Here is a 56,203-nt window from a genome sequence, read left to right as displayed (position 1 = left end):
GGTGCCTGCAGCCCGGCCTCCGCGAGTGCAGCCTGCCGCTTCTCCTCGGGCAGCGCGGCGATCTCGGCGACGGCCGCGGCGATCTCCGCACGCTGGCCCTCGACGTCGGTGAGGTCGATCCCCAAGCGCCGCCGCACACCGCCCTGGGTCAGTGCGGTGACCCGGCGCAACCAGCGCTCGGCGCCGCCGAGAAACCGGCCGATGGCGTGCGCCCGGCGCAGGTACAGGTGCGCGTCGTGCTCCCAGGTGCAGCCGATGCCGCCGAGCACCTGGATGCAGTCCTTGACGTTGGCCTTCGCGGCGGCGATGCAGATGCTGGCGGCCAGGGCGGCCGCGATGGAGAACTGGTCCGGATCGGAATCCGCTGCGGCGCGGGCGGCGTCGGCGGCGCCCACCTCGGCCTGCTCGGCGCGGCACAGCATCTCCGCGCACAGGTGCTTGACGGCCTGGAAGCTGCCGATCGGCTTGCCGAACTGCTCGCGGACCTTGGCGTAATCGACGGCGGTGACCAGCGCCCACCGGGTCACGCCGGCCGCCTCGGCCGCCAGCACGGTGGCCGCCAGTTCCTCGACCCGCTCCGGGGACGCGATGACGGTGGCCGGCGCGGACGTCAGCACCACCCGGGCCAACGGCCGGGAAAAGTCGGTGGCTTCCAGCGGCTCGATCTGCACGCCATCGCTCTCGGTGTCGACCAGCAGCCACTTCCCGTCGGCCGGCAGCAACAGGACGCCGCCGTCGGCGGCTCCCAACACCAACGGCAGGGCGCCCGACGCGCGCGAGGTTTCGCTGTCGAACTGGGCGTCACCTTCCAGCGCCAGCCCGGCGAAACGTTGGCCGGCGGCCAGTGCTGCCAACAATTCAGGGTCGGTGACGACGAGCGTCGCCAGCGCCGTGGTCGCCACCGGCCCGGGCACCAACGCCTTGGCCGCTTCCTCGACCATCGCGCACAGGTCCTCGACACTGCCGCCGGCCCCGCCGTGCTCCTCCGGGATTGCGACGCCGAAGATGCCCAGCTCTGCCAGGCGGGCGAACACCGGGCGCCACGCGTCCGCGTCACCCTGCTCGACCTCGCGGATCGCCGTCGTCCCGCCGGGCCCCGCAGCCGAATTGCGGGCCCAGTCGCGCACCAGCGCACGTGCGGCGAACTGCTCGTCTGTGACGGTCGCTACCACCCTCGGGACCTCCGCGTCCTTCGACTCGACGTGACGTGGGGCCTACGACCCCTAGCTCTCGATTCTCCTGCTTGCCTCGGGTCGCTGCGCAACCCGCCTCGTCGCAGACTAGAACGTGTTCTAATAGTGCCAGCGATCGACCGTCAAGTCGAACGCCATCACAGCAGCACACGCGGCTGTCCCGGCGGTACGGAGGTGGGAAATTCACACTCAGCATGCGTATCGTTTGCAAGCGAGCCGCCAGGAACAGGAGCAACCCTTCACATGCCAGCCAGCGCCAACTCGAGGGCCAACGCGAGCCGCGCTTCCGACTCGCAGCCGCGCGAGGTGGTGAACGTGGCGGTATTGGCAGAGTCCGAACTGGGCTCGGAGGCCCAGCGGGAACGCCGCAAGCGGATCCTGGATGCCACCATGGCCATCGCGTCCAAGGGTGGGTATGAAGCGGTGCAGATGCGTGCCGTGGCGGACCGCGCCGACGTGGCGGTGGGCACGCTGTACCGGTATTTCCCCTCGAAGGTGCACCTGCTGGTGTCGGCCCTGGGCCGGGAGTTCGGCCGCATCGACGCCAAGACCGACCGCTCGTCGGTCGCCGGGGGTACGCCGTTTCAGCGGCTGAACTTCATGGTCGGCAAGCTCAACCGCGCGATGCAGCGCAATCCCCTGCTCACCGAGGCCATGACGCGTGCCTACGTCTTCGCCGACGCGTCCGCGGCCAGCGAGGTCGACCAGGTCGAGAAACTCATCGATTCCATGTTCGCCCGGGCGATGGCCGACGGCGAACCGACCGAGGACCAGTACCACATCGCCCGGGTGATCTCCGACGTGTGGCTGTCCAACCTGCTCGCGTGGCTCACCCGGCGAGCCTCGGCGACCGACGTGAGCAAGCGGTTGGACCTGGCAGTGCGGTTGTTGATCGGGGATCAGAACGGCGGCTAGCGGCGATCGCAAGCGCGGCTCAGCCGGGGCGAAGCGGGTCGCCGCCATCAGGAATAGCGGCGATCGCAAGCGCGGCTCAGCCGGGCGAAGCGGGTCGCCGCAGACGGCTAAGCGGGCGGACCGGCCGTGCGGCCCCGGATCAGCTCGGTGTCCAAGACCTCGGCGACCGGCAGGCCCGACCGCGGCGGACTCAACAGCAGCTCACCCGCCCGGCGGCCCTTCTGCAGGCTCGGCTGCGACACCGTGGTCAACCCCCGGCCGATCGCGTCGGGCACGCCGTCGAAACCGGTGACGGTCATTTGCCCGGGAACGTAAATGCCATGTGCGCGAAGGTAATCCATGGCGGACAGGGCCAATATGTCCGCCGTGCACATCAGCGCGGTGATCCGCGGATTGGCCTCCAGCGCCGACTTGGCGGCGGTTCCACCGGAGTCCGGCAGGTGCTCGTAGCTCTCCACGACGGTCAGTGCGTCGGGGTCGACGCCGGCGGCCGTCATCGCCTCCCAGACCCCGATGATGCGTTCGCGCTGCACGTCGAAGGCCGGCGACCGTAACCGGTCGGCGTCCACCAGCCCTTGACGGCGTTCCCGGCCCAGCCGCATGGTGAGCAGCCCGATCTCGCGATGTCCCAGCCCGACCACGTAGTCCGCCAGCTCACGCATCGCCGCCCGGTCGTCGATACCCACCCGGGACACACCGGAGAGTCCCTTCGGCTGGTCGACGACCACGACCGGCAGCCGGCGCTGCAACACGACCTGTAGGTACGGGTCCTCTTCGCAGACCGAATACACCACGAAGCCGTCCACACCGGCGCCGAGCACCGCGCCCGTCCCGTCCTCCATGCTGCGGCCGGGCCCGACGGCAACCAGCAGCAGTCCCTGCCCCAGTTCTTCGCAGGACTGCGCGACTCCGGCGACGAAATCCCGCGCCGCCGGGTCGCTGAAGAAGTAGGTCAGCGGCTCGGCCATCACCAGACCGACCGCGCCGGCCTTGCGGGTGCGCAGCGACCGCGCCACCGGGTCCGGACCCGGGTAACCCAGCCGCTTGGCCGTCGCGAGCACGCGTTCACGTAGGTCGGCGGAGAGCTGATCCGGCCGGTTGAAGGCGTTCGAGATTGTGGTGCGGGAAACCTTCAGTTCGTCCGCCAACGATGCCAGCGTCGCACGCCGGCGCGGTGCGGGACTCACGTTCGGTGACGCTACAGCGAATCGGCATGCGCGCCTACGCGGCTTCCACTGGTCACTTTGTAATGGAAACGATTTTCATTAGTATTGTGTGTCGGCCGACCGGCCGGCGAGAGGACATGGACGTGCGCATGGCGCTGACGCGGGGACTAATCGCAGTGACCAGCGCGCTGCGTTGGCTGCCGGCCGTGCTGGTCCTGCTGGCCGCCGGCACCGCGCCCACCGGCTGCGGCAGCCCGGCGCATCCGGGTGCGGCCACCGTCGTGGCCTCCACCGGTGTATGGGGCAGCGTGGCGAGCGCCATCACCGGCCGACACATAGCTGTTAATTCCATCCTGACCGGGGGCGATATCGACCCGCACTCCTACCAAGCCAGCCCCTCGGACGCCGCTGCCATCACCGACGCCACCCTGGTCGTATACAACGGCGGCGGTTATGACCCGTGGGTGGAGCAGGTGCTGGCCGGGCATCCCGGCGTGAAGTCGATCGGCGCCTACTCGTTCCTGAAGAGGGCCACCGCGGGAAAGCAGCCGGCCAACGAGCACGTCTTCTATGACCTCGACGTCGCCAAATCGGTCGCGTTCGCCATCGCCGACCGCGTGGCCGCCATCGACCCGGCCCACGCCGCCGACTACCGCGCCAACGCCGCCGAGTTCTGCCGCGGCGCCGACGCGATCGCCATCTCCGAACACGCCATCGCCAGCGCCTACCGCGGCACCGGGGTCATCGCGACCGAACCCGTCGGGTACTACCTGCTGGCGGCATCCGGCCTGGTCAATCGCACTCCGCCCGCCTTCGCCGCGGCCAACGAGAACGAAACGGATCCCTCGCCGGCCGACATGGCGTTCGTCCTCGACCTGATCGACCACCGTCAGGTGTCGGCGTTACTGGTCAACCCGCAGACGTCCACCGCCGCGATCAACGGCGTGCGGGACGCCGCCCAGCGCGCGGGCGTACCGGTGACCGAAATGAGCGAGACCCTGCCCGACGGCATGGATTACCTGACCTGGCAGCACAACACGGTCAACCAGCTGCTGGCCGCGCTCCAGTCCCGCCGGTCAGTACAGCCGTGAGCCTCGACGCGGTCCCGGCCGTCGACCGCTACCCGGATACCGTCTCGCTGCGCGGTGCCCGGCTGGCGTTCGGCGACCGCGTGCTGTGGGACCACCTGGACCTGTCGGTGTCGCGCGGCGAATTCATCGCCGTCCTCGGCCCCAACGGCAGCGGCAAGACGTCGCTGCTCAAGGTGCTGCTGGGGCAGCTGTCGCTGTCCGCCGGTGTCGCGCTGGTGGACGGCAAGCCGATGAACTCGGGCAGCGGACGCGTCGGCTACGTGCCCCAACACCGACCGATGGACCCCGACGTGATGCTTCGGGGACGCGACCTGGTTCGGCTGGGCGTCGACGGACATCGCTGGGGCGGCATGCCACTGCGATCCGCCGACCGGGACCGCCGGCGCGCGGCCGTGGCCGAGGCGCTGCGACAGGTCAATGCCGAACACCTGGCGGACGTCCGGGTGGGCGTGATGTCGGGCGGCGAGTTGCAGCGGATGCGCATCGCGCAGGCGCTGGTCAGCGATCCGATGCTGCTGCTGTGCGACGAGCCGCTGCTGGCCCTGGACCCGGCGAACGCGAAGCTGGTGTCCGCGCTGATCGACCGCCGCCGCCGGGATGCGGCGACCACCGTCATCGTCGTCACCCACGACGTCAACGCGATCCTGCCGTACGTGGACCGGCTGGTTTACCTGGTCGACGGGCGATTCCGGATCGGCAGCGTCGAAGAGGTGATGACCACGGAGACACTGTCCATGCTGTATCGGGCCGACATCCAGGTGGTGAAGGTCAAGGACCGCTACGTGGTGGTGGGCGAGCCGACCGACTGGGCCCACCCGTGAACCACCGGCTCACCGACGTCCTGGCCCACCTGCTCGACTTCGATATCACCGCCCACCTGCTCGGCCACGACTTCGTCCAGCAAGCGCTGCTCGCGGCCGCGCTGCTGGGACTGGTGGCCGGGCTGATCGGGCCGTTCATCGTGATGCGTCAGATGTCGTTCGCCGTGCACGGTTCCAGCGAATTGTCTTTGACCGGAGCGGCTTTCGCGCTGCTGGTCGGCGCCGAGGTGGGGGTGGGCGCGCTGGTCGGCAGCGCTTTGGCGGCCGCGCTGTTCGGCGTTCTGGGCCGGCGGGCCCGTGAACGCGATTCGGTCATCGGCGTGGTGCTGGCATTCGGGCTGGGCCTGGCGGTGTTGTTCATCTACCTCTACCCGGGCCGGACCGCGACCAGCTTCGCGTTGCTCACCGGACAGATCGTCGGCGTCGGCTACACCGGGCTGACCATGCTGGCCCTGGTGTGCCTGCTCGTCATCGCCGTCATCGCGACGTGCTACCGCCCGCTGCTGTTCGCCACCGTCGATCCCGACGTCGCCGCCGCCCGCGGCGTACCCGTTCGCGCGCTGGGCATCGTGTTCGCCGCCCTGGTCGGTGTGGTGGCCGCTCAGGCCGTGCAGATCGTCGGCGCCCTGCTGGTGATGTCGCTGCTGATCACGCCGGCGGCCGCGGCCGCCCGAGTGGTGGCCTCCCCGGCGGCGGCGATGGTGGCCTCGGTCGTCTTCGCCGAGATATCCGCTGTCGGCGGCATCATGCTGTCGCTGGCACCCGGTGTCCCGGTGTCGGTCTTCGTCGCGGGGATTTCGTTCCTGATCTATCTGTTCTGCTGGCTGCTGGGGCGGCACCGCGAGGCCGCCACCTAAGGTGCCCCATAAGCTGGGTGGGTGGCCGGTATCGACCTCAACGCCGACCTGGGCGAGGGCTTCGGCGTCTGGCGCCTCGCTGATGACGACGCCATGCTGCGGATCGTCACCAGCGCCAACGTGGCGTGCGGATTCCATGCCGGGGATCCCGCCGGCCTGTTGCAGGTCTGCCGGTCGGCCGCCGGGCGCGGCGTCCGCATCGGGGCGCAGGTGGGCTATCGAGACCTGGCCGGGTTCGGCAGGCGCTTCATCGACGTTTCCGCCGAAGACCTCGCCGCCGATCTGGTGTATCAGATCGGCGCGCTGCAGGCGATCGCGCGCGCATCGGGTTCCGCGGTGTCCTACGTCAAACCCCATGGCGCGCTGTACAACGCGATCGTGACCCACCGCGATCAGGCGGCCGCGGTCGCGGAGGCGGTGCGGATGGTGGATCCGACGCTGCCGGTGCTTGGCATGGCGGGCTCGGCGTTTTTCGACGAGGCCGCGCGCCGTGGCCTGCGCACGGTGGCCGAGGCCTTCGCCGACCGCGCCTACCTGGCGGACGGCCAGTTGGTGTCCCGCAGCGAAGCCGGCGCGGTGCTGCAAGACCCGGCGGAGATCGCCGACCGCGTGGTGAGCACGGTGACCTCCGGCCGGGTCACCGCCATCGACGGCACGCAGATCGAGGTCAGCGTGGAATCGGTTTGCGTGCACGGTGATTCGCCCGGCGCGGTCCAGATAGCGACCGCCGTGCGCGACCGGCTCAAGGCCGCCGGCTTCGAGATCGGGGCGTTCAGCTGATGCGGCTGAAACTCGGTCGGCCCGACATCGCACGGTACGCGGATCGGTTCGACGCGCCGGCCGCCGAACCCAGGTCCCTATCGGTGACGTGGATGGGCGTGGCCACGCTGCTCATCGACGACGGGTTGTCGGCGCTGCTGACCGACGGCTACTTCTCCCGGCCGGGCCTGGCGCGGGTGGCCGCCGGCAAGGTGGCCCCGTCCCCAGCGCGCGTGGACGGCTGCCTGGCCCGGGCCAAGGTGTCCCGGCTGGAGGCCGTCGTACCGGTGCACACCCACATCGACCACGTGCTGGATTCCGCGCTGGTCGCCGACCGCACCGGCGCACGACTGGTCGGCGGACGGTCGGCGGCCAACGTCGGGCGCGGATTCGGGCTGCCCGAGGACCGTCTCGTGGTCGCCTCCAGCGGCGAACCAATCGCGTTGGGCGCCTACGACGTGACGCTCGTGGAGTCCCACCACTGCGAGCCGGACCGGTTCCCCGGCACGATCGACGCGCCGCTGACCCCGCCGGTCAAGGCGTCCGCCTACCGCTGCGGGGAGGCCTGGTCGACGCTGGTGCACCACCGGCCGTCGGGCGGGCGGTTGCTGATCCAGGGCAGCGCCGGTTTCGTCAGGGGCGCACTGGCCGGCCACCGCGCCCATGCCGTCTATCTGTCCGTGGGACAGCTGGGGCTGCAGCCGAGGTCATATGTGATCGACTACTGGACCGAGACCGTGCGCGCCGTGGGGGCGCGCCGGGTGATCCTCATTCACTGGGACGACTTCTTCCGGCCGCTGTCGAAACCACTGCGGGCCCTGCCCTACGCGGGCGACGACCTGGACGTGTCGATCCGCATCCTCGACGAGCTGGCCGCACAGGACGGTGTCGCGCTGCACCTGCCGACGGTGTGGCGGCGCGAGAACCCATGGGCCTGACGCGATTATCGAACATTGACCCTGACCCTTGCGCTGGTGCTGCTCGCTGCCGTCCTGGCCTTCGCAGTCGTGCGCCCGAGGGGTTGGCCGGAGGCGGTGGCGGCGGTTCCCGCGGCCCTCGTCCTGATCGCCGCCGGCGCTATATCGGTGCATCAGGCCGTCGAGGAAGTGGCCGGGCTTTCGGGAGTGGTCGGGTTCCTGGGCGCGGTGCTGGTGCTGGCCAAGCTGTGCGACGACGAGGGCCTGTTTGAGGCGGCGGGTGCGGCGATCACCCGCGGGCGCGTCGGGTCGGGCGGCCTGCTGCGGCGGGTGTTCGTTGTCGCCGCCTTGGTCACCGCCGTGCTAAGCCTCGACACCGCGGTGGTGTTGCTCACTCCGGTGGTGCTGGCCGCCGTCCGCCGGTTGCGAACGCCGGTGCGGCCGTACGCCTATGCCACCGCGCACCTGGCCAACGGCGCCTCCCTGCTGCTGCCGGTGTCGAACCTGACCAACCTGCTGGCGTTTCACGCCGCCAACCTTTCGTTCACTCGGTTCACCCTGTTGATGGCGTTGCCGTGGGTGGGCGTGGTGGTCACTCTGTACGCGGTGTTTCGCGGGTTTTTCGCCGCCGACCTGCGCGTGCAGCCCCACCCGGAGCAACCCGGGCCGGCGCCACGGCCCCCGATGTTCGTCTTGGTGGTCGTCGGGTTGACGCTGGCCGGATTCGCGGTGGCCCAGTCCATCGGGGTGGCCCCGGCCTGGGTGGCGCTCGCCGGCGCCGCGGTGCTGGCCGCGCGCAGCCTGAGCCGTCGGCACACCTCGGTGGCCGACATCGCGCGCTCGGCGCACATGTCGTTCCTGGTATTCGTGCTTGCGCTGGGCGTCGTCGTGCGGGCCGTCATGCTCAACGGCATGGACAGGGCGATGTCGGCGGTGCTGCCAACCGGATCGACACTGCCCGCACTGCTCGCCATCGCCGCGATGGCCGCCGTACTTGCCAACGTCGTGAACAACCTGCCCGCCACCCTGGTGCTGCTGCCACTGGTCGCTCCGAGCGGACCGGTCGCCATCCTGGCCGTCTTGCTCGGGGTCAACATCGGACCGAACCTGACCTACGTCGGTTCGCTGTCGAACCTGTTGTGGCGCCGCGTGCTTCGCCGACACGATGTCGACGCCGGCGTCGGGGAGTACACCCGCCTCGGGCTGTGCACCGTGCCTGCCTCGCTGGTGGTCGCGGTCCTCGCGCTGTGGGCGTCAGTGCGGCTGGTCGGCGCCTAACCGCGGTGGTAGGCCGGCGGCAGCGGCATCCCGAGTTCGGCCATCACGCTGCGCAACAGGGTCGGGTAGTCGGTGATAAGTCCGTCGACCCCATCGGCGATCTGTTCGCGCATGGTGGCCTCATCATCGACCGTCCACGGGATTACCTTGAGCCCCAACGCATGCGCACGATCGACATACGGTTTGCCGGCGACCAGCTGGTAGCTGGGCGAGACGATGTCTGCGCCTACCAGCTTCGCCCCGATCATCGGGTCGCCTGCAAAAGCCGGGTCGGCGGCGTTCTCACCGGCCAGCCATGGCGAATCAGGGACCCAGGTGTCCTCGTTGTACAACGCCACCAACGGAATTGACGGCTCGTCCCGGTGAACCAACGGAAGGGTCCGCCAGTCGAAGCTCTCGATCTCCACGCGGCTGACCTTGCCGGCCGATCTGACCGCGGCCAGTATCACGTCGACGAACTGTTGTGGATCGGCCGAAGTGCCGGGCCGGTCGGCCGCCACTTTCGTTTCGATGTTGTAGCGCACGGCGGCACGGTAGGAATCGGCGAGCGCAAACACCTCCGGCAGGATGGCTATCTTGTTGCCCCGCACCACTTCGGCATCGGGAAACTCGGGCAGACGCCGTCCACAGTCGAGCGTACGGATCTGCGACAGGGTGAGCTCATGCACCAACTTGCCGACGTAGGGATACTGCGGATCGCTAGCGAACGCGGGTCGGGTGTCGGCGCATTTGTCGGCGTCGATCGCCGGATCGTGCCACACCAGCGGTTGCCCGTCTCTGGTGATGTTGATGTCGAGTTCGAGTGTGCTGACGCCCAATTCGAGTGATTTGGCAAAGGCCCGCAATGACTCCTCGGTGGTCTCCCCACGTCCGCCCCGATGGGCCTGCAGGTCGAATTCGGGGGCCTGGGCGTCCGCCAAGGGCGGTGCCGAGACGATGACGGCGGCCAGCACGGCACCGAGGCGCGCGGGCCAGCGGCGCACCGGAGCTAAACCCTGCGCTGGCGGGCGATTTCGGCGAGCACCACCCCGGCGGCCACCGAGGCGTTCAGCGATTCGGCGTGCCCGGCCATCGGGATGGACACCACCTCATCGCAGTTCTGCCGCACCAGTCGCGACAGCCCTTTGCCTTCCGACCCGACGACCACCACCAGCGGGTCGGCGCCGTCCATGTCGTCGACCACGGTGTCGCCGTCGGCGTCCAGACCGATCACCCGGATTCCACGGTCGGCCCAATCCTTAAGCGTCCTGGTGAGATTGGTGGCCCTGGCCACCGGGATGCGGGCCGCGGCCCCGGCGCTGGTGCGCCAGGCCACCGCCGTCACCGACGCCGAACGCCGCTGCGGGATCAGCACACCGTGACCGCCGAACGCCGAGACCGAACGCACGATCGCGCCCAGGTTGCGGGGATCGGAGATGTTGTCCAACGCGACCAGCAGCGCGGGCGGCGAATTGATCGCGGCCGCCAACAAGTCGTCGGGGTGGGCATAGCTGTACGGCGGCACCTGCAGCGCGATGCCCTGATGCAGGCGGTTGCTGGTCATCCGGTCCAGGTCGGGACGCGGCACCTCGAGGATCGAGATGCCCGAATCCGCCGCGCGGGCAACGCATTCGGTGACCCGCTCGTCGGCGTCCGTGCCCAGGGCCAGGTAGAGCGCGGTCGCCGGGACTCCGGCGCGCAGGCACTCCAGCACCGGGTTGCGGCCGAGCACCGTTTCCGTCTCGTCGGTGGGCCGCTTGGTAGGCGGCCGCCGCGACTGGGACTGGGCGCGCTTGGCGGCGGGATGGCTGGGACGCAGGTGCGCAGGCGGCGTGGGACCGCGCCCCTCCAGCGCGCGGCGACGCTGGCCGCCCGAGCCCACGGTGGCCCCCTTCTTGGTGCCCGCTTTGCGTATCGCCCCTCGCCGCCGCGAGTTGCCGGCCATCTACTCGGTGCGCTTTTCTTCGCGGGCCAACAGCTCCCACTGCGGCCCGTCGGCGGTGTCGGTGACCTCGATGCCGGCAATCTTCAGCCGATCCCGGATCTCGTCGGCGAGCGCCCAATTGCGTTGCTCGCGCGCTTTTTCCCGGTTCTCCAATTCGGCCCGCACCAGCACATCGACGGCCGCCAGCGCGGCCGACGTCTCGTCGCGGGTTTCCCAGCGCTCGTCGAGCGGGTCGCAGCCCAGGATGCCCATCATCGCGCGGATCGCGCGGGCGTGCTGCAGCGCGCCCTCGTGGTCGCCGGTGTCGAGGGCCCGGTTGCCCTCGGCCCGGGCGTGGTGCACCTCGGCCAGCGCGGCCGGGACCGCCAAGTCGTCGTCGAGCGCCTCGGCGAACCGCGGGGTCCATTCGCCGGGCTCGACGGCACCGACGCGAACGCGGACGCGGTGCAGGAATTCCTCAACGCCCACATAGGCTTTCACCGCGTCCTGCAGCGCGGTGTCGGAGAATTCCAGCATCGAGCGGTAGTGGGCGCTGCCGAGGTAGTAGCGCAGCTCCGCCGGTCGCACCCGCTGCAACAACGCCGGGATGGCCAACACGTTGCCCAGCGACTTGCTCATCTTCTCGCCGCCCATGGTGACCCAGCCGTTGTGCAGCCAGTAGCGGGCGAATCCGTCGCCGGCGGCGCGGCTCTGCGCGATCTCGTTCTCGTGGTGCGGGAAGACCAAGTCCATCCCGCCGCAGTGGATGTCGAATTCCGGCCCCAGATAGGTGCGCGCCATCGCCGAGCATTCCAGGTGCCAGCCCGGGCGTCCGCGGCCCCACGGTGTGGGCCATGACGGCTCGCCGGGCTTGGCGGCCTTCCACAGCGTGAAGTCGCGCTGATCGCGCTTGCAGGTGGCCACACCTTCGCCCTGGTGGACGTCGTCGACCTTGTGGCCGGACAGCTGGCCGTACTGCGGGTAGCTGAGCACGTCGAAGTACACGTCGCCGCCCGCCGGGTATGCGTGACCGGTTTCGATCAGGCGTTCCATCAATTCGACCATCTGGGTGATGTGCCCGGTGGCGCGTGGCTCGGCCGACGGCGGCAAGACGTCCAGGGCGTCGTAGGCTGCGCTGAACGCGCGCTCGTAGGTGGCCGCCCACTCCCACCACGGCCGGTCGGCCGCGGCGGCCTTGTTGAGGATCTTGTCGTCGATGTCGGTGACGTTGCGGATGAACGCGACGTCGCAGCCGCGCGCCATCAGCCATCGGCGCAGGATGTCGAAGGCCACACCGCTGCGGACGTGGCCGATGTGCGGCAGGCCCTGAACCGTGGCCCCACACAGGTAGATGGAGACGTGGCCTTCGCGGAGCGGAACGAAATCACGCACGGCACCGGCCGCCGTGTCGTGTAGCCGCAAGCGGGCGCGATCGGTCACGACGTGCCAGCTTACCGGGTGGTTCGGATTTGCCCGGCGCTGCGCGCCCTACCCGACGGGGACCACCAATGCGGTGGCGATGGCTGCACGGCCCTCGCCGCGACCGGTCAGGCCCAGCCCGTCGGTCGTCGTCGCCGACACCGAGACCGGGGCGCCCAGCAGCTCCGAGAGCACGTGCTGCGCCTCGGCGCGGCGCGGACCGATTCTCGGCTGGTTGCCGATCAGCTGCACCGCGGCGTTTCCGACCCGAAAGCCGCCCTTCGTTACCAAGTCGACGACGTGGCGCAGCATGTCGGCGCCGCTGACGCCTTTCCAGCGTGGGTCGTCGACCCCGAAGACCGCGCCGATGTCACCCAGCCCCGCGGCCGATAACAGCGCGTCGCACAGCGCGTGCGCCCCCACGTCACCGTCGGAGTGACCGGCGCAGCCGTCGGCGCCGGTGAACAACAGACCCACCAGCCAGCAGGGCCGGGCGGGTTCGATCGGATGCACGTCGACGCCCAGGCCGACCCTTGGAATCCGAAGCTGCCCGCTCACCGGCGCACGATCGCTTCGGCCAGCAACAGATCGAGCTGGGTGGTGATCTTGAACGCCAGGGGGTCGCCGTCGACGACCTGGACCTGGCCACCGACGTGCTCGACGAGGGACGCGTCGTCGGTGAAATCGGCCGTGCCCGCGCGCTGGTACGCGCGCATCAGCAAGTCACGGGCGAAGCCTTGCGGCGTCTGCACGGCGCGCAGGCCGGCCCGCTCGGGCGTGCCCAGGACCACGCCGTTGGCGTCCACGGCCTTGATGGTGTCATGCAGCGGCAGCGCGGGCACGACGGCGTTGTGCCCGGCTCGCAACGCGTCCACCACGCGCACGATCAGCGCGGGTGGTGTCAGGGCGCGGGCGGCGTCGTGCACCAGCACGAACTCGGGGTCACCGGCGAGGGCGGCCAGCGCCAGGCTCACCGACGTGGTGCGGTCGGCTCCGCCGGCGACGACTGTCGCTCGTTCGCCCAGGGTGCGCTTGGCCTCATCGGCCCGGGCCGCCGGTACCGCGACCACCACGTGATCGACGACCCCGGATTCCAGCAAACCGCTGACGGCGCGGTCGAGCAGGGTGCGCCCGTCGACTTCGCAGAATGCCTTCGGGATGCCGGCGCCCAATCGCTCCCCCGACCCTGCGGCCGGGACTACTGCGACGACTGTGCCCGAGGAGACCGTCCCCGTGACCACCGAAGAGTCAGGGCCTTCAGGAAGCGGCGGCCAGAACCTCGTCGAGGATGGTTTCCGCTTTGGCGTCGTCGGTGCTTTCGGCGAGCGCCAATTCGCCGACCAGAATCTGGCGGGCCTTGGCCAGCATGCGCTTCTCGCCGGCGGACAGACCACGTTCCTGGTCGCGACGCCACAGATCGCGCACCACCTCGGCCACCTTGTTGACATCGCCGGAGGCCAGCTTTTCCAGATTGGCCTTGTAGCGGCGCGACCAGTTGGTCGGCTCTTCGGTGTGCGGAGCCCGCAACACCTGGAACACCTTGTCGAGGCCTTCCTGCCCGACGACGTCGCGGACACCGACGTACTCAGCGTTGTCCGCGGGAACTCGAACTGTGAGGTCTCCCTGCGCCACCTTCAAGACGAGATATTCCTTTTGTTCCCCTTTGATGGTGCGGGTTTCGATCGCCTCGACTAACGCAGCACCGTGATGTGGGTAAACAACGGTGTCGCCGACCTTGAAGATCATCTGATTCGAGCCCCTTTCGTTACTTCATCCTAACACGGCCGCCCAATCGCGCGTGGAGCAACGATGCAGGTCAGGGGCACAACACGCGCAGATTAGGGGTTGACAGGGGGAGCAGAACGTGCAGTGATGCACATTACCAATGCCTTCATTCGGCCCCGAGAGCGGCCCCGGCGCGGCCGCGGTTGGGCTTTGAAGGGCCCCGCGAGAGGGCTCCCGGGCTGGTCTTACGCCCCGCGCTATCGCGCGCGAAGCCTTCCTACTACTGTGCATAGTTGCATCAGTCGAACCGGCCTAGCAGGAGGCATTGAGTGAACCGCTTCGAGATCAGCCTCCCCCTGCGGGCGCCCGCACTGACCGTCCGGGCCGCGTTCGTCGGCCTCATCGCGGTGGTGGCGGTCCTGCTCAGCGGTTGCGGTGCCGGTCAGGTCTCGCAGATGGCCGTCCAGGAGCCGGCCATCAACGGCAACAAAGTCACGTTCAACAACGTGGCGCTGCGCAACATCCGTATGCAGGCCGCGCAGACCGGTGACTTCGTGCATCCGGGGCAGGCGGTGGACCTGCTGCTGGTGGCCGTCAACCTGTCGCCGGACGTGCCGGACCGATTGGTGAGCATCACCAGCGACGTTGGCTCGGTCGCCCTGAGTGGAGACGGTCGACTGCCCGCCGGCGGCATGCTGTTGATCGGTACGCCGGAGGGCCAGAAGGTGGCCCCGGGCCCGATGGGTTCCAGCAATGCGGCCAAGGCGACCGTCACACTGGCCAAGCCGATCAGCAACGGCCTCCTGTACAACTTCACATTCAATTTCGAGAAGGCCGGTCAGGCCACCGTGCTGGTGCCGGTTTCGGCCGGACTGGCCTCGCCGCAGCAAAGCTAGACGGGCGCAACCGCCTGTCATAGCGGCGATTTGTCGTACCGCCTCGATACCGTCATGGCGTGGCAAATGCGCGCTCCCAATACCGCTGCTCCGAATGCCAGCATGTCACCGCCAAGTGGGTGGGCCGCTGCTTGGAGTGCGGCACCTGGGGCACCGTCGACCAAGTGCCGGTGCTCAGCGCGGTCGGCGGACGTCGCGCGGGGCTGGCTTCGGCTTCGCGGCCGGTCCCGATCACTTCCGTCGAAGCCAACGCCAGCCAGCACCGCTCAACTGGCATCGGTGAGCTCGACCGGGTGCTGGGGGGCGGCGTGGTGCCCGGTTCGGTCACGCTGCTGGCGGGTGATCCCGGCGTGGGCAAGTCGACGCTGCTGCTCAAGGTGGCCCATCGCTGGGCGCTTTCGGGCCAGCGCGCGCTGTACATCTCCGGCGAGGAGTCGGCCGGCCAGATCCGGCTGCGTGCGGACCGGATCGGCTGCGGCGGCAAGGATGCCCAGGAGGTCTACCTGGCCGCCGAATCCGACGTCCACACGGTGCTCGACCACATCGCGACCCTGCGGCCCGCGCTGGTGATCGTGGACTCGGTGCAGACCATGTCCACGACGGAGGCCGACGGCGTGGCCGGCGGGGTCACACAGGTGCGCGCGGTCACCGCCGCCTTGACCGCGGCCGCGAAGGCCAACGGCGTCGCGCTGATCCTGGTCGGCCACGTCACCAAGGACGGGGCCATCGCCGGGCCGCGCTCGCTGGAACACCTCGTCGACGTGGTGCTGCATTTCGAGGGCGATCGCAACGGGTCGCTGCGGATGGTCCGCGGGGTCAAGAACCGGTTCGGCGGGGCCGACGAGGTCGGCTGTTTCATGCTGCACGACAACGGGATCGAGGACGTGTCCGACCCGTCGAACCTGTTTCTCGATCAGCGGCCGGCGCCGGTCGCCGGGACCGCGATCACCGTGACGCTGGACGGCAAGCGACCGCTGATCGGGGAGGTCCAGGCGCTGCTGGCGACGCCCGGGGGCGGCTCGCCGCGCCGTGCCGTCAGCGGGATCGACCACTCCCGGGCCGCGATGATCAGTGCCGTGCTGGAGAAGCACGGCAGGCTGACCGTCGGTGTGCACGACATCTACCTGTCCACAGTGGGCGGCATGCGATTGACCGATCCCTCCTCGGATCTGGCCGTCGCGATGGCGCTGGCCTCGGCCTACTCCGATCTGCCGTTGCCGACGACGGCGGTGATGATCGGCGAGGTGGGGCTGGCGGGCGATCTGCGCCGGGTCAGCGGCATGGAACGGCGGCTGGGTGAGGCCGCGCGCCAGGGATTCAGCATCGCGCTCATCCCGGACGGCGACGACCCACGACGCGAGATAGTGCCCAATGGGATGCGGGCGCTGCGGGCACCGACCATCGTCGCGGCGCTGCAACACATGAAAGCCATCGCCGGGCCCCGCAACGGCTGGACGCACGACGCGGTGGGGCCGCACAATGACACGCTGTGACTCGTCCGACACTGCGTGAGACCGTCGCCCGCCTGGCGCCGGGCACCGGGTTGCGCGACGGCCTCGAGCGCATCCTGCGTGGCCGCACCGGTGCGCTGATCGTCCTCGGCAACGACGAGGCCGTAGAGGCCATCTGTGACGGCGGATTCGCGCTCGACGTCCGGTACGCGCCGACCCGGCTGCGGGAGCTGGCGAAGATGGACGGCGCCGTCGTGCTGTCCACCGACGGCAGCCGCATCGTGCGGGCCAACGTGCAGCTGGTGCCGGACCCGTCGATACCCACCGACGAATCGGGAACCCGCCATCGCTCGGCGGAACGGGCGGCGATTCAGACCGGTTACCCGGTGATCTCGGTGAGCCACTCGATGAACATCGTGACCGTCTACGTCGGAGGGGAGCGCCACGTGGTGGCCGATTCCGCGACCATCCTGTCGCGGGCCAACCAGGCGATCGCGACCCTGGAGCGATACAAGACCAGGCTCGACGAGGTCAGCAGGCAACTGTCGCTCGCCGAGATCGAGGACTTCGTCACGCTGCGCGACGTGATGACGGTGGTGCAGCGGCTCGAGCTGGTCCGGCGGATCGGCCTGGTGATCGACTACGACGTCGTCGAGCTGGGCACCGACGGGCGCCAGCTGCGGCTGCAGCTCGACGAGCTGCTGGGCGGCAACGACATCGCGCGGGAACTGACCGTGCGCGACTATCACGCCAGCCCCGAGCCGCTGTCGAAAGCTCAGATGACCGCGACCCTCGACGAGCTGGACGCCCTCTCCGACACCGAACTGCTCGAACTGACCGCGTTGGCAAAGGTTTTCGGCTACCCGACGACGGCGGAGGCGCAGGATTCGGCGGTGAGCCCGCGCGGCTACCGCGCGCTGGCCAGCATCCCGCGGCTGCAGTTCGCCCACTCCGACCTACTGGTCCGGTCGTTCGGGACGCTGCAGGGCCTGCTGGCGGCCAGCGCCGGCGACCTGCAGTCGGTCGAGGGCATCGGTGCGATGTGGGCCCGCCACGTGCGTGAGGGTCTATCGCAGCTCGCGGAGTCGACTATCGCCGACCCGCTCAGCTAGCCGGCTGGGAGCGGCGCGACCGGCGGTGCCTCCGGCGGCGGCGCGGCGGCCGGCTGACCCGGCCCAGGCACCGGGCCCGGCGGCGGTGGCGGCTGGTTCATGACGAACGGGACCGGCTGGGAACGCAGGTTACCCAGCTGCACGACGAGGTTGTAGGTGCCCGGCCCGATCGCCGGCCGCGGCAGCGGGCAGTGCGGCGCCGACCCCATCCCCGTCCACGTAACCGCGGTCGTCACCTGCTCGCCCGGGGTGAAGGTCTTGATCAGCGTCTCGTTGGACGGCGCGCAGTCCAGGTTCGACCACAGCCGCTTGTTGTCCAGCGAGTACACGTAGGCCGCTAGCACCGCGGCACCGACGTCACGCTTGCAGGACACCAGGCCGATGTTGGTGACGACCATGGTGAACTTCGGCTGATCGCCGATGAAGTATTGCGGCGCGTTGGTCAGGCCCTTGACGGCCAGCGTCGAATCGGGGCAGTCGTCGCCCTCTTTCAGCACCGGCGGCGGCTGCACCGCGGCGGTCGGGGTGGGCATCTCCGGGTTCTGCCCCTGTTGGGGAACCGGGGTGGGCTGCTCCCCGGGCCCGGCAGGCGGGGGCGCCTGCGGCGCGGGCGAGCCGGGCTTGCTCTGAGCGGAATTGGGCTTGTCGGCACTGGCGGGCTTGGCGCCCCCGTTGTGCCCCATGAAGGCGATGACCGCGGCGACCACGATCCCCACCACGACGACCGCGACGCCCACGGCCAGGCCACGGCGCCGCCAATAGATCTCAGTAGGTAGCGGGCCACGCGGTTCCAGATCCAGCACGTTTGCAGCGTAGGTCCAGGTCACGTCGAGTTGCCTGACCCGCCCCGGCGTGTCGCGGGGTTTGCTGGCTGACCGCCGTGTTAGTGACGGCCGCGCTGGGCCCCCGAAAACCCGCTATTCGCCGATATCACCGACGTGGTCGCACAGTGCCGCCCGCCCGTCGGCGAGGTGATAGGTGGCGCCCGCTATCGCCAGGGTGCCGGCACGCACCCGTTCGGCGATCGCGGTTGAACGCGACATGAGCTGAGCAACCGTCTCGCGTACATGTCGTTCCTCGAACTCGTCGACGCGACTGAGGCCTTCGCGACGGCCCATCAGGATCGAGGGCGCGACCCGTTCCACCACGTCGCGCACGAAACCGCCCGGTATCGCGCCGTCTTTGATGGCTGCGAGGGCGGCCTTGACGGCACCGCAGCTGTCATGACCCAGAACGACGATGAGCGGCACGTCGAGGACCGTCACCGCGAACTCGATGGAGCCCAGCACCGCCGAGTCGATCGCCTGTCCCGCGGTGCGCACCACGAACATGTCACCCAGGCCCTGGTCGAAAATGAGCTCGGCCGCCACCCGGCTGTCCGCGCAGCCGAACACGACCGCGGTCGGCTTTTGCCCATTGGCCAGACTGGCCCGGTGTTCCACACTCTGGCTGGGATGCTGGGGCTTCCCGGCGACGAATCGCTCGTTACCCTCTTTGAGTGCTTTCCACGCGGTCACGGGGCTGGTGTTAGGCATGGCTGACATCATGCCGCATCCGCCGGTAAACGGTCGGCCAAATATTTCGGCCGATGAGTTGCTCGAGTGGTACGGACGATCCCGCCGCGACCTGCCTTGGCGGGAGCCCGGCGTCAGCGCATGGCAGATCCTGGTCAGCGAATTCATGCTGCAGCAGACACCGGTGTCGCGGGTCCTGCCGATCTGGTCGGACTGGGTGCGGCGGTGGCCCACCCCGTCGGCCACAGCCGCCGCCAGCGCCGCCGACGTGCTGCGCGCGTGGGGCAAGCTCGGTTATCCGAGGCGGGCCAAGCGCTTGCACGAATGCGCGACCGTCATCGCGCGCGACCACGGCGACGTGGTTCCCGAGGACGTCGACACCCTGCTGACCCTGCCCGGCATCGGCAGCTACACCGCGCGCGCCGTCGCCTGTTTCGCCTACCGCCAGCCGGTTCCGGTGGTGGACACCAACGTGCGTCGGGTGGTGGCCCGCGCCGTGCGCGGGCTGGCCGACGGCGGTTCGGCGTCGGCGGTGCGCGACATGGCCGACGTCTCGGTGCTGCTGCCCAGAGATGAAACGGCGCCGCAGTTTTCCGTCGCCCTGATGGAACTTGGCGCGACGGTCTGCACCGCACGAACGCCCCGGTGCGGCTTGTGCCCGCTGGCCCGGTGCGCGTGGCGGGACGCAGGCTATGCCCCAGCGCAGGGGCCGGCTCGGCGGGTGCAGACCTACGCCGGAACCGATCGGCAAGTCCGCGGACGCCTGCTGGACGTGTTGCGCGGCAACGACTCCCCGGTGACCCGTGCAGAACTGGACGTGGCGTGGTTGACCGATACTGCCCAGCGCGACCGAGCGCTGGATTCGTTGCTGGCCGATGGCCTGGTGACGAGGACGGTCGATGGCCGTTTCGCATTACTGGGCGAAGCGTAGTTGCGCCGGATCAGAGGTCTTCAGAGGTCATTGCCCGCGTAGGACTGGTTGAAGCTTTTGTTGGCCAATGGAAAGTCGGGGACGATGGTGTCGGCCATCGCGACGGGCAGCGCGGGCCAGTTGAACCATGATGGGTCGACGATCTTCGCGCGGGTGATCCGATTGGCGGCGTCGATTTCCACGCGGTGGACGATGGTGCCGCGCCAGCCTTCGACGATGCCAATGCCGCTGCGGGAGGCGTGCGGCACCGGTGCGCTTTCGGCGTGTGCGGTTGGACCGCTGTGTGATTCGATCAGATGGCAGGCCAGCTCGGTGGAAGCGGCGAATTCGTCGCGCCGCACGGTGTAGCGGGCCAGCACGTCGCCCGCGGCGGCTTCGACCTCGGTGACGGGTAGTGCGGTGGTGGGGTGCTCGAGCCGGGCGTCCGTGCGCATGCCGCTGGCCCGCGCGACATAGCCCAGGCACCCGAGGGCGTGAGCGTCGTCCTGCTGCAGGACCGCCGTCCCGGCGAACCGGTCGTACACCACGGTGTTCTGCAGCGTCAGTTCGGCGACCTCGGCGACGTCGCTTGCGATACGTCGCAGTGCGGTGACATCCGGCAGCGCCTGCACCGCGACCGCGCCCGGGCGGATCGCGCCCCGCAGCAGGCGATTCCCGGTGACGACGGCGTTGAGTCGCAGCAGTTGTTCGCGGATGCGTTGAGCGTGCGCGTGGGCGATCCCGAAACCGACGTCGTTGGCCAGCGCGCCCAGATCGGCGGCGTGGTTGTAGAGCCGCTCGAGTTCGACCAGCAGCGCCCGCAACCGGTGCATCTCGTCGGGCAGTTCGATCCCGAGCGCGTCTTCGATGGCGAGGCAGTGGGCGAGCGCGTGCGCGATGGAGGTGTCGCCGCTGACGCGTTCGGCCAAATCGACTGCACCGCCGGGTGGCCGGCCCTCGAACAGCTTCTCCAGCCCCCGGTGGACGAACCACAGTCGGGCCTTGAGTCGCAGCACTGTTTCGCCGGCGACCCAGAAGCGGAAATGGCCGGGTTCGATCAGCCCCGCGTGCACGGGACCTACCGGGATTTCGTACACCCCGGGTCCCTCGACGGTGACGAACGGGAAACGGCCGGCGCCGTCGAATTCGGGTGCGGGCGGCGCGTCGCCGCGCATGGGATACCAGTCCTCGGGCCAGTGGGCATGCCGCACCAGTCGCCGCGCTTTGGGATGCCCGACGCACCGGACCCCGTACAGGTCGGCCATTTCTCGCTCGAACCGGCCGGCCGCAAACGACAGATAGGCCAGCGATCGAATCGCCGGATCACCCTTCGGCACAACGCATTCGAGTTCGACACGGCGATCCGGCCAGCCCGCAAGGAACAGGTAGACGACACGGAAGGCGGCGCCGTCGTCGTGCGCGGCCACCAGGCCCAGACGAAAGCCCTTGCCCAGCAGGTCTTCTGCCGTCTCGGCCAGCCTGTCCTGAGATAGCCGGTGGCGCTGCCATTGCGGCCTCACCGCGGTCCTCCGACCTCACTGGCGGCGGTGGTGAACAAGCCGGTGAGCGGGCCGGCGGTGACACCGAGGGCGATCGATGCGGCAATGCCGACGAGCAGCGCGGCCGCCACCGTTCGCGGGACGGCGATTTCGGGTGCGGTGGTCGCGCCGCCGAGCAGGATGCGGCCCGAGTTGCGGGCCAGCGCGGCGAAGGCGACCGCGACCAACAGCATGCCCGCGGCGAGGGCCCAGGTGAGCCGGGCGTCGGCGAGCGAACGGCCGATGGCCAGCTCGCTGGCGAACATTGCGAACGGCGGCAGGCCGAGCAGCACGATCACACCGACGGCGAAGGACACCCCGATGAGGCGTGAGCGCCGCAGCACGGCCCTGATGTCGGCGATTGCGGTGGAGTTGTGAGCGGTCTGCAGTTGGCCGCTCGCCAGGAAGAGGACCGTCTTGCCGATCCCGTGGGCGAGGACGTGCAGCAGCAGCGCGGCGATGGCCAGCGAGGTTCCGGCCGCCGCGGCGATCGCGATCAGGCCCATGTTCTCCATCGAGGAGTAGGCGAGCATGCGTTTGATGTCCGGTGTCACGGTCAGCATCAGGGCCGCGACCACCAGCGTCGCCAGCCCGATCGCCAGCAGGCCAGACCGCATGAAGGTGGGCCCGGCGGCCGTGTCGATGATCGGCTTGAGGCGAATCAGTACCGAGAAGGCCACCGACAGCAGCACCCCGCTCATCAGCGCGGAAACCGGTGCGGGGGCCTGGCTGTGGGCGTCGGCCAGCCAGGTGTGGAACGGAAACAACCCGACCTTCGCGCCGTAGCCGATCAGCAGCAGCCCGCCCGCCAGTCGAGCGATGTCGGGATCGAGCCCGCCGGCATGTGCCGTCAGCACGTCGAGGTTCAGGGCGGCGGCGGCCGGCGCGCCGGCGTGCTCGGCGGCGTAATACAGCAGCACCGTGCCGAGAAAGGCGATGGCGATGCCGACCGAGCAGATGACGACGTACTTCCAGGTCGCTTCGAGCGCGCTCCGGGTTCTGCGGTGACCGACCAGGAAGGCGGTGATCACCGTCGTCGCTTCGATCGCGATCCAGATCACGCCGATGTTGTTGGCGCACACCGCGACCACCATCGCCGCCAGGAAGGCAGCCGTCAGGGCCCCGTACACCCGAGCACCGCGCATGTCGGTGTGGCCGTGTGCGAGTTCGGCGTCCAGGTAGCCGATGCTGGCCCAGGTGGCCAGTGTGGCAACGGTTCCGATGACGATCAGCATGGTGACGGTGAGCGCGTCGACACGCAGCAGCCCGCCCAATGCGAACCGGGTGCCCGATCCGACCCGGAACGCGAGCGCCACGGCGCATGCGAGCACCGCCACCGCCGAGAGCACGATCAGCGTCGCGGTCGCCCGGCGCCACCCGGCAATCAAGACGGCGACCGAGGCACCAACCGGGGTGAGGATCGCGGCGAGCAGTAAACCGGTCATCAGTCGTGCAGCTCCTGCAACGCGTCCAGGTCGGCACCGCCGAAGGCGCGAGACAGCCGGCCCGTCAGGACGCCGATCACGATGATCGCGAACAACACGTCCAGCGAGGCGCCGAGTTCGACGATCAGCGGCACTCCCGCGGTGAGCAAAAACGCGGTGGCGGCGATTCCGTTGTCCAGCATGAGGAATCCCGCGGCCTGCGACACCGCATGCCTCCGCGTGACCATCACCAGCAGCGCGATGAGCACCACCGCGGTAGCGGCCGGGACCGCGGTGGTGGTCGCACCGGGCTGCAGATTCACCAGGGGCCGAGTGGCGGCGAACGCGGCCAGCGTCAGCGCGGCGGTGATGAGTAGCGACGTGGCGGTGTTCACCAATGGGGTGGCTTCCCGGCGCGATTGCGAGCCGGCGCCGACCGCGCGGGCCAGCAGCCGCGGCAGCACCGCGACCCGCAAGACCAGCACGGCCACGCCGACACCGATGAGCGCACCGTCGCCGTCGTATACCCCGCGCAGGATGGGAATGGCCGCCAGAGCGACGCCCTGCCATGCCAGCAGGCGGATGATGGCAACCAGGTCGCGGCGCCACACGATCAGCACGGCGGCCAAGAGCAGCCCGCCGGCGGCGAGGTCGACGAGTACCGAAAACGTGCTGTACGTCATGTCGGCACCACGAAGAAGTTGGCGGCGACGACCGCGAGCAACGCCAATAGGAACGATCCGGCCAGCAACTCGGGCACCCGGAAGAGCCGCAGCTTGGCGACGAACACCTCGACGGTGGCCAACAGCCCCGCCAACAACGCGACCTTGACCACCACCGCCGCGACGCCGACGACGACGTCAACGGCGCCGGGCCGGTCCCCCGCAATGCCCCAGGGCGCGAACAGGTTTGCCAGCAGCGCCAATAGCACGGTAAGCCGCATGCCGGCCGCCCACTCGACGAGCGCCAGACGCGGACCGGCGTATTCGAGGATCATCGCCTCGTGGACCATCGTCAGCTCGAGATGGGTGGCCGGGTTGTCCACCGGCAGCCGTCCGGTCTCGGCGACGATCACGATCACCAGCGCGGCGAACGCCAGCACCGCGGCCAGTGACACCACCTGCCCGGGATGGGCGATCGTATGCGCCACCAGGGCACCAAGATTGGCCGATCCCGCCGGCATGGACAGGGCAAAGACGGCCAGCAGAATGGTGGGTTCGACCAGTGCGGCGATGGTGATCTCGCGGCTGGCGCCCATGCCCCCGAACGAGGTGCCGGTGTCGATGCCGGCCAGGGTCAACGCGACGGTGCCCACGAACAGCAGGCCGACCACGGCGAACAGGTCGGCGCTGGCATCCAGTGGCGATCCGGTGGCCACCAGCGGTGCTATCGCGGCGATCAGCAGTGTGGTTCCGGCGACGATCGCGGGTGCGGCCACGAACACCACCGTCGTCCCACGCGGGGTGATCTGTTGTTTGCCAAGCTGTTTGACGATGTCGCGCCACGGTTGCAAGATGCCGGCGCCGGCGCGGCCTTCCCAGCGCGCACGCACTTGCCGGGTCAGGCCTACCACCAGCGGCGCCCCGGCCATCACGCCGACGATCTGGATCGCACCCGCGAGGTAGGAGAGGACGTTCATCGGGCGACCACCAGGACGATCAGCACACCGAGCGCACCGTAAGCCAGATACAGGTGCACGCTGCCGGTGTGGGCGCGCCGCATCAAACCCGCGGCGGCAGCGACCGCCCGGATCACCGGCGCGTAGCAGCGTTCCTCGATGGCATCGCCGATTCTGGTGCGGTAGGTGATTTTGTCAGCCAGATAACGCGACTCGGCAGTGTGAGTGACTTCGATGTCGGTGTCGGGACGCAGGACGTCGTCGAAGACTCGTTGCAGCGGCTCGGCGAACGACGTGGCGGTGTACTGCATCCGCTCGGTGAGATCGTCTGCGCCACAGGCCCACAGCGGCAACGTTGCGGATGCCGGACGTCGGCTCCGGCGCCAACGCGCCAGCAGCGCCGCGGTCAGCGTAGCCACCCCGATGCCGGCGGCGATCGCGCCGGGGGCGATCGACCCCTGCAGGCCCGGCAGGCGCACCACGGCCCCGAGATCGGTGAATGGCACTGCCCGGGCAGCCGGTAGCGCGGAGATTGCCGAGCGCAGCGCGGGTGCGAGCAACGCGGGTGCCACGGCCAGCATCAGACAGGCCGCCGCCGCGACTGCCATCGCGGCCAGCATGGTGCCCGGCGCCTCTCGAGCCTGAGCGGCCTGCTCGGAACGCGGCCGCGCCAAAAATCCGATCCCGAACGCCTTGACCATTGCCGCAACCCCCAGACCCGTGGTGAGCGCGACCGCGCCCACCGCCAGCGGCGTGGTCAACGCCAACACGGCGGAATGCTCTCGGGCCGTGTGGATCAGCGACTGCACCAGCAGCCACTCGCTGACGAACCCGGCGCCCAGCGGCAGCCCGGACGCCCCGAGCGCGGCCACCCCGAACAGGGTTGTCGTCACCGGCATCCGGCGGGCCAGGCCGCCCAGCCGGTCGAGGTCACGCAGCCCGGTCTCGGCGAGCACCGATCCCGCGGCGAGGAAGCCGAGGCTTTTGAATGCCGCGTGCGCGACGAGGTGCAGCATGGCAGCGGCCGCGGCGATCGTCGCCGGCCCGTGCACGCCGGCGGCCGCGAACAGGGTGGCGGCTCCCAATGCCAAGGTGATCAGGCCGAGGTTCTCGGTTGTCGAATAGGCAAGTAGCCGTTTGAGATCCGTGGCCACCGAGGCTTGCACCACGCCGTAGAGCGCCGACACCCCGCCCACGGCCATCAAGGTGAGCCCCCACCAGCGCGGCCCCGGTCCGAGCAGCTGCAGATCGACGCGGCAAATGCCATACACCCCAAGGTTGATCATCGCCGCGCTCATCAGCGCCGACACGGGGCTCGGCGCCTCCGGGTGGGCGCGCGGCAACCACGCGTGCAGCGGTACCAGTCCGGCCTTGGAACCAAACCCCGCAAGCGTCAACAGGAACACGACGGTGCGCGCGCCTTGTGGTATCCGGTGCAAGTCGGCGAACCGGTCCGCGCCACCAGCCGCCGACAACATCATCAGGCCGACGAATATCGCCACGAACCCCAACTGGGTCATCACCGCATACACCAACGCGGCGGAGCGCACCTGCGGGTGGGTGTGGTGGGCGAGCACCAACACCAACGACGCGACCGCCATCAACTCCCACGCCAGCAGGAAGGTGGTGACCGACCCCGCGGCGGGCACCAGCAACATCGCCGCGACAAACGCCGGCAAGACGGCCAGGGTGATGGGTCCCAGCTGTTCGCGCCGGGCGTACCCGATCGTGTACAGCCCGACCACCACAGCGACCGCCCCGGTGAGCGCCATGAAGAATCCGCCCAGCGGATCGAGACCCAGCTGGACGCCCGCCAGCGGAAGCAACCATCCGATGCGGACGGCGCGCACCGAACCGAACATTCCCAGCGCGCCCACCCATACCCCGCCCGCACCCAGCAGCGAGGTCAGCACGCCCGCGCAGATGGACCCGGAGTCGTTGCGGCGCATCAGCTTTGGTTCGGGCACCACTCTGGTCGCCAGCCCCGCGGTCACTTGCCGGTCACCGAACGCAGAGCCGCGACGATCTGGCTCGGCGTCGGCGGGCATCCGGGGATTTCCACATCCACCGGCACCACTTCGCCGACCGCGCCCGCCACACCGTAGGCGTCGGTGAAAACGCCTCGGTTGATGGCGCAGTCCCCGCAGGCGATCACCAGCCGCGGCCGCGGCGTGGCCTCGATCGTGGTGCGCAACGGGTCGGCCATGTTGTGTGTCACGACGCCGGTCACCAGCAGCGCGTCCGCGTGCCGCGGCGAGGCCACCAGCCGGGCACCGAACCGCTCGGCGTCATAGACCGGCCCGAACGCACCCGCGATCTCCACCTCGCACCCATTGCACGAACCCGCGTCGACGTGCCGGATCTGAAGCGAGCCACGCACACCGGCAGGCGGCTTGGCCGTCTGCCCCGGTGCGGCTGGCGCCGGTTCTGCGATGCGACCGACCCGCAACGCTTTGCTGATCCAGCCCATGGGCGCTACTCCGCGCCGCCGGCGCGCAGGCCTTCCAGCATCGCCACGCGGTCGCTGAGCACCCCGCTGAGAACCTTGCGTGCCACCATCAGCAGTTCGGCGATGTCCGGGAAGGCGATCGAGTAGATCATCGTGTTGCCGTCCCGCAGCGCGTCAACGACACCGGCTCGGCGCAGAACGCCGAGCTGCTGCGACAGATTCGATGCCTCGAGCCCCACCTCTGGCAACAGCTCGGCGACCGACTTGTCGCCCGCCACGAGCAGCTCCAGGATCCTGATCCGCGCCGGGTGCCCCAGCGTCTTGAAGAACTCGGCCTTGAGCTGGTACAGCGGCTCCGCCACCACAAAATCTCCTGAAGACTACAAGCTTTCTATGTTCGAACAATTGAAGAATTTATCATATGGTGCTGCGCGACTCACATCGAGCGGTCAGACCGCGGCGAGACTCAGTCGCGTGCAGGCAACGTCGCCAAGAAAGATTCGACCGCCTGGCGGTACACGTCCGGCGCTTCGTCGTGAACCAGGTGGCCGGCTTCCGAAACGCGCAAATAGGTTGCGACGGAGTTTGTTTCGGCCATTTCCCGCATCTGCCCCGGCGGTGTGACCGAGTTGCCGGCCTCGATGAGCAGCGCCGGGACCCGCACCGCCTGCCACTGCTCCCAGTAGTCGCGGGTGCCCCATTCGGCTGCGATCTGGATCCAGCGCGCGGTGTGGCCGTGCAGCCGCCACCCGGTTTCGGTGCGGTCGAAGGCCTCCAGGAAATACCGCCCGGCAACCGGCCCGAACTCGTCGAATACCCGCTCTGCGGAATCGAATTCGACGGGGAGGGCGTGCAGCCACGGCTCCCATGGACCGGTGGTGCGGCCACGGAAGTCCGGGGCCATGTCCTCGAGCACCAGCGCGGAGACCAGTTCCGGACGCCGCGCGGCCAGACACCACGAGTGCAGGGCGCCCATCGAATGGCCGACCAGCGTGACCGGCGTTTCCAGCGTGCTCACCGCGTCGGCCAGGTCGGCCACGAACCGTTCGGTGCTGATCGGGTGCGGGTCGTCGACGCCGCGGCCCCGATGCCACAAGGCGTCGTAGGTGTACACGGCGCCCAGCCGAGTCAGCCACGGAAGTTGCCGCGACCACGTGGTGCCCCGCCCCATCAGGCCGTGTACCAGCACCAACGGCTCGCCTTGCCCCCCGCGGCAAGTCAGCAGATCACCGGGCATGTCACCATCCTGCGTGCCCCGCCCTGCAATTGGACAGGCCGGGCGAAGGGGTAGCCTAGCGGCATGCCGCCAGTGGTGAAGATCAACGCAATCGAAGTACCCGCCGACGCCGGCCCGGAGCTGGAGAAGCGGTTCGCGCACCGGGCGCACGCGGTCGACAACCAGCCCGGCTTCCTCGGGTTTCAGCTGCTGCGCCCGATCAAGGGCGAGAACCGCTACTTCGTCGTGACACAGTGGGAGTCCGAAGAGGCATTTCAGGCGTGGGCACAAGGGCCTGCCATTCAAGCCCATGCCGGTGAGCGGGCCAATCCGGTGGCGACCGGCGCCTCGCTGCTGGAATTCGAGGTTGTGATGGACGTTGCCGGCAACAAGCAGGCTGGCTAGCGGGTTCTCGGCCCGGCGCCACGCTGTGGCGTTGAGTGCCGCCACCGCACTGGTAGTCACGTTCTCACCCGGTTGCGCCCCCTCCCCCTCACCGCAGGCAAACGCGGCCAACCCCGGCCGGCAGATCGATGTCCGGACACCGCCGGGTATCCGGGCCCAGCAGACGCTGGACATGCTCGACTCGGACTGGCCCATCGGCCCGGTCGGCGTTGGCACGCTGGCCGCGCCAGACATGGTCAAGCCGGTGCAGACCACCATGGAGGCGCTGTGGTGGGACCGTCCGTTCACCCTCAATGGCGTGGATCTGGGCGCCAGCGTGGCCACGTTGCACCTGACGTCCTCCTACGGTGCACGACAGGACATCCGCATCCACACCGACGACGGCGGGTGGGTCGATCGGTTCGACCTCGAGACGCAGGCGCCCAAGATCAATTCCTGGCACGACATCGATGCGGTGTTGAGTAAGACCGGCGCCCGCTACTCCTACCAGGTCGCCAAGGTCGACAACGGGCACTGCGACCCGGTTGCGGGCACCAACACCGGTGAATCTTTGCCGCTCGCATCGATTTTCAAGTTGTACGTGCTACACGCCCTGGCGGGCGCCATCAAGGATGGAACGGTCTCCTGGGACGACCAGCTGACCGTCACCGACAAGAGCCGCGCGGTGGGCTCGTCCGGTCTGCAACTGCCTGCCGGCGCCCATGTCTCGGTTCGGACGGCCGCCGAGAAGATGATCGCGACCAGCGACAACATGGCGACCGACCTGCTGATCGGAAAGATGGGCACACACGCCATCGAGGAAGCACTCGCCACGGCGAACCACCACGACCCGGCCAGCATGACGCCCTTCCCCACGATGTACGAGCTGTTCTCGGTCGGCTGGGGTAAGCCGGATCTGCGCAGTCAGTGGCAGCACGGGTCACCGCAAGTTCGCGCCCAGCTGCTGGAGCAGGCGAATTCGACTCCCTACGAACCCGATCCGATCCGCGCGCACACCCCGGCCTCGTCCTACGGAGCGGAGTGGTACGGCAACGCCGAGGACATCTGCCGGATCCATGCGGCCCTGCAGGCCGACGCCGTCGGCAAGGCCGCACCGGTCAGACAGATCCTCTCCGCGGTGGCGGGCATCCAGCTGGACCGCACCGTCTGGCCGTACATCGGCGCGAAAGCCGGCGGCCTGCCGGGTGATCTGACCTTCAGCTGGTACGCCGTCGACAAGACGCAGCAGCCCTACGTGGTCAGCTTCCAGCTCAATTGGCCACGCGACCACGGGCCGACCGTGACCGCGTGGATGCTGCAGGTCGCCAAGCAGGCCTTCGCGCTGATCGCACCGCGATAGCCGTTACAGGAGCGGCGCCCAGGGACCGTTGCCGAAGTGCCGCGCGGTGTAACACCGATGCGCCACAACGACTTCCGGAGCACATCGTGCCCCCACAACCACCACCCTCTTACCCACGGATCGCGACACGATGCGGGCCCCGGATAGGCGGCGTTTGCGACGGTCGCGATGGGGACTAGTTTCACTGCATGCCACAAGAACACGTCGCATCACCGTTGATGCTCGAGCTCGAACCGGTCGTCACCGACACCTACTCCCGCCACATCGAGACGGCCACACCCTGGTATCCGCACGACTTCGTGCCATTCGATCGAGGTCAGAATTTCAAGTCCCTTGGCGGCCACGACTGGGATCCCTCTCAGGTCACGCTGCCGGACCATGTCATCGACGCGCTAGAAATCATGTTGATCACCAAGGACGGCTTGGTGGGCCAACACCACCGGCTGGCCGAGCACTTCATCCTGGCGGGATGGTGGGGCAAGTGGATCGGCCGGTGGGCGGCCGACGAGAATCTGCACGCATTCGCACTGCGGCAAAACCTCGTACTGACCCGCCAGATCGACCCGATCGTCAACGAGATGGTCCGCGTCGAGCATGTGACGAAAGGCCAAGACGCCGACGACCACACCCAGGTTGAGGCCATGGTGTTGATGGCGCTGCGGGAATGCGCCCACGCGGTGTTCCTGCGGCGGCTGGCCACGCGAATCGATGAGCCTGTCCTGCGCCGCCTTGTCGACGTAATCGCCGCCGACGACGAGCGCCACGAGATGTTCTTCGCCGAGATCGTCCGGGCCTGCTTGCGGATTGTGCCCGCCGCGACGATCGCGGCGATCGTCGCCCGCGCGCTCGAGCTGGAGGTGGTCGGGGCAGATATCGACCGGTATGAGGGCAAAGTCCGCAATGTTGCCAATAGCGGCATATTCGGCCAGGACATCCTGCGCGACTTGATTTCGGACCGCATCAAGAAGTGGAATTTGGCGGAGCTTCCCGAGCTGAGCAACTTCGTCGTCGCCTGAGCCGATCTTCAAGGTGCCCCGTTGGGCCGGCGGGCAACGCAGTGACGCGCACCACATACGACGCGGGACTTTTGGCCCTTTCGACACGCTCGTCGCCCGACGAGACTGCGGTATTTGCCAGAGTCGAGGGAGCGGACGAAAAGAGGTAACACGGTTTTGTATGTGCAGATGAGCCACGGTCGGCAGCAACCCGAATTCGCAGGGCCTCACGATGTTCTCGACCGAACCGGTCACGCATGCGGCGGCGCGAAATGATCGAGGACTCGAGCACGGCGGCGCTGATACCGCCCCGCGAGGCAATCCAACTCGATGAACGCGAGGCGATGCGGTTGCTGGCCAGTGTCGACCATGGGCGGGTGGTATTCAACGACAAGGCGCTGCCAACGATTCGCCTGGTCAACCATCTCGTTGACGGCGGGCGGATCATCGTGCGTACCCGCCTGGCGGCCAAAGTGTCCATCGTGGTGCGAACGGGCACCAACGCCGGTGTGGTGGTGGCCTATGAAGTCGACCGCCTCGATCCCGAGCGGCGGGCGGGCTGGAGCGTGGCAGTCACCGGGTGGGCCACCACGATCACCGACCCACGGCAAGTCGCGCGCTACGAACAACTCTTACATCCGTGGGTGAACATGACCATGGACACCATGATCGCGATCCAACCCGAGATCATCACCGGCATCCGCATCGTCGACGCTGCCGGAAAATAGCCCGTGCGTCGGACGCGGCCGTAACGGCAAGACAGATCCTTTCGATACGCCGTCGGCACGGCCGTGTCGCGACGCTTTCGTGCCAATCGCGCCCCGTTAGGGCTACAGGCGCAACGTCCAGTGACCGTTGCGGAAGTGCAGCCCGGTGCGACTCATCGGCGCAACGTCGATGCGCCAGAACGATTTCGGGGGCAGGTCGAGGCCTTGCAGGATCGCCGCCCGGATCACCGCGGGGTGGGTCACCGCCACCGCAGGCGAGGCGCTTTCGGTCAGCGAGTCCAGCCATCGGGCCACCCGCTGGGTGAGGTCGATGATGGACTCGCCGCCGTGCGGCGCCCTTGTAGGATCGGTCAGCCAGACCGTCAGGTCGCCGGGGGGCACGTCCTGAAGCCTTTTTCCCTGCCAGCGACCGCAATTCAGGTCGGCCAGCAGCGGGTCCGCTGTGGCGTCCAACCCCAGCAAGTCCGCCGTTTGGCGGGCACGGTGCTCGGGCCCGGTGAAATGTTTTGCGCCGCAGCCCAATTGATCGACAACGGCTTCGGCCTGTCGACGGCCGATGTTGTTGAGGGGTTCGTCGCCGGGGAAATGCGTGGCCGCCATGGCGTCCGTCATCGCGTGCGATACCAGGGTCAGCCGGACGACGTCCGTCACGCCGCGATGCTCGATGCCCGTCCGCTCTCGGCCCGCTCCCCGAGCAGCCGGCCGGCGAGCGCCGCAAACACCACGCCGATGGTCACCCACAGCACCAGCTGCGTGGCCAGAGACAGCAACCTGAATTCGTAGAGGACGTCGGCGGGAAAGCCCGGATAGACGATCGCGCCCGACGCGTCGCGCAGCGGTTCGGGTATCTCGTCCACGTTCGGTAGCAGCACCACCATCACCGCGACGGCCCCGACGTATGCGCCCGCCGTGAGCAGCCGCCCGTTCCACGCGCCGAACCGGGCCGTCAGCCCCCGCGCCAGCCACATCGCGGCGACCGCCAGCGCCACCGATGCCAGCACCATCACCAGGTACCAGCCGGTGCGCGCCCCGATCGTGTCCGCCTGCCCCACCGACGGTGGATTCGGCGGATACTTCACGAACGGCACCAAGTACACCGCGACGAACGCGGCCGCCGCGAGCAGCAGCGAAAGCGCCCGCGCCCCAACGTTTGTCACGCGCGCGGCAACCACACAGAACAGCACGCCGAACAGCGCGCCCATCGCGACGCCGAAGATGAGCACACCGAAGCCCAACCCGGCGTTGGATTGCACCCCGCGGCTGAACAATTCAGCGCCGTGCTCGTGCACGCCATGAGCGTTCTCGGCGTCGGTTCGCCCGTCCTCGAAGGCGATCGCGCGGCCGATCACCGGCTCGGCGAACAGGCGGGCGAAGACGAACGCCACCACCGCGCCGATTGCACCGGCCAGCAGGCCGCGTCCGATCAGACGCTTCTCCACGCGATCAGTGGCAGGGGAAGCCGAGCAGATGCCGCGCGTCGTGCACGAATTCGTGCACGTGCGAATCGCTGCCGAACAGCGACACCGCGCCCTGGTCGACGCCAACGAGGTACAGCGCCAACAGCGCCAGGAAGGCGGTTGCCGCCAACCAGACCGCGGCGCTTGCCGCCGACAGATCAACCGATCGGGAACGGCTGCCGGTTAGCTCGGAATTCGGCACGGTCGACTCCTTCCGGGGATATACGCGTCCCCGCTGGTGATGACGGGCTATGGGTCTGACTATCGACAGTGGCGCGACCGTTCTGGACTTTCACCAGATTCCGTTGCCCGTCAGGACGAAAGTCAGTGTAAACCGCGCGTCAACGCTGCGGCGGGGGGCCGCCGTAGCCCAGCTGGCTGGCCGTGTATTTCGCGGCCTCGGTGACCGGTGTGGCCTGAACCGCCGTGCCGTAGGCGCAGATCTCGGTCCACACGTCGCCGATCTCGGTCGTGTCGAATCGCATCGCGACGATCGCGTTGCCGCCGCGACTGCGCGCCTCGTCGATCAGCCGGCCCATCGCCTCGTTGCGGCTTTCGGCGAGATTCTTGGTCATGCCGGCCAGCTCGCCGCCGAACATGGCCTTGAAGCCCGCGCCCATCTGGGAGAACGCGTTGCGCGAGCGGACGGTAAGCCCGAACACCTCGCCGCAGACACGCTGGATCTCCCAGCCCGGAAGGTCGTTGGTGGTGACGATCAGCACAGGCGGACCCCCTGATCACAGCGAAAACGGGCGATTAGTCCCGTGAGACTAACCGCCCGTTTCCGGTAATCGCTACTGCGTTTCCGGGGCCGCGTGCGCTCCGGCCTTCGCCAGGTCCGGCTCGGCCGGCGGCTTGCGGGTCCCGGTGAAGGTGAACACCGCGTCCTCGCCGGCGCTCTCGCCGTCCCAGTTGTCCACGTCGACCGTGACGATCTGTCCCGGTCCGACCTCCTCGAAGAGAATCTTCTCGGACAGCTGGTCCTCGATCTCGCGCTGGATGGTGCGCCGCAACGGGCGAGCACCCAGCACCGGGTCGAAGCCCCGCTTGGCCAGCAACGCCTTGGCCTTGTCGGTCAGCTCCATGGCCATGTCCTTGGCCCTGAGCTGGTTGCCGACCCGCATGATCATGAGGTCGACCATCCGGATGATCTCGTCCTTGGTCAGCTGGTGGAAGACGATGATGTCGTCGATGCGGTTGAGGAACTCCGGGCGGAAGTGCTTCTTCAGCTCGTCGTTGACCTTCTGCTTCATCCGCTCGTAGTTGTTCTCACCGCCACCCTGGGTGAAGCCCAGGCCGACCGGCTTCGAGATGTCGGACGTACCGAGATTCGAAGTGAAGATCAGCACGGTGTTCTTGAAGTCGACCGTGCGCCCCTGGCCGTCGGTGAGCCGGCCATCCTCGAGGACCTGCAACAGGCTGTTGTAGATCTCCTGGTGGGCCTTCTCGATCTCGTCGAACAGCACCACCGAGAACGGCTTGCGCCGCACCTTCTCGGTGAGCTGGCCGCCCTCTTCGTAGCCGACGTATCCCGGCGGAGCACCGAACAGCCGCGACGCGGTGAACCGGTCGTGGAACTCGCCCATGTCGATCTGGATGAGCGCGTCGTCGTCGCCGAACAGGAAGTTCGCCAGCGCCTTGGACAGCTCGGTCTTACCGACACCCGACGGGCCGGCGAAGATGAACGAACCCGACGGACGCTTGGGGTCCTTCAACCCGGCGCGGGTGCGGCGGATCGCCTTGGAGACGGCCTTGACGGCGTCCTCCTGGCCGATGATCCGCTTGTGCAGCTCATCCTCCATGCGCAGCAAGCGCGTGGTCTCGGCCTCGGTGAGCTTGAACACCGGGATGCCGGTCCAGTTGCCCAGCACCTCGGCGATCTGCTCGTCGTCGACCTCGGCGACCACGTCGAGATCACCTGAACGCCATTGCTTTTCGCGCTCGGCGCGCTGGGCGACCAGTTGCTTCTCCCGGTCGCGCAGGCTGGCGGCCTTCTCGAAGTCCTGGGCGTCGATGGCCGATTCCTTCTCCCGGCGCGCGTCGGCGATCTTCTCGTCGAACTCACGCAGGTCTGGCGGCGCGGTCATGCGGCGGATCCGCATCCGGGCGCCGGCCTCGTCGATCAGGTCGATCGCCTTGTCCGGCAGGAACCGGTCGTTGATGTAGCGGTCGGCCAGGGTGGCCGCGGCCACCAGCGCCGAATCCGTGATCGACACCCGGTGATGCGCCTCATAGCGGTCCCGCAGGCCCTTGAGGATCTCGATGGTGTGCTCCACCGTCGGCTCGCCCACCTGCACCGGCTGGAAGCGGCGCTCCAGGGCGGCGTCCTTCTCGATGTACTTGCGGTACTCGTCGAGCGTGGTGGCACCGATGGTCTGCAGCTCGCCGCGGGCCAGCTTCGGCTTGAGGATCGAAGCGGCGTCGATCGCGCCCTCGGCCGCGCCGGCACCAACCAGCGTGTGCAGCTCGTCGATGAACAGGATGATGTCGCCGCGGGTGTTGATCTCCTTGAGCACCTTCTTCAGGCGCTCCTCGAAGTCACCGCGGTAGCGCGAGCCGGCCACCAGCGAGCCGAGGTCCAGCGTGTAGAGCTGCTTGTCCTTTAGCGTCTCCGGGACCTGGCCGTGCACGATGGCCTGCGCCAGACCCTCGACGACGGCGGTCTTGCCGACGCCGGGCTCGCCGATCAGCACCGGGTTGTTCTTGGTGCGCCGGCTCAGCACCTGCATGACGCGCTCGATTTCCTTCTCCCGGCCGATGACCGGGTCGAGCTTGCCTTCCATCGCGGCGGCCGTCAGGTTGCGCCCGAACTGGTCGAGCACCAACGAGGTTGACGGGCTGCCCGATTCGCCGCCGCGGCCACCGGTCCCGGCCTCCGCGGCCTCCTTGCCCTGGTAGCCGCTCAGCAACTGGATGACCTGCTGGCGAACCCGGGTCAGCTCGGCGCCCAGCTTCACCAACACCTGGGCGGCCACGCCCTCGCCCTCGCGGATGAGTCCCAGCAGGATGTGCTCGGTGCCGATGTAGTTGTGGCCGAGCTGCAGCGCCTCACGCAGGCTCAGCTCGAGAACCTTCTTGGCGCGCGGCGTGAACGGGATGTGTCCCGACGGCGCCTGCTGGCCCTGGCCGATGATCTCCTCGACCTGGCTGCGAACGCCCTCGAGCGAGATGCCCAGCGACTCCAGCGACTTCGCCGCGACGCCCTCTCCCTCGTGGATCAGACCCAACAGGATGTGCTCGGTGCCGATGTAGTTGTGGTTGAGCATCCGGGCCTCTTCCTGCGCCAGGACGACGACCCTGCGGGCACGGTCGGTAAATCGTTCAAACATCGGTGGTTACCTGCTCTCCCTCACCATCGGTACAACCCTCACCGGTCCAGTGCGGCCGGAATCGCATACCTGAACTCCACTGTAATGGTCGGCCTGCCAGGGGGCATAACCTTGCGGTTCCTTGCTGTTCAAGACCCGCAGGCCCGTTTCGGGCGATCTCCCCTGGGATTACTGCGCCGTAACTGAACTAACGAGGCCGAGCGCCAATTCGTTTCCTTTAATCTCCGGCGATCTTTTCGCGGCCAGCGAAATGACAAACCGGCGCCCGGGCCTGTGCAGCCCGGACGCCGGTGAGAAATTCGTCAGGTCGCCGCGTGGAAGGCGTCGATCACGTCGGCCGGGATGCGGCCGCGCGTCGACACGTTGTGGCCGTTTCGCCGAGCCCATTCGCGGATCGCCGCGCTCTGCTCACGGTCGATCGCGCCACGGCCGCGACCGGAGCCGGAACGCCCACGCCGCCGGCCGCCGACCCGACGACCGGCCTCCACCCACTGCTTCAGGTCCCCGCGAAGTTTCGCGGCATTCTTGGACGAAAGGTCAATCTCATAGGTCACCCCGTCAAGCCCGAATTCAACCGTTTCGTCGGCTGCGCCGGCACCGTCGAAATCATCGACCAAGGTGACGGTCACTTTTTTCGCCATTAGCTTATCCTCGCATTTCGTCCTGAGCAGTTGCTGAGCAGTTTGGGTGAACCTCCCCGGGTCACCAATCTGCCATAACAACGCAGCATACTCAATCCGGCCGCAACGCGCACAGTTGCACTTTTCAAGTTGAGTGAGGCCGAACAATCGGGAACAAAACTGTCTCTCGAATTGACAGTCCAGTCAATGTCATCAACAACCGATCGATACCCATTCCCGTGCCGGTACACGGCGGCATCGCATACTCGAGGGCCGCAAGAAAATCTTCGTCAAGCACCATGGCTTCGTCGTCGCCGGCCGCCGCCGCGCGGGCTTGCGCGGCGAATCGCTCCCGCTGCACGACGGGGTCGTTCAATTCGGAATACCCGGTGGCCAGTTCGACCCCGCGCACATAGAGGTCCCACTTCTCGGTCACCCCCGGGATGCTGCGATGCTGACGCGTCAAAGGCGTTGTCTCAACTGGGAAATCCCGCACGAAGGTGGGTGCGGTCAGCGTGTTGCCCACCGCGTGCTCCCAGAGTTCCTCGACGAGTTTTCCATGCCCGTAACCACGATTCTCGGGAATCTCGACCCCCAGCCGATCCGCGATGGCCCACAGCCGCTCGGCCGACGTCTCGGGTGTGATCTCTTCACCGAGTGCCGCCGACAGCGACGGGTACATTTGAATCGACGCCCATTCTCCGTCTATGTCGTAGACACCCCCGTCGGGCAGCGGTAGTTGTCTGGTACCGATCGCCTCATCGGCGACCTCTTGAATAAGCTCACGCGTGACGACTGCCGAATCGTCATAGGTTCCGTACGCCTGGTAGGTCTCCAGCATCGAGAATTCCGGAGAATGGGTGGAATCCGCACCTTCGTTTCGGAACACGCGATTTACTTCGAAGACCTTGTCGAAACCACCGACGATGCAGCGCTTGAGGAACAGTTCCGGCGCGATCCGCAGGTACAGATCCATGTCGAGAGCATTGGAATGCGTGACGAACGGTCGTGCCGCCGCGCCACCCGCCAGCGTCTGCAACATAGGCGTTTCGACTTCGAGAAACCCGCGCCGCTCGAGCGCGTTGCGTATCGCGCGGACCAAGGCGATTCTCTGCCGCGCCACCACGCGGGCCTGGGGACGGACGATGAGGTCGACGTAGCGCTGCCGCACCCGCGCCTCTTCGCTCATCTCCTTGTGGGCCACAGGCAGCGGTCGCAACGACTTGGCCGCCATCTGCCAGGAATCGGCGAGGACGGACAATTCGCCGCGGCGTGAGCTGATCACGTTGCCGTGCACGTAGACGATGTCGCCGAGGTCGACGTCGGCTTTCCACGCGTCGAGCGATTCCCGGCCCACCTTGTCGAGGCTGATCATCACCTGCAGGCTGGTGCCGTCGCCCTCCTGAAGCGTCGCGAAACACAATTTCCCGGAATTGCGCGCGAATATCACGCGGCCGGCGATGCCGACGACGTCGTCGGTCGCGGTGTCGATCGGCAGGTCGGGGTGGTCGGCGCGCACCTGCGCCAGGGTGTGGGTGCGTTCGATGGCGACCGGATAGGGTTCACGGCCCTCCGCCAACAAGCGAGCGCGCTTGTCCCGGCGGATGCGGAACTGCTCGGGCAGGTCTACTGCTGCATCCTCACTGGCGTCACTCACGACGTGCCAGCTTAAATGACTGGGCTTTGCGCCCGCGTTGACGCCGTGTCAGCGCGCGGTCTTGAGCCGACCGCGCTGGGCGTCCCGGTTGCGTTCAAAGACCAGCCGCAGGCCCTGCAGGGTCAAATGCTGGTCGTAATCGCTGACCGTGTGCAGCTCCGGCAGCAGCAGCGGTGCCGTATGTCCCGTCGCCACCACCGCGACGTCGTCACCGGAAAAGCCGTCCACGTCCTCGCGGATGCGTCCGACCAGGCCGTCGACCAGCCCGGCGAAGCCGAATACCGCTCCCGCCTGCATGCATTCGACCGTGTTCTTGCCCACCACCGAACGGGGGCGGGCCAGTTCCACCCGGCGCAGCGCGGCGGAGCGGGCCGCTGCGGCGTCCGAGGAGACCTGAACACCCGGCGCGATCGCACCGCCAAGAAATTCACCCTTGGCCGACACGACGTCCACGCAGATCGAGGAACCGAAGTCGATGACGATGGCGGCACTTTGGAATCGGTGGAATGCCGCCAGGCAGTTGACGATTCGGTCGGCGCCCACTTCTTTCGGATTGTCGACCAGCAGCGGGATGCCGGTGCGAACGCCCGGCTCGATCAGCACGTGCGGCACCGACGGCCAGTACTGGTCGAGCATGATCCGCACCTCGTGCAGCACGGACGGGACGGTGGAGAGGGCGGCGGCGCCGGTGAGCCGCTCGGAGTCGTCGCCGATCAGGCCGTCGATGGTCAGGGCCAGCTCGTCCGCGGTGACCTCGGACTCGGTCCGGATCCGCCAGTGCTGCACCACCTTTGCGTGCTCTTTGGACCCGGAGATCAGCCCCACGACGGTGTGGGTGTTACGGACGTCGATGGCGAGCAGCACGGCTACCGCGCAATGATTCGGGGATCGAGCAGCTCGGCGGCGTCTGCGGGCACGAAGGCCGGGTCGTGGCCCAGGTCGATCGGCTTGTTGTCGGCGTCGACGAACACGATCCGCGGTTGGTAGGACCGCGCCTCGGCCTCTTCCATGGTCCCGTATGCGATCAGGATCACCAGGTCACCGGGGTGCACGAGATGGGCTGCCGCGCCATTGATTCCGATCACCCCGCTGCCGCGCTCCCCGGTGATCGCATAGGTGACCAGGCGGGCACCGTTGTCGATGTCGACGATGGTCACTTGCTCACCCTCGAGCAGGTCCGCAGCGTCCATCAGGTCGGCGTCGATGGTGACCGAGCCGACGTAGTGCAGGTCGGCGTGCGTGACGGTGGCGCGGTGGATCTTCGACTTGAGCATCGTCCGTAGCATCAGTTCCTCCAAGATGATTCACGGGTGTGCCGATATCCGTCCGGCCCAACGGGTGCCGGCGAAGTTGCGATCTCGATCGCGATGTTGTCCAGCAGCCTGGTGCTGCCCAGCCGGACGGCAACGAGCAGCCGGCCGGTTCTGTTGGCCCGCAACGGACCCAGGTCCGCATCGCGCAACTCGAGGTAGTCGACTGTAAGCTCCGGCACGGCCTCGAGCACCGCGCGCGCCGCGTCCAGCGCGGCCTGCGCCCCGGCATCCGCGGCGTGCGCCGCCGCCGTCAACGCCGCCGACACCGCCACGGCCGCCTCGCGCTGCACCGGATCGAGGTAGCGGTTGCGCGACGACATGGCCAGCCCGTCCGCTTCGCGGACGGTGGGCACGCCGACCACCGCGACGTCGAGGTTCAGGTCGGCGACCATCTGGCGGATCAGCACCAGTTGCTGATAGTCCTTCTCGCCGAAGAACACTCGGTCGGGACGCACGATCTGCAGCAGCTTGCACACCACGGTCAGCACGCCCGCGAAGTGGGTCGGTCGCGGACCGCCCTCGAGGTCGGCGGCCAGCGGGCCGGGCTGCACGGTGGTGCGCAGGCCGTCGGGATACATCGCCGCGGCCGTTGGCGCGAACACGATTTCGACGCCTTCGCCGCGCAGCAGCGCCACGTCGTCGTCCAGGGTCCGCGGGTAGGCGTCGAGGTCTTCCCCGGCACCGAACTGGAGCGGGTTGACGAAGATCGACACCGCCACCACGGCGCCGGGCACCCGCTTGGCGGCGCGCACCAGGGTGAGGTGACCGTCGTGCAGCGCACCCATGGTGGGCACCAGCATCACCCGGCGTCCGGTGTGGCGCAGCGCGCGTGAGACGTCCGTGACGTCGCGCGGGCGCGAGTACAGGTTGAGTTCGCCGGCATTGAAGGCGGGCGGCGTGCCTGGTCTCATCCCGCCAGGACCTCGACCACGTCGGCGGGAGCGTGGGCGCGCCGGGCGGTCCGCAGGGCGTTCACCCGATACGCCTGGGCCAGTTCCGGGTCGGCCTGCTCTAGCGCGGCCAGGTGCCCGGCGACCGCTGCCGCGTCACCGCGCGCGACCGGGCCGGTCAGCGCGGCCTGCCCGCGTTGCAGGGTGTTCTCCAGCGCCGCCCGGGCCAGCGGCCCGACGATGCGCTCGGCTATGCCGCCCGGCTGGTCGTCGACGGATTGTTGTCCGAGCAGTTCGCTGCCGCGCAGCGCGGCCCGCAACGCCTCGAGCGCGTCGGCGAGCACCGTCACCAGGTGGTTGCCCGCATGCGCCAGGGCGGCGTGGTAGAGCACCCTAGCTTCTTCACGCACGCAGAACGGTTCGCCGCCCATCTCCAGGACGAGCGACTGCCCGATCGCATAGCCCACCTCGTCGGCCGCGGTGATGCCGAAGCAGGTGTCGGGCAGCCTGCTGATGTCCTCGTCGGAGCCGGTGAACGTCATCGCCGGGTGAATCGCAAGCGGTATGCAACCGTCCTGGGTCAGCGGCTCGAGAATGCCGACCCCGTTGGCGCCGGACGTGTGGACGACGATCGTGCCCGGCCGCACCGAAGACGTCGCGGCCAACCCGGACACCAGGCCGGCGAGTTCGCTGTCGGGAACGGCCAGCAGCAGCAGCTCGGCGCCGGCGGCCACATCCGGCGGAGGCACCACCGGGGTATCGGGCAGCCAACGCCGCGCCCGCTGACGCGACGCGCGGGAGATGGCGCTGCACGCCACCACGACGTGGTCGGCGCGCTCCAGCGCGACGCCGAGTGCGGTGCCCACCCGGCCGGCCGAGATGACTCCCACCTTGAGCCTGGCCGGGCGCAAACCGTCGAACTGCACCATCGCAGACGACCTCACAGATTTCTTCGTTCGTTCCGGTCCCATCCCGTGGGTACCGTTCGGTCACTAAAACTGTAGTCGATTAGCGGGCCCAGCCCAATGTGAGGAAGCTCCCAGCTCAGCCGTCGCGGCGACGACGCCGGCCACCCTGGGACGGCTGGACCTGCAGCCGTGCCAACAGGTCGGCAACCGACTGGCCGCCGCTCGGGGGGCCCTCGCCCAGGCCATCGATGCCCTCCGCCTGCGGGTCGGCGCCACCGTGCCGGGGCGCGTGCTCCGGCGGTGGCGGCGGGGCCAGCCGCGGTGGTAGTTGCTCGGCGGCAAGGGGTGGCGACTGCGGTGGCGGCGGTGGCGGGGGCGTGGCCGGAACGGGCGGCGGCGCGAACGTCGGCTCGCTCGGGGGCTCGTTCGTGGGTGCGAAGTTGCGCGCTCCGTAGTCGCGGTATTCCGCCGAGTGGCGCGACCGCGCCCGGCGACCCGAGTCGCCATACGGCGGGGTCACCGGCTCCACGGGCAGCCCGGCCCAGGCCTCGTCCGATTCGGAGTGGCGGGCACGCCGCCGCCGGCCCGACGTCTCACCGGCCGGGGCGCCGGACAGATCCGAGCCGGCCCAGTGGCTGCCCGGCGTTCCCGGCGGCAACCACAGTCCGGACGCACGCGCGGGCTGCCAACCCTGCACTTGCGGCTGGGCCTCCGACTCCGGCTGTGGCGCCGGCGGTGGCTGCTGACGAGGTTCGAATCGCGGCTCCGGCTGCGGCGGCGCGGCACTGTACGACGGCTCGGGTGCGCTGTACGACGGCTCGGGTTGGGCCGGCGGTGCCGGCTCCTGGGGCGCTTCGTATTCGTAATGAACCCGCTCGCGGCGGGGCTGCGGCGGCTGCCGGGGCGGCAACAGCGGTTCCTCGGGCACGTCGATGATCGCCGTTTCGTCGGCACGGCTCGGCGGGTTGTCCTGAGGGACGGCGGTGACCCGATCGCTGGGAACCCAGTCGTAGGGCGCGTCACGCGGGGTCTCGCCGTTGCGGTCCCACTCGCTGTATGCGCGCTCGGGTGGCGCCTCGGTCTCGGGCGTCTCCAGCGCCGGGCGCTGGGCGAGGTCGGTGTCGAACAGAATCTCCAGGCTGGTGCGCAACGCGCTGAGCTCCGCGCGCAGCTCGGCCAGGTCGTCGGCGGCCTGCGCGCGCAGCTCGGAGGCCAGCTCGCGGCGCAGCTGGGACTCTACGGTCAGCTCGTACTCGCGGCGGGCCGAGATTTCCCGATCCAGCTGCAGGTCGTACACCAGCTTCAGGTCGCGGACGCGGGATTGATCCGCGTCACTCTGGCGGCGGTACAGCACCGACACGAAGGCGCCGGCGACTGCGGCCCACAGCGCCAGGATTACAGCGAGCTTGAGGAGTTCCACCCGATTGGTGAAAACTAATGCGGAACTGGCCCCCATCGCGAGGACCAGCAACGCGGTCAAGAGCACCCAACCCGGCCTGCGGCCGCCGCGCCGCACCCGGGCGCCGCGGGACAGAACGGTCATGGCCTGACTGTACCTGTGCGAGGTCAATCCGCGTGTCGCCCTACTCCGGCGATTCTCAGGCCGGTTGTTGGCGGCGTACGAGGGGGCTAGTTTTCCGCGCCTTCGCCGTGCTCGGTCTGATCGGGCGGCGACTTGCAGCAATGCTGCAGCCACATCGCGGCCACGAGTAGCGCCAGCGCGCTGACGGCCGCAACCACGGTGCCAGTCGTGTCCTCGGCCGCCGCCCGCAGCCAGGACCGCCGCGGCAGGAAGTACACCAGCACTCCGACCCACCAGCCCAGCACCAGCGCGCCCACCCAGGCCGACGCCTTGGCGACCATCAGCCCGCGCGCCACCGCCAGCGGGTGCAGCCAGCCGCGCCCGACGCCGATTTCGCCGTTGTTGATCTTGGCCCGCACGTAGCGCGCCCACAGGGCTTCCGCGATGGCCACCGCCAGCAGCGACAGGCCCGTCCACACCGTGATGGGCGGGAACCACCGGTATAGGGCGGTCACCAGCAGATAACCCACGACCGCAGCGCCGACCACCGCGGCCGTCAGGTCACGTTTCCTGGTCGGCCCCATCAGGTTTCCGGTCCCCGATCGGCCGGCGACCTGCCCGCCCGCTCGAGCGTCAGGCTGGTCAGCCGGACACTTTCCCGGTCGGCCGGTTCCAGCTCGGCGAGCAGGCTCGCGGCCGGCCGCGGACCCTCGGCGACTGTCAGCTGGGCATCGGGGTCGATGTCGAGCCACGGGATCATGACGAACGCCCGCAGATGGGCCAGCGGGTGCGGCAGCGTCAGGTTGTTCTCCCGGGAAATCACCTCCGCCTCGCCATAGCAGGCGATCAGGTCGACGTCGAGGGTGCGCGGGCCCCAGCGCTCGCCGCGCACCCGACCAGCCGCCCGCTCGAATTCCTGGGCCCGGCGCAGCCAGCACTGTCCGTCGCACCCCGGGTCGTTGGCGATCAGCACAGCGTTGAGAAACGGCGCCTGATCGACCCGGCCCCACGGGTCGGTCTCGTACACCGGTGACACCGCGAGCACCGTCTCGCCCAGCCCGTCGACGACCGACTGCAAACGCGCCAGGCGGTCGCCCAGGTTGGAGCCGATGGAAAGCACCACCCACGTCATAGGCGCCGCTCCTTGATCCCGGCTACGCCGGCATCATCGTCGTCGTCGCGCGTCATAGCGCGCGGCCCGCCGGGACCACCGAGCCGCGCCCGCCGCGCCGCGACCGCCGCACCACCACCGCGACATCGGCGAATTGCTGCGGGATCGGAGCGTGCGGCTTGTGCACCACCACTTCCACGGCATGCACGCGCTCGTCTGCCATCACCCGATCGGCGATCTCGCCGCCGACCGCTTCGATCAAATTGCGCGGCGGCCCGGCCACTACGTCGGCAGCCAGCTGGGCCAGGGCGGCGTAGTCGTAGGTGTCGGCCAGCTCGTCGCTGGCCGCGGCCTCGGCGAGGTCGATCCACACGGTCATATCGACGACGAAGTCCTGCCCGTCGGCGCGCTCGTGATCGAAAACTCCGTGTCGCCCACGAATCGTCAACCCCCGCAATTCGATTCGATCAGCCATCGTCTCCAGCCAGCTCAGTCTGCTGCGTTTCGGTTTGCACCCAGGCCCCCACCACCTTGAGGGCGTCGGCTGTGGCCCGCACGTCGTGCACGCGCACACCCCACGCGCCGTAAAGCGCTGCCAGCGCGGAGATCACCGCGGTCGCCGTCTCGCGGCCGTCGGGCGGTCGCGGCGAGCCATCCGGCCCGGCTAACAACGTACCGAGGAACCGTTTACGCGATGCGCCCAGGAGCACCGGGATTCCGGTCGCGACCAACTGAGGTAACGCGCGCAGCAGCGCCCAATTGTGTTGGCCCGTCTTGGCGAAGCCAAGGCCCGGGTCGATCACCAGCTTGGCGGGGTCGACGCCCGCGGCCACCGCGGCGTCGACGCTGGCAAGCAGCTCGGCGCGCACTTCGGCCACCACGTCGTCGTAGTGCGGGGCCGCATGTGGGCGGTCGGCGGACACCGACCGCCAATGCATCAGCACCCAGGGCACGCCCGCGTCCGCGAGCAGCGGCGCCATCGCGGGATCGGCACGTCCGCCCGACACGTCGTTGACGATCCGCGCGCCGTTCTGCAGCGCCGCCCGCGCAACATCGGCGTGCATGGTGTCGATGCTTACCGTAATTCCCTCTGCTACAAGCTCTTTGACAACAGGAATCACGCGGGACGTCTCGACTTGGGAGTCGATCCGCGTGGCGCCGGGCCGAGTCGACTCCCCGCCGACGTCGACGATGTCCGCGCCGTCCGCGGCCAACGCCAGTCCTTGCGCCACTGCGTTGCCGGTATCGAGATAGCGGCCGCCATCGGAGAACGAGTCGTCAGTGACGTTCAGGACTCCCATAACCTGCACAGGCGCCGACTTACTTACGCAGGATGAGGTCGAGCGCTTCGGCTCGAGAAGCGGCGTTGGATTTGAACTGTCCGCGCACCGCCGAGGTGGTGGTGGTCGCGCCGGGCTTTCGAACGCCGCGCATCGCCATGCACAGGTGCTCGGCCTCGATCACGACGATCACTCCCCGCGGATTGAGCTTGTTCATCAGGGCGTCGGCGATCTGGCTGGTCAACCGTTCCTGCACCTGTGGCCGCTTGGCGTAAAGGTCGACCAGTCGCGCGATTTTCGACAGCCCGGTCACCCGTCCGTCGGCGCCGGGGATGTAACCGACATGGGCCACACCGTGGAACGACACCAGGTGGTGTTCGCACGTGGAGTACAGCGGGATTTCCTTGACCAGCACCAGTTCGTCGTGCTCTTCGTCGAACATCGTGTTCAACACGCTGTCGGGGTCGGTGTAGAGCCCGGCGAACATTTCCTGGTAAGCGCGGGCAACGCGAGCCGGCGTCTCGCGCAGGCCGTGCCGGTCCGGATCCTCGCCGATGGCGTAGAGCAACTCCCGCACCGCGGCCTCGGCACGCGCCTGGTCGAACACCCGAATGGGGGGAGTGGCGGTGTCCGGCCCCAAACCCGTTAAGGCCATCGAATCCTCCGTTCGTCAGCCGTGAGCCGGCGGGTTGGACCGGCTTACGTCATCGTCCTGCTGGTCGGGAGACCTTCCGCCATCCGGGTTGGGCAGACTCGGCGGGGGGTAGGGCGGATACGGCGGGTAGGGGGGCTGCGCCTGACCCTGCTGTCCCGGATGGCCGTGCTGGCCCGGATAGCCCGGGTAGTGCCCCGCCGGCTGCGGCCAGTACGGCTGCTGCGGCGCCTGCGGCGGCGGATACCAGTGATTCGGCTGCTGGTCCTGCGGCGGCCATCCCGGAGCGTGCCAGCCCGCCGGCGCACCGTAGTCGGGCTGGGTGGGGCCGTGCGTCGCGCCGGGACGGTTTCCGGCCCCTTGAGAGCCGTTGCCGCCGTTGTTGTTTCGGTCGGCGTCCGCTCCCGCGGCCGCGGCGGCTTGGCTGGCCTGCGCAATGGCCGCCTTGAATGCCGGTTCGGGAACCGGCGGCGGCCATGGCTCGCCGCGCTCGATGGCCAGCTCGCCGGGCGTCTTGATCGGCGGCTTGTCCGACGGGATCCGGCCACCGAAATCGTCGAACATGGTGAGCCGGGGCCGCTTTTCGACGCCGGAGAAGATCCCTTCCAGCTCGGGCCGGTGCAGGGTCTCTTTTTCGAGCAGTTCGCCGGCCAGGATGTCGAGTATGTCGCGGTATTCGGTGAGGATCTCCCACGCTTCGGTGTGCGCGGCCTCGATCAGCTTGCGGACCTCGTCGTCGATGTCGCGGGCGACCTCGTGGGAGTAGTCGGCCTGCGTGCCCATGGTGCGGCCCAGGAACGGGTCGCCGTGTTCGGTGCCGTACTTGACGGCCCCCAGCTTGGAGCTCATGCCGAATTCGGTGACCATCGCGCGCGCGATCTTGGTGGCCTGCTCGATGTCGGACACCGCGCCGGTCGTCGGCTCCCGGAATACCAGTTCCTCGGCGGCGCGCCCGCCCATCGCGAACACCAGTTGCGCGATCATCTCCGAGCGGGTCCGCAGGCCCTTGTCTTCCTCGGGCACCGCCACCGCGTGCCCTCCGGTACGTCCCCGCGCCAGGATCGTCACCTTGTAGATCGGCTCGATGTCCGGCATCGCCCAGGCGGCCAGGGTGTGGCCGCCCTCGTGGTAGGCGGTGATCTTCTTTTCCTGCTCGCTGATGATCCGGCCCTTGCGGCGCGGCCCGCCGATCACCCGGTCCACCGCCTCTTCGAGCGCGGCGCTGGTGATGACGGTGCCGTTCTCCCGGGCGGTCAGCAGCGCCGCCTCGTTGACGACGTTGGCCAGGTCGGCACCGGTCATGCCGACGGTGCGCTTGGCCAGCCCGTCGAGGTCGGCGTCCGGGGCGATGGGCTTGCCCTTGGAATGCACCCTCAGCACCGCGCGGCGGCCCGCCAGGTCCGGGTTGGACACCGGGATCTGCCGGTCGAAGCGGCCGGGCCGCAACAGCGCCGGGTCGAGGATGTCGGGCCGGTTGGTGGCCGCGATCAGGATGACGCCGGCGCGCGGGTCGAACCCGTCCATTTCGACCAGCAACTGGTTCAGCGTTTGCTCGCGTTCGTCGTGACCACCGCCGAGGCCGGCGCCGCGCTGGCGGCCCACCGCGTCGATCTCGTCGACGAAGATGATGCACGGGTTGTTCTGCTTGGCCTGCTCGAACAGGTCGCGCACCCGCGACGCGCCGACGCCGACGAACATCTCGACGAAGTCGGAGCCCGAGATGGTGAAGAACGGAACTCCGGCCTCCCCGGCCACCGCCCGGGCCAGCAGCGTCTTACCAGTCCCGGGCGGGCCGTAGAGCAGCACACCCTTGGGGATCTTCGCGCCCAGCGCCTGATAGCGGCCGGGGTTCTGCAGGAAGTCCTTGATCTCGTAGAGCTCTTCGACAGCCTCGTCGACGCCCGCAACGTCGGCGAACGTGGTCTTGGGCATGTCCTTGTTGAGCAGTTTGGCGCGGGATTTGCCGAACCCGAAGCCCATGCGGGCGCCGCCCTGCATGCGGGAGAACATCACGAACAGACCCACCAGCAACAGCAGCGGCAGCACGTACACCAGCAGCTCGCCCAGGATGCTGCCCTGGTTGACGACCGTGCTGACCTTCGCATTCTTGGCGCTCAGCGCGTTGAACAGGTCGACCGCGTACCCGCTCGGGTATTTGGTGATGACTTTGTCGGAATTGTCGGTGTCGCCGTTGCCCTTTTTCAGGGTCAACCGCAGCTGCTGCTCGCGATCGTCGATCTGCGCGCTCTTGACGTTGTCGCCGTTGATCTGCGCCACCGCCACCGACGTGTCGACGGGCTTATAGCCGCGGGTGTCGTCGCTGAAGTAGAAGAACGACCAACCGAGCAGCAGCACGACTGCAATCGCCGTGATGGTGCGAATAACGTTTTTCCGGTTCATCAATCATCGGCCTTGCTGGCCAGGTCCTTCCCCGATATACACGCAGCTGGAAAAGTCCAGGTTACCGCTAGTGGCGATCGCCAGTCCGGCCGAGCCGGGCGCAGCGGGTCGCCACCATTCACACCAGGTGGCGATCGCCAGTCCGGCCGAGCCGGGCGCAGCGGGTCGCCACTCCTGTCGATATAACGAGCGGTAGTTCCCGACCACCGCAAACAGGTCCAGGCCGGGCCGCGGGCGCTCATGTCGGGAATTCCGTCATTCGTAATACCGGGCCTCGATCACGTTGCCGTCCGGGTCGGCGAAGTAGTACGCCTGCGGCGCCCAGCCCCGGGCCCCGAAATTGGGGCCCAGCCGCGCGCCGGTGTCCACTCCCTCCGCTTGTAGGCGTTGATCAAGTGCGTCATATTCGGACTTCGATAGCGCGAGGCAGACGTGATTCACCGGGTGGCCGGCGCTGCCTTCCGCCCGCGTCAGCGCCTCGGTGCCCGCGATGCCGGAAAGCGGCACCAAGTCGATGATGGAGTCCTCACATACCCGCACGCTCGGGAACGGCGCATCGCCGGCCTCGAACTCGGCAGACCGGACCGGCTCCAGCCCGACCACCCTCGTATAGAAATCCAACGCGGCGCGCGGATTTCTCGTCCAGAGGACGACGTGGTCGAGCCGCTTCATGCCGAGTCCACCTGCTTTCCCGAAATGCGAGGCCTTCACGGCGATATCTACCAGGCGACCAAAGCCATTGGAATGCTATTCGCAATCAGCGTGAACACTTCTCAGCCCCGGAGGGGTTGTGCTTTGGTGGCATGGTGCTCAAGTCAACCGAACGGTTAGTAGACACCAACGGTGTGCAGCTGCGCGTGGTCGAGGCGGGAGACCGCGGCGCACCCGTGGTGCTTTTGGCCCACGGCTTTCCCGAGCTGGCCTATTCGTGGCGCCACCAGATACCGGTCCTCGCCGAGGCCGGTTACCACGTGCTGGCGCCGGATCAGCGCGGCTACGGCGGCTCCTCTCGCCCGGACGCTATCGAGGCTTACGACATCCATCAGCTCACGGCCGACCTGGTGGGCCTGCTCGACCACGTCGGCGCCGAACGCGCCGTCTGGATCGGGCACGACTGGGGCGCGGCCGTGGTGTGGAATGCCCCATTGCTGCACCCGGATCGGGTTGCGGCCGTCGCCGCGCTCAGCGTGCCGGCGGTGCCCCGCTCGCACGTGGCGCCGACGCAGGCGTGGCGCAAGACATTCGGCGAGAACTTCTTCTACATCCTGTACTTCCAGGAGCCCGGCGTCGCCGACGCGGAACTCAACGGTGATCCCGCCCGCACGATGCGCCGGATGCTGGGCGGCCTGCGGACATCGGGCAACCCGATCACCGCGTCGCGGATGGTGGCCCCCGGCCCGGAGGGATTCATCGACCGCCTTCCCGAACCGGACCGGCTGCCGGACTGGCTCAGCCAGGACGAGCTCGACCACTACATCAGCGAGTTTTCCCGCACCGGCTTCACCGGCGGCCTGAACTGGTATCGCAATTTCGACCGCAACTGGGAGACCACCCCCGAGCTGGCCGACGCGAAAATCACTGTGCCGGCGCTCTTTATCGGCGGGACCGCCGACCCGGTGTTGACGTTCACCCGCGCCGATCGCGCGTCGCAGTTGATCACCGGCCCCTACCGCGAGGTGATGATCGACGACGCGGGGCACTGGTTGCAGCAGGAACGGCCGGACGAGGTGAACGCGGCCCTATTGGACTTCCTCAACGGATTGGAGCTGCGATGAGCGCGCCACTACGCTTCGGTGTATTCATCACACCGTTTCACCCGATTGGCCAATCGCCAACGGTGGCTTTGGAATACGACATGGACCGCGTGGTCGCGCTGGATCGGCTCGGCTTCGACGAAGCGTGGTTCGGCGAACACCACTCCGGCGGCTACGAGCTGATCGCCTGCCCGGAGGTGTTCATTGCGACCGCAGCCGAGCGGACGAAGCACATCCGGCTGGGGACCGGGGTGGTTTCGCTGCCCTACCACCATCCGCTGATGGTGGCCGATCGATGGGTACTGCTCGACCACCTCACCCGGGGACGGGTGATGTTCGGCACCGGCCCCGGTGCGCTGCCATCGGACGCCTACATGATGGGCATCGACCCGGTCGACCAACGGCACATGATGCAGGAGTCCCTGGAAGCGATCCTCGCGCTGTTCCGCGCCGGCCCCACCGAGCGAATCGACCGCCACACCGACTGGTTCACATTGCGCGACGCGCAGCTGCACATCCGGCCCTACACCTGGCCCTACCCCGAAATCTCCACGGCAGCAATGATTTCGCCGTCCGGACCGCGACTGGCGGGTGCACTGGGCACGTCGTTGTTGTCGCTGTCGATGTCGGTGCCCGGCGGCTTCGCCGCCCTGGAAACCACCTGGGACGTGGTGCGCGAGCAGGCCGCCAAAGTCGGCCGGGATGAGCCGGATCGGGCCGACTGGCGTGTTCTGAGCATCATGCACATCGCGGACAGCCGGGAGAAGGCCATCGACGACTGCACCTACGGACTGCAGGATTTCGCCAACTACTTCGGAGCGGCCGGGTTCGTACCGTTGGCCAACACCGTGGAAGGCGCCCAGACGCCGCACGAGTTCGTCGAGGACTACGCGGCCAAGGGCAATTGCTGTATTGGATCCCCGGACGAGGCGATCGCCCACATCGAAGACTTGCTCGACCGCTCAGGCGGTTTCGGCACGCTGCTGATGCTGGGCCACGACTGGGCCTCCCCCGAGGCGACATATCACTGCTATGACCTGATGGCGCGCAAGGTGATTCCCCACTTCAAGGGGCAGCTCGAAGCATCACGGTCGTCGCACGACTGGGCCAAGGGCAATCGCGACCAGCTGATCGGCCGAGCGGGTGAGGCCGTGGTGAAAGCCATCACCGAGCATGTCGACGAGCAGAAGGGCGTGAAAAGCTGATGCGCGCTGCGGTATTGCGTGACGGCCGGATGGTCTATCGGGACGATGTGCCGGATCCCGTGCCCGAGGCCGGGCAGGTGCTCGTCGGCGTGCGGGCGTGCGGGATTTGCGGATCCGACTTGCATTTCGCCGCTTATGGTGCACAGGTGCTGGAAATGAGCGATCGGGTGGCCGGCGGTGCGGGCGGCATGCACATCGACCTGAACCACGACATCTTCATGGGACACGAGTTCAGCGCCGAAGTGCTCGAGGCCGGACCCGACACCGACACCCACCCACCGGGAACGCTGGTCACTTCGCTTCCGGTGCTGCTGTCCGCCAAGGGCGTCGAGCCAATCGTCTACAGCAACAGCACAATCGGGGGCTACGCCGAACGAATGCTGCTCTCGGCTCCGCTGCTGCTGCCCATCCCCAACGGCCTGGACTTCAAACATGCGGCCCTGACCGAGCCCATGGCGGTGGGGTTGCACGCCGTCAACAAGTCCAACATCGCTCCCGGCGAGACGGCCCTGGTCATCGGCTGCGGCCCGATCGGCATCGCGATCATCGCGGCGCTGCGCGCCCGAGGCGTTGAAAGCATTGTGGCATCTGATTTTTCACCCAAGCGGCGGGAGCTCGCCACCGCGATGGGAGCCCATCGGACGCTGGATGCCGCACAGGGTTCACCGTTCGACTCCGTCAAACCCGCCGTGGTGTTCGAGGCGGTCGGAGTGCCGGGGATCATCGACGACGTGTTGCTCCGGGCCCGTCCCGGCACCCGCCTGGTGGTCGCCGGCGTTTGCATGCAGCCCGACACAGTGCATCCATTCTTCGCGATCGCCAAAGAGATCAACGTCCAGTTCGTACTTGCATACACCCCTGAGGAGTTCACCGACTCGCTGCGCGCGCTGGCAGAGGGCGACATCGACGTGAGCCCGTTGATCACCGGAGAGGTCGGCCTGGACGGGGTCGGCGCCGCCTTTGACGACCTCGCCGACCCCGAGGCACACTGCAAGGTCCTCGTCACTCCTTAAGCCCAGCTGGATCCGACGGCGCTGTCGGTGCTCGCCATGTTGTTGCCGGCGGTTTGCACGTTCTGCCCGTGGGCGTTGGCCTGCTCGTAGATCACCTGGAAGTTGCGGCCCAACTGGATGATGAACTCCTGGCAGGCCGCCGACCCGGCGCCGCCCCAAAAGTCCCCGGCGGCAAGGACATCGCGGACGATGGCCTGGTGTTCCGCCTCGAGCGACGCGGCCTGCGCGCGGATCGTGGCGCCGTGGGCGTCGACATCGCCGAACTGATAGTTGATTGTCATTGTTGTCTCCTGTTTGTAGAGAGTTCGTGTGGTGGGCTAGCTGCCCAGGATCTGCTGTGAGGCCTGCTCTTGTTGCTCATAGTTGTTCGCGTCACGAACCAGCCCGTCGCGCACGCCGTGCAGCATGTTGACGATGTTGCGAAACGCTTGATTCATCTGGCCCATGGTGTCGTACGAGGTCGCCTCGGCCGTTCCGCTCCAGCCTGCGCCGGAGATGTTCTGCGACGACGCCCACATCTTGCGTGCCTCATCTTCGACCGTTTGGCCGTGGACCTCGAAGCGGCCCGCCATGTCCCGCATCGCGTGGGGATCGGTCATGAATTGTGCTGTCATTACATTCTCCTTCGAAAGTTGTTGTTGTTGTTGAAGTTTGGTCACCGGTACATCGAGTCTCGTTCTCCCCCTTCCGTCATCCGACCATGCGCGGCAATACGCTTGCGGGAGGCGGCATGGTCGCGCCGAATCCACGCATCTCCATGCCGCCCATTTGGGCCGCGGAGCTACTCGGGGGTCTGAGCATTCGAGCCGCCGCGCCGGCACCCGCCAGTGGTGCGCCGGCCGGTGCGGCAGCTTCGGGAGTCGCCGCGGTCCAGCTCGGCGGAACCGACAGACCCCCGATTCCAGTGGCCTGGCCCATGGCCGCCGACGGCATCAGCCGCGCCGGCGCCAGCCTGTGCGGTGTGGTCATCAGCGGCTGGGCGGGGATGAAACGTTCCATACCCGGCATCGCCGCCGGTGCGAAGGCCCCGGATGCGCGCATGGCAGTCGCAAAGCCGGCATTGGATGCAGTCGTCCCACCCACGCCCGAGGTGGCCCCGGCACCCTGGCCGAAGGGCATGCCGAGCAAGTCGGCGAAGCTGCTGATCGCCGATGGGAAGCTGCTCGCAAGCGATGAGGCGGACGAATTGAGTGTTGACGGCAGCCCCATCGCCGCTTGAGTGGCCACTCCCTGGGTGGCGGCCTGCATGTTGGCCTCGCCTGCCGCCATGGCGCTGGCCGCCATCCCGCCGGGGTTGGTGGTGGGCGGGGCGACCATCATCGGTGCGAGCATGGCCGCCGCCGCCGAGGAGCCGGCGTAGGCGTACATGGCCGCGGCATCTTGGGCCCACATCTCGCCGTACTGCGCCTCGGTGGCCGCAATCGCCGCGGTGTTTATCCCTAGGAAGTTGGTCGCGATGAGCTGCATCAACAAGACGCGGTTGGCGGCGATCAGCGGCGGCGGCACCGTGGCCGCGAACGCCACCTCGTGTGCGACGGCGGCCGCCGTCGCCTGCATCCCCGCCTGCTCGGCCTGGGCGGCCGTGGCGTGCATCCAAGCCACGTAGGGCGCTGCGGCGGACGCCATCGCCGCCGACGACGGGCCCTGCCAGCCGGCCTCGGTGAGGTCCAGGATCGCAGTCCCGTAGCCCGTCGCGGCTGAACGCAGCTCCGCGGCCAGTCCCTCCCAGGCCATCGCGGCCGCCAGCATCGACGCTGGCCCCGGGCCCGCGTACATCAGGCCGGAATTGATCTCCGGGGGCATCGCTCCGAAATCCATCACTACATTCCCCTCTTACGTCGTTTCGCTATGCCAGTGCCGGCAACGGCTTCGGGCCGGCAGCAGCTTTGAACGCCGCGTGCGCGTGCACGACGTGCTCGCCGGGCATGCCCGCGGGCACGTGCATGGGCACGCCCTTTTCGGCGGGCAAGGCGGCCGCCAGGTGGGTTGGCGCGGCGGGCGCGGCCGGCGCCAGCTCCGCAGGTGAGATATGCCGGGGCGCCAACTCCGCGCGTGCGACCTGCTCGGCGGGCGCGGCCGGCGCCAGCTCCGCCGGTGAGATATGCCGGGGCGCCAACTCCGCGCGTGCGACCTGCTCGGCGGGCGCCGGGTGTGCGGGCGTGAGGTGCTCGACGTGCTGTGCGGGCGCCATGCGCGCAGGCGCGACGTGCTCGACGGGAGCGGCCGGGTGGGCGCCGTAGTTGCCGCGCCCATATGGCGCCTGGTGATGGCCATAATTGGCGGCTCCATAACCGGCATAGCCGCCCTGCTGGGGTGTGACGTCGCCGCCATAGCCACCCCCGTGCCACCCGGGGCTCGTGGGCGTAGCAGGCGCTGTTGCCGTGGCCGGCCGGGCGGGGGTGGTTGGGGTCACGCGGTTGGGCGCGGCGGGCGCAACGCGAGAGGGCACAGCCGGCGCCGTGCGAGCAGGTCCGCCGGGGACAAGGTGGACGGGCATGGCGGGTGCGACGTGGCCGCCCGCGGCTTGCGTCGCATTGGCGGCTTCGGTGCCCGCATACGAATCGGCGCTGAGTCGCAGGGCGCTGACGAACTGCTCGTGAATGATGCTGGCCTCGGCGCTGATCGCCTGATACTGCTGGCCGTAACCGGCGAAGGCGGCCGCGGCCATAGCCGAGACTTCGTCGGCCGCAGCCGGGATCACTCCCGTGATCGGAAACGCGGCCATCGAGTTGGCCGCGGTCACCGCGGAGCCGATCGCCTGCAGCTGGCCGGCCGCGGCTAACAGCAGGTCCGGCTGGGTGGTCAGGAACGCCATGGGTCTTCTCCTCGTGATGCCTGAATTTGGCTCATGTTGTCGCGCTTGGGGACACTGTGTCATAAATTCGGAATTCTTGTCTAGCTATGAGCCGAAATTTCCTTTTTTCATCTCGTGACTCGTAGGTGGAGACACTTTGCCCGTCTTTCGGCACCGGGTTACTCTGGATGGATGCCACGAACCAACGCCGCAGGCTGGGGACTCAAGCGCCTGCTCGAGGCGACTCTGAACCGCGACATCACCGTCGAACAGCTGCGGGACGCCTGTGGTGTTACCAAAGGGCGCTGGTACGGGGGCAGCGGGCGCGCCAACGCCGACGACTTCCCCGATGCCGAGGAGGCCAGGCGCGCCGCGCACGCGTTCGGCCTCAGCGCCACCTGGCTCCAGATAGAACTAGGACTGATCACGCCCGAGGATTTGCACGCAGCCCTGGGCGAAGGGCAGTCGCCGGATCCTTTCCGTGTCACGACCCGACAGCGAGTGCTGATGCCGAATCCGACGGCGGAGGGCTCGCGCGACTGAGTTCCGTTGTCGGCACCCTCGGCTAGAATCGAACCTATGTACTGCTTATCTGCTTAAGTGGACTTACGCTGGTCGGTGTGGATTTTGCTGGTGTGAGTCCGGTTGGCGGGATGGAT

59 protein-coding genes and 2 pseudogenes (1 of these 61 cut by a window edge) are annotated in these 56,203 nt (G+C 68.3%); 20 read left to right on the top strand and 41 right to left on the bottom strand.

What is annotated here, in order from left to right:
* On the bottom strand, positions 1–1,172 hold the 5' portion of the coding sequence (locus AWC17_RS26395; RefSeq protein WP_085165448.1) for an acyl-CoA dehydrogenase family protein. 949 nt of this gene lie to the left of the window's left edge; only the first 1,172 of its 2,121 coding nucleotides appear in the window; its start codon is at positions 1,170–1,172; the stop codon falls past the left edge of the window.
* 336 nt (positions 1,173–1,508) lie between these two features.
* Between AWC17_RS26395 and kstR the strand changes: the two genes are divergently transcribed.
* Positions 1,509–2,108 carry a cholesterol catabolism transcriptional regulator KstR gene (kstR, locus tag AWC17_RS26390; RefSeq protein WP_046187226.1) on the top strand — a complete coding sequence of 200 codons (600 nt, stop codon included), beginning with the start codon at positions 1,509–1,511 and terminating at the stop codon, positions 2,106–2,108.
* Positions 2,109–2,215: 107 nt separating this feature from the next.
* Here the strand turns inward: kstR and AWC17_RS26385 are convergent, their stop codons facing one another.
* Positions 2,216–3,295, bottom strand: a complete 1,080-nt coding sequence (locus AWC17_RS26385) for an Rv3575c family transcriptional regulator (protein ID WP_085165446.1) — start codon at positions 3,293–3,295, stop codon at positions 2,216–2,218.
* 128 nt (positions 3,296–3,423) lie between these two features.
* Between AWC17_RS26385 and AWC17_RS26380 the strand changes: the two genes are divergently transcribed.
* Genes AWC17_RS26380 through AWC17_RS26355 form a run of 6 tightly spaced genes read left to right on the top strand, consistent with a single transcriptional unit; the run spans position 3,424 to position 8,997 of the window.
* Positions 3,424–4,365, top strand: a complete 942-nt coding sequence (locus tag AWC17_RS26380; protein ID WP_085165500.1) for a metal ABC transporter solute-binding protein, Zn/Mn family — start codon at positions 3,424–3,426, stop codon at positions 4,363–4,365.
* Positions 4,362–5,186, top strand: a complete 825-nt coding sequence (locus AWC17_RS26375) for a metal ABC transporter ATP-binding protein (RefSeq protein ID WP_046184381.1) — start codon at positions 4,362–4,364, stop codon at positions 5,184–5,186. Before AWC17_RS26380 ends, AWC17_RS26375 begins: the two co-directional genes overlap by 4 nt.
* Positions 5,183–6,043 carry a metal ABC transporter permease gene (locus tag AWC17_RS26370; protein ID WP_046184382.1) on the top strand — a complete coding sequence of 287 codons (861 nt, stop codon included), beginning with the start codon at positions 5,183–5,185 and terminating at the stop codon, positions 6,041–6,043. Before AWC17_RS26375 ends, AWC17_RS26370 begins: the two co-directional genes overlap by 4 nt.
* A 21-nt stretch (positions 6,044–6,064) precedes the next feature.
* Positions 6,065–6,823 (top strand): LamB/YcsF family protein, encoded by a 759-nt coding sequence (locus AWC17_RS26365; protein WP_085165444.1) that lies wholly within the window; start codon positions 6,065–6,067, stop codon positions 6,821–6,823.
* Positions 6,823–7,740, top strand: a complete 918-nt coding sequence (locus AWC17_RS26360) for an MBL fold metallo-hydrolase (RefSeq protein ID WP_046184384.1) — start codon at positions 6,823–6,825, stop codon at positions 7,738–7,740. The genes AWC17_RS26365 and AWC17_RS26360 overlap by 1 nt, the downstream gene beginning before the upstream one ends.
* 15 nt (positions 7,741–7,755) lie before the next feature.
* Positions 7,756–8,997, top strand: coding sequence for an SLC13 family permease (locus AWC17_RS26355; protein WP_046184385.1), 1,242 nt, complete (start codon positions 7,756–7,758; stop codon positions 8,995–8,997).
* On the opposite strand, the gene AWC17_RS26350 is transcribed toward AWC17_RS26355, so the two are convergent.
* The 6 genes from AWC17_RS26350 to carD are packed head-to-tail and all read right to left on the bottom strand — an operon-like array spanning position 8,994 to position 14,065.
* Positions 8,994–9,980 carry a glycerophosphodiester phosphodiesterase gene (locus AWC17_RS26350; RefSeq protein WP_046184386.1) on the bottom strand — a complete coding sequence of 329 codons (987 nt, stop codon included), beginning with the start codon at positions 9,978–9,980 and terminating at the stop codon, positions 8,994–8,996. The genes AWC17_RS26355 and AWC17_RS26350 overlap by 4 nt on opposite strands.
* A gap of 5 nt (positions 9,981–9,985) precedes the next feature.
* Positions 9,986–10,921, bottom strand: a complete 936-nt coding sequence (rlmB, locus tag AWC17_RS26345; protein ID WP_046184387.1) for a 23S rRNA (guanosine(2251)-2'-O)-methyltransferase RlmB — start codon at positions 10,919–10,921, stop codon at positions 9,986–9,988.
* Positions 10,922–12,340 carry a cysteine--tRNA ligase gene (gene cysS, locus AWC17_RS26340; RefSeq protein WP_046184388.1) on the bottom strand — a complete coding sequence of 473 codons (1,419 nt, stop codon included), beginning with the start codon at positions 12,338–12,340 and terminating at the stop codon, positions 10,922–10,924.
* Positions 12,341–12,388: 48 nt separating this feature from the next.
* Positions 12,389–12,877: a 2-C-methyl-D-erythritol 2,4-cyclodiphosphate synthase gene (gene ispF, locus AWC17_RS26335; RefSeq protein ID WP_046184389.1), complete on the bottom strand. Its 489-nt coding sequence runs from the start codon at positions 12,875–12,877 to the stop codon at positions 12,389–12,391.
* Positions 12,874–13,560: a 2-C-methyl-D-erythritol 4-phosphate cytidylyltransferase gene (gene ispD, locus AWC17_RS26330; protein ID WP_046184390.1), complete on the bottom strand. Its 687-nt coding sequence runs from the start codon at positions 13,558–13,560 to the stop codon at positions 12,874–12,876. The genes ispF and ispD overlap by 4 nt, the downstream gene beginning before the upstream one ends.
* A gap of 16 nt (positions 13,561–13,576) precedes the next feature.
* Entirely contained in the window at positions 13,577–14,065 is a 489-nt protein-coding gene (gene carD, locus AWC17_RS26325) for an RNA polymerase-binding transcription factor CarD (RefSeq protein WP_007166539.1), read from the bottom strand.
* A gap of 308 nt (positions 14,066–14,373) precedes the next feature.
* Between carD and AWC17_RS26320 the strand changes: the two genes are divergently transcribed.
* From AWC17_RS26320 to disA, 3 genes are read left to right on the top strand one after another with little or no spacing between them, the layout of a single operon-like run.
* Positions 14,374–14,940 (top strand): copper chaperone PCu(A)C domain-containing protein, encoded by a 567-nt coding sequence (locus tag AWC17_RS26320; protein WP_046184391.1) that lies wholly within the window; start codon positions 14,374–14,376, stop codon positions 14,938–14,940.
* Positions 14,941–14,999: 59 nt separating this feature from the next.
* A complete protein-coding gene (radA, locus tag AWC17_RS26315; RefSeq protein ID WP_046184392.1) occupies positions 15,000–16,433 on the top strand; it encodes a DNA repair protein RadA in 1,434 nt (477 codons plus the stop codon).
* Positions 16,430–17,503 (top strand): DNA integrity scanning diadenylate cyclase DisA, encoded by a 1,074-nt coding sequence (gene disA, locus AWC17_RS26310; RefSeq protein ID WP_046184393.1) that lies wholly within the window; start codon positions 16,430–16,432, stop codon positions 17,501–17,503. Before radA ends, disA begins: the two co-directional genes overlap by 4 nt.
* On the opposite strand, the gene AWC17_RS26305 is transcribed toward disA, so the two are convergent.
* Together AWC17_RS26305 and AWC17_RS26300 are read right to left on the bottom strand one after the other, a co-directional pair.
* Positions 17,500–18,306: a hypothetical protein gene (locus AWC17_RS26305; protein ID WP_141224803.1), complete on the bottom strand. Its 807-nt coding sequence runs from the start codon at positions 18,304–18,306 to the stop codon at positions 17,500–17,502. The two genes, disA and AWC17_RS26305, sit on opposite strands and share 4 nt — an antisense overlap.
* Before the next feature lie 114 nt (positions 18,307–18,420).
* The gene (locus AWC17_RS26300; RefSeq protein WP_046185913.1) at positions 18,421–19,038 is read right to left on the bottom strand and encodes a carbonic anhydrase; all 618 of its coding nucleotides are present in this window, start codon (positions 19,036–19,038) and stop codon (positions 18,421–18,423) included.
* Here AWC17_RS26300 and AWC17_RS26295 point away from each other — a divergent pair.
* On the top strand, positions 19,037–19,948 hold the full coding sequence (locus AWC17_RS26295) for an HhH-GPD family protein (protein ID WP_046185914.1): 912 nt from the start codon (positions 19,037–19,039) through the stop codon (positions 19,946–19,948). The genes AWC17_RS26300 and AWC17_RS26295 overlap by 2 nt on opposite strands.
* Before the next feature lie 20 nt (positions 19,949–19,968).
* Here AWC17_RS26295 and AWC17_RS26290 read toward each other — a convergent pair whose 3' ends face one another.
* The 8 genes from AWC17_RS26290 to AWC17_RS26255 form a co-directional block, all read right to left on the bottom strand.
* A complete protein-coding gene (locus AWC17_RS26290) occupies positions 19,969–21,447 on the bottom strand; it encodes a hydrogenase large subunit (RefSeq protein ID WP_046185915.1) in 1,479 nt (492 codons plus the stop codon).
* Positions 21,444–22,910 carry a proton-conducting transporter transmembrane domain-containing protein gene (locus tag AWC17_RS26285; RefSeq protein WP_046185916.1) on the bottom strand — a complete coding sequence of 489 codons (1,467 nt, stop codon included), beginning with the start codon at positions 22,908–22,910 and terminating at the stop codon, positions 21,444–21,446. Before AWC17_RS26285 ends, AWC17_RS26290 begins: the two co-directional genes overlap by 4 nt.
* Positions 22,910–23,572, bottom strand: coding sequence for a hypothetical protein (locus AWC17_RS26280; RefSeq protein ID WP_046185917.1), 663 nt, complete (start codon positions 23,570–23,572; stop codon positions 22,910–22,912). Before AWC17_RS26280 ends, AWC17_RS26285 begins: the two co-directional genes overlap by 1 nt.
* Positions 23,569–24,528 carry a respiratory chain complex I subunit 1 family protein gene (locus AWC17_RS26275; protein ID WP_046185918.1) on the bottom strand — a complete coding sequence of 320 codons (960 nt, stop codon included), beginning with the start codon at positions 24,526–24,528 and terminating at the stop codon, positions 23,569–23,571. Before AWC17_RS26275 ends, AWC17_RS26280 begins: the two co-directional genes overlap by 4 nt.
* Positions 24,525–26,456 (bottom strand): proton-conducting transporter transmembrane domain-containing protein, encoded by a 1,932-nt coding sequence (locus AWC17_RS26270; RefSeq protein ID WP_085165498.1) that lies wholly within the window; start codon positions 26,454–26,456, stop codon positions 24,525–24,527. The genes AWC17_RS26275 and AWC17_RS26270 overlap by 4 nt, the downstream gene beginning before the upstream one ends.
* Positions 26,457–26,497: 41 nt before the next feature.
* Entirely contained in the window at positions 26,498–26,977 is a 480-nt protein-coding gene (locus tag AWC17_RS26265; RefSeq protein WP_046184292.1) for an NADH-quinone oxidoreductase subunit B family protein, read from the bottom strand.
* A 5-nt stretch (positions 26,978–26,982) separates the two neighbouring features.
* A complete protein-coding gene (locus AWC17_RS26260; protein WP_141224802.1) occupies positions 26,983–27,321 on the bottom strand; it encodes a lsr2/espR transcriptional regulator in 339 nt (112 codons plus the stop codon).
* A 101-nt stretch (positions 27,322–27,422) separates the two neighbouring features.
* The gene (locus AWC17_RS26255; RefSeq protein WP_046184291.1) at positions 27,423–28,193 is read right to left on the bottom strand and encodes an alpha/beta fold hydrolase; all 771 of its coding nucleotides are present in this window, start codon (positions 28,191–28,193) and stop codon (positions 27,423–27,425) included.
* 63 nt (positions 28,194–28,256) lie between these two features.
* Here AWC17_RS26255 and mhuD point away from each other — a divergent pair, with 63 nt between their 5' ends.
* The 4 genes from mhuD to AWC17_RS26235 all read left to right on the top strand — a co-directional run bounded on the left by mhuD (position 28,257) and on the right by AWC17_RS26235 (position 31,639).
* Positions 28,257–28,577 carry a mycobilin-forming heme oxygenase MhuD gene (gene mhuD, locus AWC17_RS26250; RefSeq protein ID WP_046184290.1) on the top strand — a complete coding sequence of 107 codons (321 nt, stop codon included), beginning with the start codon at positions 28,257–28,259 and terminating at the stop codon, positions 28,575–28,577.
* A complete protein-coding gene (locus AWC17_RS26245; RefSeq protein WP_046184289.1) occupies positions 28,552–29,916 on the top strand; it encodes a serine hydrolase in 1,365 nt (454 codons plus the stop codon). Before mhuD ends, AWC17_RS26245 begins: the two co-directional genes overlap by 26 nt.
* A 188-nt stretch (positions 29,917–30,104) precedes the next feature.
* On the top strand, positions 30,105–30,932 hold the full coding sequence (locus AWC17_RS26240) for an acyl-ACP desaturase (protein WP_046184288.1): 828 nt from the start codon (positions 30,105–30,107) through the stop codon (positions 30,930–30,932).
* A gap of 251 nt (positions 30,933–31,183) precedes the next feature.
* Positions 31,184–31,639, top strand: a complete 456-nt coding sequence (locus AWC17_RS26235) for a pyridoxamine 5'-phosphate oxidase family protein (RefSeq protein ID WP_046184293.1) — start codon at positions 31,184–31,186, stop codon at positions 31,637–31,639.
* 102 nt (positions 31,640–31,741) lie between these two features.
* On the opposite strand, the gene AWC17_RS26230 is transcribed toward AWC17_RS26235, so the two are convergent.
* The 18 genes from AWC17_RS26230 to ftsH all read right to left on the bottom strand — a co-directional run bounded on the left by AWC17_RS26230 (position 31,742) and on the right by ftsH (position 48,778).
* Positions 31,742–32,290 carry a histidine phosphatase family protein gene (locus tag AWC17_RS26230; RefSeq protein ID WP_046184287.1) on the bottom strand — a complete coding sequence of 183 codons (549 nt, stop codon included), beginning with the start codon at positions 32,288–32,290 and terminating at the stop codon, positions 31,742–31,744.
* Complete coding sequence (locus tag AWC17_RS26225) at positions 32,287–33,078, bottom strand: CbtA family protein (RefSeq protein ID WP_046184286.1); 792 nt, start codon at positions 33,076–33,078, stop codon at positions 32,287–32,289. The genes AWC17_RS26230 and AWC17_RS26225 overlap by 4 nt, the downstream gene beginning before the upstream one ends.
* Positions 33,079–33,082: 4 nt before the next feature.
* Positions 33,083–33,298, bottom strand: a complete 216-nt coding sequence (locus AWC17_RS26220) for a CbtB domain-containing protein (protein WP_046184285.1) — start codon at positions 33,296–33,298, stop codon at positions 33,083–33,085.
* Positions 33,299–33,437: 139 nt separating this feature from the next.
* Positions 33,438–33,818, bottom strand: coding sequence for a YbjQ family protein (locus tag AWC17_RS26215; protein WP_046184284.1), 381 nt, complete (start codon positions 33,816–33,818; stop codon positions 33,438–33,440).
* A gap of 72 nt (positions 33,819–33,890) precedes the next feature.
* Positions 33,891–36,425, bottom strand: coding sequence for an ATP-dependent protease ATP-binding subunit ClpC (gene clpC1 / locus AWC17_RS26210; protein WP_046184283.1), 2,535 nt, complete (start codon positions 36,423–36,425; stop codon positions 33,891–33,893).
* Between the two features lie 302 nt (positions 36,426–36,727).
* Positions 36,728–37,066, bottom strand: a complete 339-nt coding sequence (gene lsr2 / locus AWC17_RS26205; RefSeq protein ID WP_008263502.1) for a histone-like nucleoid-structuring protein Lsr2 — start codon at positions 37,064–37,066, stop codon at positions 36,728–36,730.
* 124 nt (positions 37,067–37,190) lie between these two features.
* Positions 37,191–38,702, bottom strand: a complete 1,512-nt coding sequence (gene lysS, locus AWC17_RS26200) for a lysine--tRNA ligase (protein WP_046184282.1) — start codon at positions 38,700–38,702, stop codon at positions 37,191–37,193.
* A 48-nt stretch (positions 38,703–38,750) separates the two neighbouring features.
* Positions 38,751–39,566 (bottom strand): type III pantothenate kinase, encoded by an 816-nt coding sequence (locus tag AWC17_RS26195; protein ID WP_046184281.1) that lies wholly within the window; start codon positions 39,564–39,566, stop codon positions 38,751–38,753.
* Positions 39,567–39,568: 2 nt separating this feature from the next.
* On the bottom strand, positions 39,569–39,988 hold the full coding sequence (gene panD / locus AWC17_RS26190) for an aspartate 1-decarboxylase (RefSeq protein WP_046184280.1): 420 nt from the start codon (positions 39,986–39,988) through the stop codon (positions 39,569–39,571).
* The gene (gene panC / locus AWC17_RS26185; protein ID WP_046184279.1) at positions 39,988–40,926 is read right to left on the bottom strand and encodes a pantoate--beta-alanine ligase; all 939 of its coding nucleotides are present in this window, start codon (positions 40,924–40,926) and stop codon (positions 39,988–39,990) included. Before panC ends, panD begins: the two co-directional genes overlap by 1 nt.
* Complete coding sequence (locus AWC17_RS26180; protein WP_085165442.1) at positions 40,923–41,834, bottom strand: Rossmann-like and DUF2520 domain-containing protein; 912 nt, start codon at positions 41,832–41,834, stop codon at positions 40,923–40,925. Before AWC17_RS26180 ends, panC begins: the two co-directional genes overlap by 4 nt.
* Before the next feature lie 115 nt (positions 41,835–41,949).
* Positions 41,950–43,356 carry a DUF6779 domain-containing protein gene (locus AWC17_RS26175; protein ID WP_085165440.1) on the bottom strand — a complete coding sequence of 469 codons (1,407 nt, stop codon included), beginning with the start codon at positions 43,354–43,356 and terminating at the stop codon, positions 41,950–41,952.
* A gap of 86 nt (positions 43,357–43,442) precedes the next feature.
* Positions 43,443–43,919 (bottom strand): DUF3180 domain-containing protein, encoded by a 477-nt coding sequence (locus tag AWC17_RS26170; RefSeq protein WP_046187267.1) that lies wholly within the window; start codon positions 43,917–43,919, stop codon positions 43,443–43,445.
* The gene (folK, locus tag AWC17_RS26165; protein ID WP_085165438.1) at positions 43,919–44,467 is read right to left on the bottom strand and encodes a 2-amino-4-hydroxy-6-hydroxymethyldihydropteridine diphosphokinase; all 549 of its coding nucleotides are present in this window, start codon (positions 44,465–44,467) and stop codon (positions 43,919–43,921) included. The genes AWC17_RS26170 and folK overlap by 1 nt, the downstream gene beginning before the upstream one ends.
* Positions 44,468–44,519: 52 nt before the next feature.
* Positions 44,520–44,921, bottom strand: a complete 402-nt coding sequence (gene folB, locus AWC17_RS26160; protein WP_047324201.1) for a dihydroneopterin aldolase — start codon at positions 44,919–44,921, stop codon at positions 44,520–44,522.
* Positions 44,914–45,747, bottom strand: coding sequence for a dihydropteroate synthase (folP, locus tag AWC17_RS26155; RefSeq protein WP_085165436.1), 834 nt, complete (start codon positions 45,745–45,747; stop codon positions 44,914–44,916). Before folP ends, folB begins: the two co-directional genes overlap by 8 nt.
* A 19-nt stretch (positions 45,748–45,766) precedes the next feature.
* Positions 45,767–46,381, bottom strand: a complete 615-nt coding sequence (gene folE, locus AWC17_RS26150; RefSeq protein ID WP_046187305.1) for a GTP cyclohydrolase I FolE — start codon at positions 46,379–46,381, stop codon at positions 45,767–45,769.
* A 15-nt stretch (positions 46,382–46,396) separates the two neighbouring features.
* Complete coding sequence (gene ftsH, locus AWC17_RS26145) at positions 46,397–48,778, bottom strand: ATP-dependent zinc metalloprotease FtsH (protein ID WP_047324199.1); 2,382 nt, start codon at positions 48,776–48,778, stop codon at positions 46,397–46,399.
* A 70-nt stretch (positions 48,779–48,848) separates the two neighbouring features.
* Here ftsH and AWC17_RS34045 point away from each other — a divergent pair.
* A pseudogene (locus AWC17_RS34045) lies at positions 48,849–48,953 on the top strand (2-isopropylmalate synthase); the annotation flags it as partial.
* An 80-nt stretch (positions 48,954–49,033) separates the two neighbouring features.
* Here the strand turns inward: AWC17_RS34045 and AWC17_RS26135 are convergent.
* Complete coding sequence (locus AWC17_RS26135) at positions 49,034–49,450, bottom strand: VOC family protein (protein ID WP_046185540.1); 417 nt, start codon at positions 49,448–49,450, stop codon at positions 49,034–49,036.
* A 131-nt stretch (positions 49,451–49,581) separates the two neighbouring features.
* On the opposite strand from AWC17_RS26135, the gene AWC17_RS26130 reads away from it, so the two are divergent.
* From AWC17_RS26130 to AWC17_RS26120, 3 genes are read left to right on the top strand one after another with little or no spacing between them, the layout of a single operon-like run.
* A complete protein-coding gene (locus AWC17_RS26130) occupies positions 49,582–50,553 on the top strand; it encodes an alpha/beta fold hydrolase (RefSeq protein WP_276038912.1) in 972 nt (323 codons plus the stop codon).
* Positions 50,550–51,737 carry an LLM class flavin-dependent oxidoreductase gene (locus tag AWC17_RS26125; protein ID WP_046185535.1) on the top strand — a complete coding sequence of 396 codons (1,188 nt, stop codon included), beginning with the start codon at positions 50,550–50,552 and terminating at the stop codon, positions 51,735–51,737. The genes AWC17_RS26130 and AWC17_RS26125 overlap by 4 nt, the downstream gene beginning before the upstream one ends.
* Positions 51,737–52,750, top strand: a complete 1,014-nt coding sequence (locus AWC17_RS26120) for a zinc-binding dehydrogenase (protein ID WP_046185536.1) — start codon at positions 51,737–51,739, stop codon at positions 52,748–52,750. Before AWC17_RS26125 ends, AWC17_RS26120 begins: the two co-directional genes overlap by 1 nt.
* Here the strand turns inward: AWC17_RS26120 and AWC17_RS26115 are convergent.
* The 4 genes and pseudogenes from AWC17_RS26115 to AWC17_RS26100 all read right to left on the bottom strand — a co-directional run.
* A complete protein-coding gene (locus AWC17_RS26115) occupies positions 52,747–53,031 on the bottom strand; it encodes a WXG100 family type VII secretion target (RefSeq protein ID WP_047324196.1) in 285 nt (94 codons plus the stop codon). The two genes, AWC17_RS26120 and AWC17_RS26115, sit on opposite strands and share 4 nt — an antisense overlap.
* A 36-nt stretch (positions 53,032–53,067) precedes the next feature.
* Positions 53,068–53,364, bottom strand: a complete 297-nt coding sequence (locus AWC17_RS26110; protein ID WP_046185538.1) for a WXG100 family type VII secretion target — start codon at positions 53,362–53,364, stop codon at positions 53,068–53,070.
* A gap of 76 nt (positions 53,365–53,440) precedes the next feature.
* Entirely contained in the window at positions 53,441–54,568 is a 1,128-nt protein-coding gene (locus tag AWC17_RS26105; protein ID WP_046185539.1) for a PPE family protein, read from the bottom strand.
* Between the two features lie 703 nt (positions 54,569–55,271).
* Positions 55,272–55,565: pseudogene (locus AWC17_RS26100) on the bottom strand (PE family protein); the annotation flags it as partial.
* Positions 55,566–55,736: 171 nt separating this feature from the next.
* Between AWC17_RS26100 and AWC17_RS26095 the strand changes: the two are divergent.
* Positions 55,737–56,087, top strand: a complete 351-nt coding sequence (locus AWC17_RS26095) for a hypothetical protein (protein WP_052742809.1) — start codon at positions 55,737–55,739, stop codon at positions 56,085–56,087.
* Positions 56,088–56,203 lie beyond the last annotated feature (116 nt).

Source organism: Mycobacterium nebraskense, from assembly GCF_002102255.1.
Lineage (GTDB): Bacteria > Actinomycetota > Actinomycetes > Mycobacteriales > Mycobacteriaceae > Mycobacterium > Mycobacterium nebraskense.
Note: the sequence above shows the minus strand (reverse complement) of the source record. Positions and strands in the feature narration are given on the sequence as shown.

Bases quoted from the DNA above. Each gene is read 5' to 3' on its own strand.
- AWC17_RS26380 (WP_085165500.1), top strand. From the start codon at position 3,424: ATGGCGCTGACGCGGGGACTAATCGCAGTGACCAGCGCGCTGCGTTGG.
- AWC17_RS26360 (WP_046184384.1), top strand. From the start codon at position 6,823: ATGCGGCTGAAACTCGGTCGGCCCGACATCGCACGGTACGCGGATCGG.
- rlmB (WP_046184387.1), bottom strand. From the start codon at position 10,921: ATGGCCGGCAACTCGCGGCGGCGAGGGGCGATACGCAAAGCGGGCACC.
- carD (WP_007166539.1), bottom strand. From the start codon at position 14,065: ATGATCTTCAAGGTCGGCGACACCGTTGTTTACCCACATCACGGTGCT.
- AWC17_RS26295 (WP_046185914.1), top strand. From the start codon at position 19,037: ATGGCTGACATCATGCCGCATCCGCCGGTAAACGGTCGGCCAAATATT.
- AWC17_RS26300 (WP_046185913.1), bottom strand. From the start codon at position 19,038: ATGCCTAACACCAGCCCCGTGACCGCGTGGAAAGCACTCAAAGAGGGT.
- AWC17_RS26285 (WP_046185916.1), bottom strand. From the start codon at position 22,910: ATGACCGGTTTACTGCTCGCCGCGATCCTCACCCCGGTTGGTGCCTCG.
- AWC17_RS26280 (WP_046185917.1), bottom strand. From the start codon at position 23,572: ATGACGTACAGCACGTTTTCGGTACTCGTCGACCTCGCCGCCGGCGGG.
- AWC17_RS26275 (WP_046185918.1), bottom strand. From the start codon at position 24,528: ATGAACGTCCTCTCCTACCTCGCGGGTGCGATCCAGATCGTCGGCGTG.
- AWC17_RS26270 (WP_085165498.1), bottom strand. From the start codon at position 26,456: ATGCGCCGCAACGACTCCGGGTCCATCTGCGCGGGCGTGCTGACCTCG.
- AWC17_RS26265 (WP_046184292.1), bottom strand. From the start codon at position 26,977: ATGGGCTGGATCAGCAAAGCGTTGCGGGTCGGTCGCATCGCAGAACCG.
- AWC17_RS26255 (WP_046184291.1), bottom strand. From the start codon at position 28,193: ATGCCCGGTGATCTGCTGACTTGCCGCGGGGGGCAAGGCGAGCCGTTG.
- mhuD (WP_046184290.1), top strand. From the start codon at position 28,257: ATGCCGCCAGTGGTGAAGATCAACGCAATCGAAGTACCCGCCGACGCC.
- AWC17_RS26240 (WP_046184288.1), top strand. From the start codon at position 30,105: ATGCCACAAGAACACGTCGCATCACCGTTGATGCTCGAGCTCGAACCG.
- AWC17_RS26235 (WP_046184293.1), top strand. From the start codon at position 31,184: ATGATCGAGGACTCGAGCACGGCGGCGCTGATACCGCCCCGCGAGGCA.
- clpC1 (WP_046184283.1), bottom strand. From the start codon at position 36,425: ATGTTTGAACGATTTACCGACCGTGCCCGCAGGGTCGTCGTCCTGGCG.
- lsr2 (WP_008263502.1), bottom strand. From the start codon at position 37,066: ATGGCGAAAAAAGTGACCGTCACCTTGGTCGATGATTTCGACGGTGCC.
- panD (WP_046184280.1), bottom strand. From the start codon at position 39,988: ATGCTACGGACGATGCTCAAGTCGAAGATCCACCGCGCCACCGTCACG.
- panC (WP_046184279.1), bottom strand. From the start codon at position 40,926: ATGAGACCAGGCACGCCGCCCGCCTTCAATGCCGGCGAACTCAACCTG.
- AWC17_RS26180 (WP_085165442.1), bottom strand. From the start codon at position 41,834: ATGGTGCAGTTCGACGGTTTGCGCCCGGCCAGGCTCAAGGTGGGAGTC.
- AWC17_RS26175 (WP_085165440.1), bottom strand. From the start codon at position 43,356: ATGACCGTTCTGTCCCGCGGCGCCCGGGTGCGGCGCGGCGGCCGCAGG.
- AWC17_RS26170 (WP_046187267.1), bottom strand. From the start codon at position 43,919: ATGGGGCCGACCAGGAAACGTGACCTGACGGCCGCGGTGGTCGGCGCT.
- folK (WP_085165438.1), bottom strand. From the start codon at position 44,467: ATGACGTGGGTGGTGCTTTCCATCGGCTCCAACCTGGGCGACCGCCTG.
- folB (WP_047324201.1), bottom strand. From the start codon at position 44,921: ATGGCTGATCGAATCGAATTGCGGGGGTTGACGATTCGTGGGCGACAC.
- folP (WP_085165436.1), bottom strand. From the start codon at position 45,747: ATGGGAGTCCTGAACGTCACTGACGACTCGTTCTCCGATGGCGGCCGC.
- folE (WP_046187305.1), bottom strand. From the start codon at position 46,381: ATGGCCTTAACGGGTTTGGGGCCGGACACCGCCACTCCCCCCATTCGG.
- ftsH (WP_047324199.1), bottom strand. From the start codon at position 48,778: ATGAACCGGAAAAACGTTATTCGCACCATCACGGCGATTGCAGTCGTG.
- AWC17_RS26135 (WP_046185540.1), bottom strand. From the start codon at position 49,450: ATGAAGCGGCTCGACCACGTCGTCCTCTGGACGAGAAATCCGCGCGCC.
- AWC17_RS26130 (WP_276038912.1), top strand. From the start codon at position 49,582: ATGGTGCTCAAGTCAACCGAACGGTTAGTAGACACCAACGGTGTGCAG.
- AWC17_RS26125 (WP_046185535.1), top strand. From the start codon at position 50,550: ATGAGCGCGCCACTACGCTTCGGTGTATTCATCACACCGTTTCACCCG.
- AWC17_RS26120 (WP_046185536.1), top strand. From the start codon at position 51,737: ATGCGCGCTGCGGTATTGCGTGACGGCCGGATGGTCTATCGGGACGAT.
- AWC17_RS26115 (WP_047324196.1), bottom strand. From the start codon at position 53,031: ATGACAATCAACTATCAGTTCGGCGATGTCGACGCCCACGGCGCCACG.
- AWC17_RS26110 (WP_046185538.1), bottom strand. From the start codon at position 53,364: ATGACAGCACAATTCATGACCGATCCCCACGCGATGCGGGACATGGCG.
- AWC17_RS26105 (WP_046185539.1), bottom strand. From the start codon at position 54,568: ATGGATTTCGGAGCGATGCCCCCGGAGATCAATTCCGGCCTGATGTAC.
- AWC17_RS26095 (WP_052742809.1), top strand. From the start codon at position 55,737: ATGCCACGAACCAACGCCGCAGGCTGGGGACTCAAGCGCCTGCTCGAG.